Below are 56,645 nucleotides of genomic sequence, written 5' to 3'. Positions count from 1 at the left end.
ACCACGCGGACGGTATCCAGGGTGGTCGGTGGTGCCGCGTCGGCAGCAAGGGCAGAAGCGGAGTGCAGCAGCAGCGCACAAGCGACAGACAGCGCCGCCCGACGCAGGCGCACGGAGTTGGGGTTTGTTTTCATTGTTTCACGGCATGCAAGGCCACCCCGCAGTCGCAGGGAAGCTCAAGGAGTTCGGGAAACGCGCACGCAGTAGTGCCAGGCCATGCCTGGCAGCTCGGGAGAATCAATCCAAGGGCGCACGCGCAGGGCTCAAGCGGCCAGCAGTACCGGTGGCCCACGCGCTCCCAACGTGCCGCTGATCCGCTGCGGCAACGTCTGCACCGCACCACGCAGCGCGCGGCACACCGGTGCCAGCGGCATCATCAACAGCAGCGCCGCCACCAGCAGGGTGATCAGTCGTGCGGCAATCAGGCAGTAGTCGCAGTCCACGCCCATCTCGTGGTCGGCGTGTGGATCGGCCGGCGGCTTCGGTGCGGCTTCGCCATGCTGCATTGCCATCGCGTGGTGGTCGTGGTGCCCTTCCATCGCGTGCTGTGCGTGCAGGGTGTGGTCCATGACCGCCACCGGTGCAGCAACAGCAACGTGCGCATCTGCCAGCCAGCGGCTCACCAGCGGGGCAAGCAGCACCAGCAGCATGGCAAGCCATGCCAGGGTCTGGAACCGGCGGTGGAGAGCAGAGCGGCGCACGCGGCCATTCTACGGGCCCAGGGCCAACCCTGGACCGCGTTCAGGGTTTACCTGCTGCGACACTGTGACGCAGGGCTCTGGCACCGACAACATCGATGAACACGTCTTCGCGACGGATCCAGTAGATCCACGCCATGCGTGGATGCGCTTCGCGCATCAACTCACGTACTGCGCCTGGCCGTTACCGAACGACCAGTTCTCCTTCTTCACTTCCACCAGATTGATGAACACATCCTCGCGGCGGATACCCACTGCCGCATGCAGGCCATCGGCAATGCCCAGGTACAACGCCTTTTTCTGCTCCAGCGTGCGCCCTTCGTTCCAGGTGATCTGGATGCAGATGAAGTCATCGCTGCGGGCGATGCCGAGGTAACCCGGGTCGAACACGAGCGTGCCGCCGTCGTGCTCCTGGAAGATCTGGAAGCGATCGTTTTCCGGCACGCCGACCGCGCGCATGGCCTGGTAGATCGCCTCGCCGACACGCTGGCGGTACTCCACGGTTTTACCTTTGCGAAGATCGATGCGGGCGAGCGGCATGGTGGCATTCCAAGGATGGGAGGGGCACAACAATGGGCCGAGATTACGCCCGCCAAGGGCGCCGGAACAGCGCATGGATGGAACCCTCTGCCTCCATCCGTGACATGTTCCCGCAAGCACCGCGCGAGGTGACGCGATCGCCATGGTGGCGTTCCTGCGGAGTCGTCATATGCACGCCCGGCAGGGGCGGCGATTTGTGCCATCAGTGACGGGCTGCACAGCGGGCTGGTGCTCGACGGCACAGAACAGAAAACGCTTGGCCTGCTTAGGGGTAGTTGAGAACTTTCCTTGCAGACCGACGTGATTGTTCGACTTGATGATCGCCGGGCCGAGGCAAGTTGCCTTGGCCGGGATTGGCGTCTCGAAAAAGCAAACCTGACGGATTGGTTGCGCAGCAGTGCGTAGCCGCAAGAATGCACCGACGGCCCTCAATGGCGGGCGGTGCGTGGGGATCACTCGATCCGCCGGGTGTTTTCTCACTCCGTTGTGTTTGCCCCGGTACGCCAACCCGCACCGTCCGCCACCTTCACTACGGAAGGTGGTCCTACGCCAGTGAGGGTTCCGCCATGACCAACAAAACCGTCCTCCATCCTCGCCTGCTTGCCTTGATCGGCGACATCGCCAGCGACGTGCCTGAAGACCTCGCGCGCGAGATCGAGTGCGCACTGAAGGAGCAGCAGATCCCGTCATCGCAGCCGATGTTCTTCACCTTCCTTGATGCGGTACGCAAGGGAGATGGCGAAGACGGCCAGCCGTGCACCACGCAGACACTCAACGCGCAGACCATTGCCTCCCTCGGCCGTTCACTGTCCGCACTGAACACCATGCTCGATCTTCTGCACGCGGCAGAGCACACGCGCGTGGTCGGCGGCACCGACGAGCAGATCGGCGACTTCCATCGAAACGGTCTGCTGCTGGCCGCACGCCAGATCGCGCGTGCCGCGCAGACCGGCCTCGGCGATGCGATCACAGCCGGGGGAAAGGAGCCCGGTTGAATCACGGGCAACAAAAAAGCCCCCATCGCTGGAGGCTTCTTTCGTTCTGCAACATGGTGGGCGGTACAGGGATCGAACCTGTGACCCTTGCCGTGTGAAGGCAATGCTCTACCGCTGAGCTAACCGCCCGGTGTGTTGCTGAGCCGCTCATTATAGGGCGGTTTTTCAGGGCGTCAACACCTTTTCACATCGTGTTTCCCGGCCCATTTCCCCGAATCAGCCAGGCATGGCCTGGCTCTACCGGGAGGGGCAATCCGCCCACATCACATCGTATGCGTCGGCTTGTCCGAACCGGTCAGGCCGGCCAGGATCGTCTCGATCTTGTGCCGCACCGTCTCGCCTTCCTGGCCGTCCGCCAGCTGCACGCCGATGCCGGCCGTGCGGTTGCCCTGCGCGCCGGCCGGGGTCACCCAGATCACCTTGCCAGCCACCGGCAGGCGCTCGCTGGAATCAGGCAGGGTCAGCAGCAGGAATACTTCATCGCCCAGGAAGTAACGCTTGGGCGTGGGCACGAAGATGCCGCCATTCTTCACGAACGGCATGTACGCGCTGTACAGCGCGGCCTTGTCCTTCACGGCCAAGGACAGGATGCCCTGGCGGGCGTTGCTGGCACTCATCGATTTCCCCTTGCGGCAGGCCGCTCGTTCACCTTGTTCCAGGCCAGCAGCAACTCGACCACCGCAAGGTCTGCGCGCACGGTGGTGCGCAGCAGGTCGCGGGTGCGGTTGGCCGCATCGAACCAGGCTGCAAGCTTGTGCAATCGCTCCGGCGTGGTCAAGGCATCGGTGCTGGCCTGCGCCAGCGCCAGGTCGGCGGCGAAGCGCAGGCGCAGCGCCGCGTTGTCATCGGCGCACCACTTCTGCGCCAGTTCCACCGCACCGGTCTTGCCAGCGGCCAACTGTTCCAGCTCGCGGCCGACGTCGCGACGCAGGCTCAAGCCATCTTCGCGCAGCCAGTTATCGGCCTGCCCAGGATGGCCGCGTGCTGCATCCAGCGCCTCGCGCGCGGCCGCCTCGCTGTGGCCCTGCTGCTGCAGCCAGGCCAGCGCTTCCTCGCGCGGCGGCAGCTTGAATTCCAGGCGCTGGCAGCGGCTGCGCACGGTCTGCGGCAGGCGCGCCGGGTCACTGCTGATCAACCACAGGTAGCGTCCGGGCTGCGGTTCTTCCAGAGTCTTCAGCAACGCATTGGCGGCCGAACGGTTGATGGCATCAGCCGGGTCGACGATCACCACCTGCGCCACGCCGTACTGCGGGGTCAGCGCCAGCTTGTTGGTGATCTCGCGCACCTGCTCGATCACGATCTCGGTGCGCAGCTTGTCGCCGCTCTTGTTCGGAATGAAGCTGATCAGCTGCAGGTCGGGATGCGTGCCGGCGGCAATCAGCTGCCGGGTGCGGGTGGCGTGCGCAGCATCGCCGCGTGCCAGCACATGGTCGGCCAGCGCGAGCGCCACTTCACGCTTGCCCAGCCCGGCCGGGCCGCAGATCAGCAGGCCGTGGCCCAGCCGATCAGCATCCAACGCGGCCACGGTCTGGTCGAACGCGCGCTGCTGCCAAGGCGAAAACGTACTCATGCGCCCTCCCCTTGCTGCAGCCAGCGCTCGACACACGCAACCACATCAGCAGCCACCCGCTCCTGCACCTGGCCGGCATCGACCAGCGCGAAGCGCTGCGGGTCCTGCTGTGCGCGGCTGCGGAACACCTCGCGCACGCGCTGGAAGAAATCGTCCTGCTCGCTTTCGATGCGGTCCGGCCACAGATCGCGGCCGTTGGCACGCGCGCGGCCAACGGCCACGTCCACGTCCAGCAGCAGGGTCAAACCGGGCAGCAGGCCGACGGCGCGGCGCTCGAGGTCTGCGATCCACTGCGGGTCCAGGCCGCGGCCACCGCCCTGGTAGGCGTAGCTGGAATCGGTGAAGCGATCACTGAGCACGTAGGCGCCGCGCTGCAGCGCCGGCTGGATCACCTGGCGCACATGCTGCGCACGTGCGGCGAACACCAGCAGCAGTTCGGCCTCGGCACTGAGCGGCTCAGCAGCGATCTCGGCATCGGGCTTCAGCACCAGCCCGCGGATGCGCTCGGCCAGCGGCGTACCACCGGGTTCGCGGGTCAGCACGACCTCATGGCCGTGGCGGCGCAGGCACTCGCGGATGGCGTTGATGGCCGTGGTCTTGCCCGCGCCTTCGCCGCCTTCCAGGCTGACGAAACGGGGATGGCGAAGCAGCGCGGAACTCATTGCGCCGGGGTCTCCTTGGTGCGTTGCTGGCGCAGCTGCTGCAGGTAGCGGGCTACGGCGGCGTTGTGTTTGTCCAGGCTGGGCGAGAACACGTGTGCGCCGCTGCCATCGCCCACGGCGACGAAGTACAGCGCATCGCCCGGTGCCGGTTGCGCAGCGGCCATCAGCGCATCGCGGCTGGGCATGGCGATCGGGGTCGGGGTCAGGCCAGACCGGGTGTAGGTGTTGTAGGGCGTATCGGTGGTCAGGTCGCGGCGGCGGATGTTGCCGTCATACGCCGCACCGATGCCGTAGATCACGGTCGGGTCGGTCTGCAGGCGCATGCCGATCTTCAGGCGGCGCATGAACACGCCCGCAATCTGCGGTCGCTCGCTGGCCAGCGCGGTTTCCTTTTCGATGATCGACGCCATCGTCAGCAGCTCGTACGGCGTATTGATCGGCAGATCCGGCGCGCGGCTTTCCCAGGCTTCGTCCAGCGCCTTCTCCATCGCGCCGTGGGCACGCTTGAGCACGTCCAGGTCGCTGTCGCCGCGCTGGTAGACGTAGGTCTCCGGCAGGAAGCGGCCTTCCGGATGCTGGCCGGCGAAACCGAGGCGGTCCATCAGCGCTGCGTCATCGAGGGTGTCGGTGGTGTGCAGCAGCGGATCGGCACGCTTGAGCGCGGCGCGCAGCTGGCGGATGTTCCAGCCTTCGATGATGGTGACGCGGTGCTGCAGCACCTTGCCGGCGCGCATGCGCAGCAGCAGTTCGCGCGGGGTCAGATCCCTGCTCAGTGCGTACTCGCCCACCTTCAGCTTGCCGGCGGCATCGAGCTGGCGCGCCAGCAGCTGCCACTGGGTGTCCTGGCCCTCGTCCACGCCGGCCTCGCGCAGCTTGCGCAGCACGCTGTTCATGCCATCGCCGCTGGCGATGACCACGCTGTCCGCACTGGGGGTCAGCGGCACGTCGGCAAACTGGGTCTGCTTGTAGAAGAACCACGCGCCCGCGCCGGCCACGATGGCGGCCAGCACCAGCAGCAGTGTTACCACCCACAGACACCCGCGCTTGGCTCCCGCCATGGACTACCTCTGAACTCGATTCCGTCGTGCAGGATACCGTGCCGCCGGTGTAGGGTCATGACCGAAGCCACGCGTCCGTGCCGACCAACGGTCGGCACCCACCCACCATCTCCAGTAGATCCACGCCATGCGTGGATGAACGACCATGGAAGCATCCGTGCCGACCAACGGTCGGCACCCACCAGGACCGGCAGCGCCGGGCCATGCCCGGCGGCGGCAATCGATCAACCCTGCTGCCCCAGCGCCCGCAGCAGGCCGCGGGCCTTGGCCCGGGTTTCGTCCAGTTCCTTGTCCGGGTCCGAGTCGACCACGATGCCGGCACCGGTACGGAAGCTGACCTCGTTGCCATCCACTTCGGCGGTGCGGATCAGGATGTTCAGGTCCAGGTCGCCATCGCGGTTCAGCCAGCCGAACGCACCGGTATACGCGCCGCGCGGCACCTGCTCCAGCTCGCTGATGATCTGCATGCAGCGCACCTTCGGGCAGCCGGTGATGGTGCCGCCGGGGAAGGTGGCGGCGATCACTTCGCCCGGGGTCACGTCCGCGCGCAGGTGGCCACTGACGTTGCTGACGATGTGGTGCACGTGCGCGTAGCTTTCCACGGTCATCAGCTCGTCCACCACGACCGTGCCAGGCAGGCAGATGCGGCCCAGGTCGTTGCGCTCCAGGTCGATCAGCATCACGTGCTCGGCGCGCTCCTTGGGATGGCCGACCAGTTCCTGGATGCGCGCGGCATCGTCGTCGCCCTCGAAGCGCGGGCGGGTGCCGGCGATCGGGCGGGTCTGCGCGTGGCCGCCATGCACCGATACCAGCCGTTCCGGCGACGAGCTGACCACATGCCGGCCGTGCGCACTGAACAGGCCGGCAAACGGCGCCGGATTGGCGCGCCGCAGCTGCGCGTACAGCGCCTGCGGACTGACCGGTGCTGCGAAATGCGCGCTCCAGCGCCGCGACAGGTTCACCTGGAACACATCGCCGGCACGCAGGTACTCGATCACCCGGCGCACGCCATCAGTGAAGCGCTGCGGCTCGTCTTCGCTGACCGACTGCGGCGGTTGCCAGCCCTGCCCGGCCTGCGGCAGTTCGCTGACCACCAACGCGACCAGCGTGTCCAGCAGTGCCTGCTCGCCCGCCTCGGCAATGAGGAAACTTGTGTCGGCCTGGTGGTCATGCAGCACGGCGGCCGGGCAGCGCAGGGCCAGTGCAGTCGGGTGACCGTCATCGCGCGCGCGCGCCGGCAGCACCGGCTCGACCTGGCTGGCCACTTCGTAGTCCAGCATCAGCGCCCAGCCACCGCGGAACGGCAGCGCGTGGCCGCCGTCGTGCAGCAGGCGCTGCGCGTGCCATGCGCGGTCCAGCGCCTGCAGGAAACTGCCGGGCTGCAGCGCACCGTGCTGGTCGCGCACCTGGCCATCGGCGTCCAACTGCAGGGTATCGCCCTGCGCGGCCAGCAGCAGGCTCCAGCGGCCCTGGGCGGTACCCGAGGCGGTGGACTCCATCAGCAGCGGGAAACGCGCCGGGTCGCGCTGCTGCACCGCCAGCAGGTCGATCGGGTGCGGCAGCGGGTGGATCAGCGGGGCGTGGGTCATGGCGGCCAGTTCGGGAGACGGATACACGGAAGCCGCCTTGCGGCGGCCTCGTGGTTGGCGGAGTCGAGCCTGGCTCGACGCTGCCGGTGCGATCAGACGCGCTTGAAGATCAGCGTGCCGTTGGTGCCGCCGAAGCCGAAGCCATTGGACATCACCACGTCGACCTTGGCCTGGCGTGCTTCGTTGGGCACGTAGTCCAGGTCGCAGCCTTCGCCCGGCTGCTGCAGGTTGATGGTCGGCGGAATCACGTTGTCGCGCATTGCCAGCACCGAGAAGATCGCTTCCACGCCGCCGGCAGCGCCGAGCAGGTGGCCGGTCATCGACTTGGTGGAGCTGACCATCATCTTGTAGGCGTGGTCGCCGAAGGCGGTCTTCATCGCCATGGTCTCGCCGAGGTCGCCCAGCGGGGTCGAGGTGCCATGTGCGTTGAGGTAGCCGACCTGTTCCGGGGTGACACCCGCGTCCTTCAGGGCCATGGTCATGCAGCGCGCAGCGCCCTCGCCGTTCTCGCTCGGCGCGGTCATGTGGTACGCGTCGGAGCTGGCGCCGAAACCGGCCAGCTCGCAGTAGATCTTCGCGCCACGTGCCTTGGCGTGCTCGTACTCTTCCAGGATCAGGATACCGGCGCCGTCGCCCAGCACGAAGCCGTCACGGTCCTTGTCCCACGGGCGCGAGGCCTGTTCCGGAGCGTCGTTGCGGGTGCTCATCGCCTTCATCGCGCAGAAGCCGCCCAGCGCCGTCGGCGAGGAACCGCGTTCGGCACCGCCGGCCACCATCACGTCCGCATCGCCGTACTGGATCATGCGCATGGCGGTGCCGATGGAATGGTTGGAGGTGGCGCACGCCGAGACCGCCGAGAACGACGGGCCCTTCAGGCCGCTGATGATGCTCAGCTGGCCCGGCAGCATGTTGATGATGGTCTTGGGCACGTAGAAGGGAGAGATCTTCTTCCCTTCGTGGAACTCGATGGTCTGCTCTTCGATACCGAGCAGGCCGCCGATGCCGGCGCCAACGATGGCGCCAATGCGGTCGGCGTTGGCGTCGGTGATCTCCAGGCCCGAATCATGCAGGGCCATGAAAGCGGCACCGAGGCCGTAATGGATGAACGGGTCCATCTTCTTGGCATCCTTGCCGCTGACCCGGTACTTGCCGAACAGTTCGTTGTCGGCGGTGATGTCAAAGCCTTTGACCTCACCTGCGATCTTGGTGGTGAACCGTTCCAGGTAGGCATCAGAAACGTTGGTCAGCGGACCGATGCCCGAACGACCGTGGGTGATGCCTTCCCAGCTGCTGGCCAGATCATTGCCCAACGGCGAGACCATACCCAGGCCAGTTACGACGACGCGACGCTTCATTGCTGATTCTCCTGACCCGAACGTTCTTTGCGGGTAACGCGGTTTACTTCGGTGTGGTACGCAAACACACGGGGCCGCAAACAGCGGCCCCATGGGGTGTCGTGCGCGGCGAGCTCAACGCCCGCGCGCGCACTGACGTCCTGCATCAGGCCTTGACGTGGGCCGTGATGTAGGTGATCGCAGCCTGCACGGTGCTGATCTTCTCGGCTTCTTCGTCCGGGATCTCGCACTCGAATTCTTCTTCCAGCGCCATCACCAGCTCGACGGTGTCCAGCGAGTCAGCGCCCAGGTCATCGACGAACGATGCGCTGTTGGTGACTTCTTCTTCCTTGACGCCAAGCTGTTCGATGACGATTTTCTTGACGCGTTCTTCGATGGTGCTCATGGGATATCGCTCCAGATGGAGTAGTGGTTCAAAAAGTGGTCGCCATCAAAGGCGATGGCCGTGGGATAGTGTAGTGGAAACCGGCGTGACCTTGCATTGCAGCAAAAATCCTCGCAGATCAATCACTTGCGGCGCGATCCCTGCGCCCCTTGCTTACGGCATGTACATGCCGCCGTTCACATGGAGAGTTTCGCCGGTGATGTAGCCGGCAGCCGGGCTGGCCAGGAAGGCCACCGCATGGGCGATGTCCTCCGGCGAACCCAGGCGTTCGAGGGCGATGTCGCCGATCAGCGCGGTACGCGCCTCTTCCGGCAGCGCCTTGGTCATGTCGGTGTCGATGAAGCCCGGCGCGACCACGTTGACGGTGACGCCGCGCGAGCCGATTTCCTTGGCCAGCGACTTGGAGAAACCAATGATGCCGGCCTTGGCGGCGGCGTAGTTGGCCTGGCCGGCGTTGCCGGTCACGCCCACCACCGACGCGATGTTGATGATGCGGCCCTTGCGCGCCTTCATCATCCCGCGCATGACGGCCTTGCTGGTGCGGAACACGCTGGTCAGGTTGGTGTCGATGATCGACGCCCAATCGTCTTCCTTCATGCGCATCAGCAGGTTGTCGCGGGTGATGCCGGCGTTGTTGACCAGGATCGAGATCGGGCCGAATTCCTTGGCGATGCCGTCAAGCACGGCGTCGAGCGCGGCAGCGTCGGTGACGTTCAGCGCACGGCCGTGACCGCCGTGGGCGGCCAGGCGCTCGCCGATCGCGGCAGCGCCGGACTCGGTGGTAGCGGTGCCGATGACGGTGGCGCCCTGGGCGGCCAGCAGATCGGCGATGGCGGCACCAATGCCACGGCTGGCACCGGTGACCAGTGCGATTTCACCCTGCAGGGGCTTGCTCATGATGTTTTCCTCAGGCTGGGGCGGCCGCCGCACCCGTGCCGCTTGCAGCGGCCACCGGCACGGTCGGCAGGAACAGGGGCAATCAGGCCGACCACGTCTCGCGGGCGGTTTCGAAGTCGCCCGGGGTGGCCAGGGAACGGCCGTCGATGGCCTTGTCGATGCGCTTGACCAGGCCGGTCAGCACCTTGCCCGGACCGCACTCGGCGATCTGGGTGACGCCACGCGCGGCCAGCGCCTGCACGCAGCCGGTCCACTGCACGGGCTGGTACAGCTGCTGCACCAGCGCGGTGCGGATCGCGTCCACGCCGTCGTGCACCTTGGCGTCGACGTTCTGCACCACCGGCAGCTGCGGCAGCTGCCAGGACAGGCCCGCCATCACTTCGGCCAGACGGTTGGCGGCTTCGCGCATCAGCGGGGTGTGCGAGGGCACGCTGACGGCCAGCTTGACCGCCTTGCGCACGCCCTTCTCGGCCAGCAGCGCCAGCGCACGGTCGACCGCGGCAGCGTCACCGCCGATCACGATCTGGCCCGGCGAGTTGAAGTTGGCCGGAACGACCACCTGGCTGCCGGCGGCTTCCGCGCAGACGTCCAGCACCAGCTGGTCTTCGGCGCCGAGCACGGCGGCCATCGCGCCGACACCGGCCGGAGCGGCTTCCTGCATCAGCTGGCCGCGCAGGCGCACCAGGTGCGCACCGTCGTGCAGGCTGAGGGCGCCAGCGGCGACCAGGGCGGTGTACTCGCCCAGGCTGTGGCCAGCCAGAACCGACGGACGCGGGCCACCAACGGCGTTCCAGGCGCGCCACGCGCCGATGCTGGCGGCCAGCAGGGCCGGCTGGGTGTATTCAGTACGGTTGAGCATTTCCTCCGGGCCACCCTGGGACAACGCCCACAGGTCGACGCCGGCACCATCGGATGCCTCGGTGAAGGCCTCACGCACCTGCGGGTGCAGTTCGGCCAGCTCGGCCAGCATGCCCACAGACTGCGAGCCCTGACCGGGGAAGACAAAAGCGAGGGTGGATAGGGTCACGCGGTCATCCGCTTGTTGCAATCGAAGCGGGCCATGATAAGGGGGAACATGCCGTGTCGTCTGTACGTGCGCGTATGCACGGCGTATGGAGGCGACCTGCCGGATCGGCCAGCGGGTGATGCCGGCCAGCGGCCGGCACTACCCGATGCTGCGGGCTGCCCCGCTGTCAGCAGAGCAGCTGCAGGATGTCCAGCTCGCCGTCGGCAAACCAGTCCATGCACAGGCCGACCACCATCAGCAGGCCCAGCGTGGTGGCACCGTGGGTGATGAAAATGGAGTGGGCCAGCGCACGCGCCGAGCGCCCCAGCTTCATGCACACCCGTGCCAGGCGCTGCAGACGGCCACTGACGGCGTGTACGTGCGCACGCACCGGTGCCTGCACCCCGTTCATCGCCTCGGCCATCATCGCCTGCAGGCATTCGGGGCGGTCGGCGTAGTACTTGGCAACGCCATAGCCGAACATCAGCCAGTCGCGCGCCTGTGCCTCGGCCAGGTCCATGACTTCCAGCGGATCTTCTTCGAAGTCGATGAAACCGACGTTCTGGCCATCCCAGGTGAGGTTGCGCGGCAGCGGCTGGCCGAAATAGGCGCCACGACCGTGCGCTTCGGCAATGGCCTGCATCGCCGCAGCCACGAGGCGATCGCGGCCGGCATCGTCGGCTTCGCGCAGGCAGGTATTGAACGAGCTGCCGTTGTCGCCGATCACCAGCGCGGCATGTCCACTGCCGATCACCGCGGGCACGTTCACGCCCTGCGCCTGCAGTTCCGCCAGCCGGCGGGCCTCGGTTTCGCGCGCGGCGTCGCCACCGCGGTGCGGCGGCGGGCGCAGGGCGTCGAGATGGAACCGGCGGGCAACAAAATTGAGCAGGCCCAGGGCCACTGCTCGGCTTCCTTCGCCGTACTGCTTCAGCCAGGCGCGCTGCCCTTCGATGACGATGGGCTCAACCATGACAGTCTCCTTTAACGCATTACGGCCCCAGAGGGGCCGTAACGACGGTTTCACGTTGTCGTAACTCGCACTATCAATAGCGCAGCAGTGCCGAACCCCACGTGAAGCCACCACCGAACGCTTCCAGCAGCAGCAGCTGGCCGCGCTCGACCCTGCCGGAACGAACGGCCGCATCCAGCGCCAGCGGCACCGAGGCGGACGATGTATTGCCATGCTTGTCGACGGTCACCACGACCTGGTCCATCGACATGTCCAGCCGCTTGGCGGTGGCTTCGATGATGCGCAGGTTGGCCTGGTGCGGGATCAGCCAGTCCAGGTCGGACTTGGTCAGGCCGTTGGCATCCAGGGTTTCGTCCACGACCGAGTCCAGCGCCTTGACGGCGTACTTGAACACGTCGTTGCCCTTCATGTTGATGGTGCCGCCACCGTTGTTGCCTTCACCGAAACCGACCGAGACGCCGACCGGATTCCACAGCAGCTCTTTCTTGCTGCCATCCGAATGCAGGTGGGTGCTGAGGATGCCGGTTTCTTCGTCGGCCTTGAGCACGACGGCGCCCGCGCCATCACCGAACAGCACGCAGGTGGTGCGGTCTTCCCAGTCAACGATACGGGTCAGGGTTTCCGCGCCGATCACCAGCACATGGCGGGCATCACCGGAACGGATGAATTTGTCGGCCACGCTGAGCGCGAACACGAAGCCCGAACAGGCCGCGTTGACGTCGAAAGCGGGGCAGCCGCTCACACCGAGCTTGGCCTGGATCAGGCACGCGGTGGAGGGAAAGATCAGATCAGGGGTGGTCGTGCCGACCACGATCATGTCGAGCTGCGACGCGTCGATACCGGCCGCTTCGATCGCACGCAGCGCGGCCTGGTAGCCGAGATCGCTGGTGGTTTCGCCTTCGGCAGCGATGTGCCGTTCACGGATACCGGTGCGCGTCTGGATCCACTCGTCCGAGGTCTCGACCATTTTTTCCAGGTCGGCGTTGGTCAGGACTTTTTCCGGCAAATAGCTACCGGTGCCCGCGATCCTCGAGTAGATCCGCTTGCTCATCATGTTTCCTGTTGCACGAGCCGCCGTTCACCGGCGTGCCCGGGAAAGAAGGCGAAGGCCGCTGCCCAGCGGGCAGCGACCTTCCGGCACATCAGTCTTCCTGGACAGCCGAAGACTTGGTCTGGATGACCTTCTTGCCGCGGTAGAAACCGTCAGCAGTGATGTGGTGACGCAGATGCACTTCGCCGGTGGTCGGGTCGGTCGACAGCTGCTTGGCGCTCAGGGCGTCATGCGAACGACGCTGGCCACGACGGGACGGGGTAACACGGGATTTCTGGACAGCCATGGGATTGCTCCAAACTCGGTTCGTTTTGCTTCGTCGTTTCGTCGCACAGGACGCCAGCGTCCAGCACACTTTTCGCTTTCGCCGCAGCCGCCGACGACAACCGGCTGCTATTGTTTCTTCAATGCCGCCAACGCCGCAAACGGGTTGGCCTTTTCAATTTCTTCTTCGGTCGGTGCCCAGTCCTTGTCGACTGCCTCACCGTACGGCGACAGGGGTACCACCGGCACCGCCAGCACCAGTTCGTCCTCGACCAGGTCCAACGGACGCAGCTGGCCATCTTCCGGCACCAGCAACGGCTCGTATTCCTCCGGCAAGGACGATTCCTCGTCTTCGTCGCGGATCAGGCCAAGCCTCTGGGTCATCTTCACCGGCAGCAGGAAACGCTGCATGCTGCGCTGACAGGTCAGCGGCAACGCGGTATCGATGCTGAGTTCCACATAGGATACCCGCAAGATCTCGTCGCGACCGAATTCGAGCGAGTAATTACACTCGCCTTCGGTATCTGCGACAAGCCCCTGCAGGCGAGTCAATTCAGCCAGGGAGACCTGACCATCGAAGCGCCTTCGCGCTACGACCATCCGCCAGGCATCCAGCGTTTCGGGTACGTTCGCGGACATAAGCCGCCGAATATTAAGGATCGGCAGGTCGCGTGTCAAATGACTGCCATGAAAGGCTTGCTGTGGCTGGCTGTGCCGGGCCAGACTGCCGCGCCCCGCCCCCGGAATTCCCGCATGCCTGCCCTGGTCCTGGCCTCCACCTCCCGCTACCGCCGCGACCTGCTGGAACGGTTGGGGTTGCCCTTCGACTGCGCACGCCCGGAGGTGGATGAGACCCCGCACGCCAACGAGGCCCCGCTGGCGCTGGCGGCACGCCTGGCCAGCGCCAAGGCGGCCGACGTGGCCGCCCGCCATCCCGGCAGCTGGGTGATCGGCTCGGACCAGGTGGCGGACCTGAACGGTCAGCCGCTGGGCAAGCCGGGTACGGTCGAGGCGGCGTGCGCGCAGCTGGCGGCCATGTCCGGGCAGACGGTGCGCTTCCACACTGCCATCAGTCTCACCCGTGGCGGAGAATCCTTCACGGCAATGGATCTGACCCAGGTGCGCTTCCGCGCGCTGCAGGCGCCGGAGATCGCCCGCTACGTGGCCATCGAACAACCGCTGGACTGCGCTGGCAGCTTCAAGTGCGAAGGCCTGGGCATCAGCCTGTTCGAGGCCATCGACAATCGCGACCCCACGGCCCTGATCGGGCTGCCGCTGATCGCACTGTGCGGATTGCTGCGCAGGGCCGGATTCGTGGTGCCCTGATCCCGGCCCGTGACACGAGGCACGATGCCTCAGCGCTTTTCCACGACGAACGGCTGTTCCTGCCACTGCTCCACGCTGCCATCGCGACCATGCAGGCGCAGGCCCAGCCAGTGTTTTCCCGGTGACAACGTACCCGTATCGAGCGTTGCATCGAAACCGACAGCCGGATGTTGCGGGTCGGTGCTGTCTGGCCAGGCATGTCGGATATCGAACACCCGCCCGTAGCTGGCGTCGCCGATCGAACGACCATCCACCAGCACTTCAACCCGCGACAGGCCGACACCTTCCTTGAACGCCCAGCCCTTGATCGCCAGCGTGCCGCTCACCACGTCGCCGTTGGAAGGGGTGTCCAGCCAGGCCAGTGCGGGGGCTACACATGGGCCCTGCGCGCGCTGCACCGGCAGGCGGAACAGCAGGAAGCGCTGGAATCCATGATCGTTGCTGACCACGCGCGGCGGCGGCAGCGGCCCGACCTGTTCGCAGAGGGCGTGATAGCGGGTGAGCAGATCGCGGAAACGCTGATCGCTGGGCGACAGCACCAGCAGCATCGGCACGTCGCGCTCGCCTTCATGCACCTGGTTCCATTGCGCCAGCTGCGCGGTACGGCCGTGTTTGTCGTTGAGCGGATGCGGCAGCACTTCGATGTCACCGCGGCCCAGCTGGAAGCCCAGTTCGGCGCCCACCTTGAAGTTGCCGGCCAGTACGCGGCTGCCTTCAGGCATCTGCTGCAGTTCTTCGCGGACCGCAGCAGCCAGCGGCTGCCAGCCGGCGAAGTTGCGCGGGTAGTACTTGTCGCCGGCCAACTGCTCGCGCAGCGATGACGAGGACGCCATCAGGTAATAGCCGAAGGCCAGCACCATGCCCAGCCCGGCCAGCCACCAGCCGGTACGCCGCAACCAGCGCGGCCAGCCGTTGAGGATCACCGGCACCGCCACCAGCAGGGCCAGGTAGCCCGGCAGCGGCCAATGGAAGCTGATGCGCTCGACGTCGGTGAAGAAGCCCAGTGCGAAGATGCCCAATGTCGACACACCGCCGACCAGACCGAAATAACGCCACTGCACGCGCGCACCGCCACCACTGCGGGTACCCGCCAGCGCCACCTTCCACATCGCGATGCACAGGATGGGCGTCACCAGCATCGGCTGGATCACCAGGAACCACAGTCCGCGCCACTCGAACGCCCACGGATGACGCTCGACCACCTGGAACTTCAGACCGGCATCGTGATTGTCGGCATTCCAGGCCAGCAGCGGCAGCCATGCCAGTACGCCGACGGCCAGGGCCACCCAGACGCGCGGATCGGCCAGCATGCGCCGGCCCTGCGGCAGCGCCAGCAGGGCAACGAAGCCCACGCCGATCACACCGATGAAGCGATAGTGGCTGAGCGCGCCGATCAGCAGGCCCAGCGCCAGCTTCACCGCCGAGGATGCATCTACGTTGCGCAGCAGGCGTGCGCCGGCATCCAGGCACAGCACTGCCGCCAGTGCCATCGGCACATCGGGTACGGCCAGCAGACCCAGCGTGGCCGACAACGGCATCAACAGCGTCAAGCTGCCGGCCTGCCAACCTGCAACGTTGCCGAACCAGCGCGCCGCAATGCGCGATACCAGCAGCGGCAGCAGTGCACCGATGGCCAGGAATGGCAGGCGCAGCGCAAGCACGTGCTGGCCGCCAAGCTCCACACCCAACCGGGTCAACCAGGCCGTCAGCCCTGGCAGATCCGAATAGGCCGCAGCCAGATGCTGGCCTTCCTGCCAGTAGAACGCCTCATCGACGAACAACGGCAGGCGTGCGGCCACGACCAGCTTGGCCGCTGTGACGAGCGTCCATAACCAGAGAAAAATCGTACGTGCGCGTTGTTCGCCCTGCATTGCTCTATGGATAGAATCGACCGGTTACCGAACTTGAGACGACCATGACAGCTTCGTCCCCCATGCCCAGCATGCTAACCGATCAACTGCGTCAGTCCCTGCGCAACGCGCAGGACCAGGTCAATGCACTGGTGCTGGGCAAGGTGCAGGAGGTTCGACTGGCCTTTGTGGCCCTGCTCTCTGGCGGCCATCTGCTGATCGAAGACCTGCCCGGTCTCGGCAAGACCACATTGGCCCATGCCCTGGCCAGCAGCCTGGGGCTGAGCTTCCAGCGCGTGCAGTTCACCTCCGACCTGCTGCCGGCCGACGTACTCGGCGTATCGGTCTACGACGCCGGCAGCCGCCAGTTCCAGTTCCATCCCGGGCCGGTCTTCACCCATGTACTGCTGGCCGACGAGATCAACCGGGCGCCGCCGCGCACGCAGAGCGCCCTGCTGGAAGCGATGGCCGAGCAGCAGGTCACCCTCGACGGCCAAACCCATGCCCTGCCCGATCCATTCTTCGTGATCGCCACGCAGAACCCGGTGGATCTGTCAGGCACGTTCCCGCTGCCCGATTCGCAACTGGACCGTTTCCTGCTGAGGCTGGCGATGGGCTACCCCAGCGCGCAGGCGGAACGTGAGCTGCTGCGTGGCAGCGATCGTCGCGACCTGATCGCCCGCGCGCTGCCCCAGCTGGACGACACCCAGGTACGCGCACTGCGCGAGGCGGTCGGCCAGGTGCATGTCAGCGACGCGCTGGTGGACTACGTGCAGGCACTGCTGACCCGCAGCCGCCAGCACGCCGGCGTGCGCGTGGGATTGTCGCCACGCGCCGGCCTGGCTCTGCTGCGCGCGGCCAAGGCACATGCGCTGCTGCTCGGCCGTGGCCACGTGGTGCCCGAAGACGTGCAGACGCTGTTCGTAGCGGTGGCTGGCCATCGCCTTGTGGGTGAAGCCGAGTCGAGCTCGGGGCCGGCGCTGGCTCGCGCGATCCTGCAGACCGTCGCGGTCGATTGAAGATGGCATCGCATGCCCGGCGACTGTTGCAGCTGGCACGCCCACGCACGCCGGAGTCGTTGCCGCAACGGCTGGACCGACGGCGCATCTACGTGCTGCCGACCCGCTTCGGCCTGTTTGTGGCCTGCCTGCTGGTCGCGATGCTGCTGGGCGCGCTGAACTACAACAACAACCCTGCGCTGTTGCTGGCGCTGCTGCTGGCCGCGGCAGCGATCGCCAGCGCCATCGCCGCGCACCTGCAGCTGTCGGGTGTGCAGATCGACGCGATCTCCGCCGAACCGCTGCCGGCCGGGCAACCATTGCGCCTGCGCGTGGACCTGTCGCTGCGCGACCCGCGAGCGCGCCATGGCCTGCACCTGCAGCTGGGCGACAGCGAGGCGTGGCTCGACCTGCCCGCACACGGCCGCGGTGAAGCCGAGCTGGAAGTGCCCAGCGAACGCCGTGGTTGGCTGGAACTGCCGCGTATCCGCCTGTCCACCACACAACCGCTTGGCCTGGTCAGGGCGTGGTCATGGGTGTGGCCGGAAGAACCCCTGCTGGTGTACCCGCTGGCCGAAGCGAAGGCGCCGCCGTTGCCACAGCAGGGCAGCGATCCACTGCACACCCGAGCCCACGCCAACGGCGAGGAACTGCATCAGCTGCGCCCGTATCGCGCTGGAGATCCACAGCGCAGCATCGCCTGGAAACACTCCGCGCGCCGCGACACGCTGCTGGTACGCGAATATGAGAAGCCGATAGGCATCGAAGTGGTGCTGGACTGGCGCGCGCTGGCACCGTTGGGCCAGGAGGCCCGCATCGCGCGGCTGGCACGCTGGGTGGACAGCGCCGAGCGCGAAGGCCGCCGCTACACGCTGCTGCTGCCGATGCACCCACCGATCGGCCCCGGCCAGGGTGCCAGCCACCACCATCTGTGCCTGCGCGCGCTGGCGTTGCTTCCCCATGACTGAGCATGCCCTGCTGCTGGACCGCAACTCCCGCACGTGGACGCTGGCCAGCGCCGCACTGGCCCTGTTGCCGCTGCTGCTGCAGCTGCCCACCACGCTGGCCGCGTTGATCGCCGTGGCAGCACTGGTCACTGCAGCACTGTCGCAGCGCGGCATGCTGCCGATGCCGGTGCGCGTACTGCTGGTGCTGGGCATGCTGGCCGCCATCGTCTGGCAGATGGGGGCGGTGCGCCCGGGCCGGGATACCGGTTGTGCACTGCTGGCGGCGATGCTGGCGATCAAGTCCAGCGAGCTGCGCACCCTGCGCGATGCACGCAGCCTGCTCGGCTTTGCCCTGTTTTCACCGTTCGCTGCCTTCCTGCTCGACCAGGGGCCGCTGACCACCGTGCTCGCCGTGCTGGCCGGCATCAGCACCCTGATTGCGCTGCAGCGACTGGCACAGGGTGAAGGCCGCAGTACGCCACCCCCGCTGTCCGCGCAGCTTCGCGGCGTCGGTCGGCTGCTGCTGATCGGCCTGCCGCTGGCGCTGGCCTGCTTCTGGCTGTTCCCACGATTGGCCACGCCGCTGTGGGGCATTCCCGATCGCGCCGTCGGCACACCCGGCCTGTCGGACACGATGGAGCCGGACAAGTGGCTGGATCTGATGGCCGATGACACCCCGGCCCTGCGGGCGCAGTTCTTCGGCGCGGTTCCGGAACCGGCACAGCGCTACTGGCGCGGGCCGGTACTGACGCAGTTCGATGGGCATGTCTGGAAACGCGACCGCCGTACCGAGCGTTTGCTGCCTGCAGTGGTCGAGCACGGCACGGAGGGCTGGGATTACCAGATCGACTACGAGCCCACCGACCGTCGCCAGCTGGTCGCGCTGGATCTCCCGACCGCCGCACCGGAAGGCAGCCGGCTTGATGCAGCCCTGAGCCTGAGCAGCGACCGCACCTTGTCCGCGTTGAGCCGGTGGCGCCTGCACTCGGCCCCGCCGCTGCGCTTTGATGCCAGTTTGTCGTCGTATCAGCGCCGCGCTGCGCTGCAGTTGCCGGAAGGCTTCAACCCCCGCACGGCAACCCTGGCCCGACAGTGGCGGCAGGACGCAGGAAACGATGACGCCGCCGTGGTCCGTCGCGCCCTCGCGTGGATAACCGCGGACTTCTCGTACACGCTGGAGACACCGGCCGCCGGCCGCGATCCCGTCGATGCATTCCTGTTCGACTACAAGGCCGGCTACTGCCAGCATTTCAGCTCTGCCTTCGTGGTGCTGATGCGCAATGCCGGCATTCCGGCGCGGGTGGTCACCGGGTTCGCCGGTGGCACGCGCAACCGGATCGGCGACTACTGGGTACTGCGGCGGATGGACGCCCACGCCTGGGCCGAGGTGTGGCTGCCGCAACGCGGCTGGGTGCGCATCGACCCGACAGCGGCAGTAGCACCCGAGCGCATCCTGGACACGCTCGACGATCGTCTGCAGGCCGGGGCCGATACCGGCCTACAGCAGCGCTGGCTGCAGTTGGGCCAGGTCCGCGACTGGATGCGCAGGGGCTGGAACGAACTGGTCCTGTCCTTCGACGCGCGCCGCCAGCAGCAACTGCTGCAACCGTTCGGGCTGGACGATCTGCAGCCGGGACAGCTGCTGGCCGGCTTCGTGATGGCCGCGTTGCTGGCGCTGGCGTGGATGGCGTGGCTGCTGGCCCGTGGCGAACGCGAGCGCGACCCGCTGCTGCGCGCCTGGCACCGGCTTGGGCAGCGCTATGCGCGGCTTGGGCTGGGCCGCGAACCGCACGAACCCGCCCTGCACTGGGCGCGTCGGGTCAACGCGCAACGACCCGACCCGGGTCTCATCACACTCAGCCAGCGTTTCGCTGATGCACGCTACGCTGGCACTTGTACCGAGCTCGCCCCATTATTGCGGGACCTGCGCAGGCATCGCCCGACTTCCGGAGCCTCCCCATGAATACCAAGTTCCTCCTCACCGCCGTGGCCGCCCTGGCCCTGTCGGCCTGCGCCACGGCTCCCAAGCCGCTGCAGGGACAGTTCAGCCTGGTTTCCCCGCGCGACTCGGTTGCCACCCAGCAGGTCGGCACGCCGGTGCGCTGGGGTGGCCGGATCATCGAAACCAAGCCCGCTCAGGGCGAGACCTGTTTCCAGATCATCTCGCGCCCGCTCAACGGTAGCGGCCGCCCGAACACGACCTCCTCCGATGCCAGTGACGGCCGCTTCATTGCCTGCCGTGCCGGCTTCTACGATCCGGCCGTGTTCGAAGCCGGCCGCGACGTGACCTTCATCGGCAAGATCGATGGCTACGCCAACACCCGAATTGGTGATTACGACTACCGACTGCCGAAGCTGGCGGCCGACGTGATCTACCTGTGGCCGGAGCAGCGCCAGGTCGATGTGGTGCCCTACCCCTACGGACCGTGGGGCCCGGGCCCGTATGGCCCGTACTGGGGCGGTTACCGCGGCTGGGGCTGGTGGTAGTCCAGGCCCGGTACGCATGATGCACAAGGCCGCCCATGGGGCGGCCTTTTTCATCCACGCATGGCGTGGATCTACTGTTGTTGGCGTGCGCTGTAGATCCACGCCATGCGTGGATGACCGCGTCAGTGCCCCGGCGTGCCGAAATGACCCAGCGGCGCGCCAGCCAGCAGATGCATGTGGATATGGAACACGGTCTGCCCGGCATCTTCGCGGCAGTTCATCACGATGCGGTAGCCGTCCTGCGCGAAGCCTTCCTGCCGCGCGTACTCGGCGGCGGCCAGGGCCAGCTTGCCGATCAAGTGCGCCTGCGACGGCTGCAGGTCATCCAGGGTCGGAATGACCTCGTTCTTCGGAATGAACAGCACGTGCACCGGCGCCTGCGGCGCGATGTCCTTGAACGCCAGCACGTCCTCGTCTTCATAGACGATGGTGGCCGGGATCTCGCGACGGATGATCTTGCTGAAGAGGGTTTCGCTGCTCATGGTCGGCCTCGGCGGGGTGTCACCGCATTGTAGGCCGGTAACGCCGGGGCATGCCCGGCATCGACTCAGTCGCGCACTTCGCTGCGGGTGCCGAACGCGTGCGACAGCGTGCCGCGATCGACGTACTCCAGCTCACCGCCGAGGGGCAGGCCCTGGGCCAGTCGACTCGGCCGCACCTGGCGGGCACGCGCCAACTGCGCGAGGTAGTGCGCGGTGGCTTCGCCTTCGACAGTGGCGCTGGTGGCGATGATCAGCTCCTGCACTTCCGCTTCGGCCAGACGCTGTTCCAGCTGCTCCAGACCCAGCTCGCGCGGACCGATGCCATCCAGCGGCGACAGGCGCCCCTGCAGCACGAAGTAGACGCCGCGATAGCCGGTGGCATTCTCGATCGCCAGACGGTCAGCCGGTGATTCCACCACGCACAACTGGCTGCGCTCGCGGCTGCCATTGGCGCAGGTCGGGCACAGCTCGGTTTCGCTGAAGTCGCGGCACTGCGCACAATGACCGATGCGTTCGACCGCCTCTGCCAGTGTCCCGGCAAGGCGTTTGCCACCTTCGCGCTCGCGCTCGAGCAGGTGATAGGCCATGCGCTGGGCCGTCTTCTGGCCAACGCCAGGCAACACCCGCAGTGCATCGATCAGTTGTTCAAGCAGCGGTGCGGACACGGCGGTGTGTTCTGTAGAGCCGAGCGTGCTCGACTGGAAATTGCGGGCAGTCGAGCACGCTCGACGCTACACAGTGCGTGGCACCCGGCGGTGCGGATGCCACGCGGCACATCAGAACGGCATCTTCATGCCCGGCGGCAGCTGCATGCCGGCGGTGGCCGAACCCATCTTCGACTTCGACTCGGCGTCGATCTTGTTGGACGCATCGTTGAAGGCGGCGGCGATCAGGTCTTCCAGCATTTCTGGATCGCTGGCCAGCGACGGATCGATGCGCACCTTGCGGCACTCCTTGGCACCGGTCAGGGTGACGCTGACCATGCCGCCACCGGCGCTGCCGGTCACTTCGATCTTGGCGATTTCTTCCTGGGCCTTCTGCAGGTTTTCCTGCATCTTCTGGGCCTGCTGCATCAGTTGGGCGATATTGCCGCGCATGTCGTCTTACTCGTCAAAAGAACGGATGGAATCGGAAACAACCCGGGCGCCGTGCTGCTGGATCAGCAGCTGGACTTCCGGATCGTCCATGAAAATGGCCTCGGCAGCCTGCTGCCGCTCGCCACGCTGGCGGTCGGCGCGCTGGTGCAGGGTCTCGGCCGGGACCTGCTCGGTTTCCACGGTTTCGACCACGATCTTCAGCGCGTGGCCAAGGGACTTTTCCAGCACCTCGCCCAGCGCTGCCAGCGCGCGCTCGGAGCGCAGGTATTCAAATCCGGGCGAAAGGCCCAGTTTCAAGACCCCATGCTGGCAACTGATGAAGGCCGCATTGGCCGCAAGCTGTCGCGATGGACCGCTCAGGCCACTGTTGGCAATCAGGTCGAGCCAGTCCTCGGCGCAGGCCAGATCGCTGACGCTGCCCACCGCGGAGCGGTCGGAAGCGACAGCCGCGACGGCCGGGGCGATCGGGATGCCCTCCGCACGGAACTGACGCTCCGGCACCGCGACAGCCTCTGCAACCGGCTGCGGCGCCGGCGCTGGCGGCTCGTGCCACGGGGCGACCATGGCCGCGTCGGGCGTCGCCATTTCGGCGGCCAGCGCCTCATCACGGGCGGTGTCCTCGTCGGTCGCCCACGGCGGCAGGTCGTCTGCCTCGGCGGGCGCCTTGGGCGTGGCCGCCTCGGGAGCCAGCTGCACCTTCATCGGCGGCGGCGACCCGGGTTCCTCGACCGGAACCGGTTCAGGTTCAGGCGTCGGATCCGGTTCCGGGGTCGGCTCGGGCTCAGGATCGGGTTCGCGCTGTGGCGCCGGGGTCGGGGTCTGTGCGGTTGCCTCCGCCGGCACCGGTGCTGCAGCGGCCTGGGTGACGGCGACGGCTCCCTGCGCAGCAGCAGCAGCGGCCGGAGCAGCTCCTTCGTGGCTGCCCGCAACGCCGCCCCCGGTCTGGCCCGTACCGGTCGGTGCGCTGCCACCGGAGGATTCCGGGGTACGCGGCACCGACGGCACGGCAGCCGCAGGGCGGAACGCCAGCATGCGCAGCACGGCCATTTCAAAGCCGGCGCGCGGGCTGGGCGCCAATGGCAGATCACGACGACCGTTCAAGGCCATCTGATACCAGAGCTGGACCACTTCCGGGCGCAGGCGCTCGGCGAATACGCTGGCATCCAGTCCTTCGGCAGCGGCGGACGCGCCCGGCACCAGCTGCTGCACCTGGATGCGGTGCAGGCCCTCGGCCAGCGCATCAAGCACGCCGCTCCAGTCCGGCGAGAACTCGGCAAGCGCCGCCACCACCTGCAGCAGACGCGGGCCATCGCCCTCGGCCAAGGCATCGAGCATGGCCGCCACCTGGGTACGGTCGACCGTACCCAGCATGGTGCGCACCACGTCCTCGCGCAGCGCACCGCCGGCGTAGGCGATGGCCTGGTCGAGCAGCGACAGGCCATCACGCAGGCTGCCGTCGGCGGCCTTGGCCAGCTGCACGATGGCGGTCGGGTCAGACTCGATCTCCTCGGCGGCGAGGATGCGGGTCATCTGCCCCTGGATCTGATCTTCGTCCAGGCGCTTGAGGTTGAACTGCAGGCAGCGGCTGAGCACGGTGACCGGCAGCTTCTGCGGGTCGGTGGTGGCCAGCAGGAACTTCACATGTTCCGGCGGCTCTTCCAGCGTCTTCAGCAGCGCATTGAACGCGGCTTTGGACAGCATGTGCACTTCGTCGATCAGGTACACCTTGTACTTGCCACGCGAGGGCATGTACTGCGCGTTCTCGATCACCTCGCGCACATCGTCCACGCCGGTATTGGACGCGGCATCGATTTCCAGCAGGTCGATGTAACGACCGGCGTCGATGTCCAGGCAGGCCGCACACTGGCCGCAGGGATCGGCACTGGTGCCCTGCTCGCAGTTCAGCGATTTGGCGAAGATGCGCGCGATCGTGGTCTTGCCCACGCCGCGGGTACCGGTAAACAGGAACGCATGGTGGACCCGGCCGCTGTCCAGCGCATTGCTGAGCGCACGGACCACGTGTTCCTGGCCCACCAGCTCGGCAAAACGCTTCGGACGCCACTTGCGGGCAAGGACGAGATAGGACATCAGGCCACCGTCTTCCATCGGATGTTCCATTGTGCCACGCCTGTCCAGCCCTCTCGCCCTGCAAACCAGTGCTTGTGTCCTGCCGCTGCGCCCGCTAGAATTTGCGCCCCTGCTGAGGCGTTTGCCGATGGCAGGGATCCGGAGAGGTGTCCGAGTGGTTGAAGGAGCACGCCTGGAAAGTGTGTAAGCGTCTAAACCGCGCTTCGGGGGTTCGAATCCCCCTCTCTCCGCCAGATAAATGAAGAAGCCGCCCTCTGGGCGGCTTTTTTATTTGTCTGGTGGAGAGCATCGGGCGAGAGAAGCCCCGCCGGGGTTCGACGGTTCTGCAGGAGCAGAACCGGACAGCCGAAGGCTGGCCCTGCAGCGCGCAGCGCGGAAGGGCTGGGTGCAGGGATGCACCCAGCAATCCCCCTCTCTCCGCCAGATAAATAAAAAAGGCTGCCCTTCGGGTGGCCTTTTTTATTTATCTGGCTGGGGACGCGAAGTGCGCTGCGCGCGCTTCGCCCCAGACGTTGCTGCGCAACGTCCGGGCCCCTCCCTTTGCCTGCCTCTCCCCGCCCCTGTCGGGGCAGCCCCTCAACAGGGGGGCCTGTTCCTCCAGATACCGCAGTAGATCCACGCCATGCGTGGATACCCGATGGAACCGCTCAGGCAGGGCTTTGACTGTTCTGCAGAAGTAGAACCGGACAGCGGACTCTCTGGTTTATCTGGCTGGGGACGCGAAGTGCGCTGCGCGCGCTTCGCCCCAGACGTTGCTGCGCAACGTCCGGGCCCCTCCCTTTGCCTGCCTCTCCCCGCCCCTGCCGGGGCAGCCCCTCAACAGAGGGGCTTGTTCCTCCAGATACGGCAGTAGATCCACGCCATGCGTGGATGTCTCGGCCCGGTCGAGTCGACTACCCGCCCATGCCCCAGCCTCCCGCTGCCCCCGTCCCCAGCGCCCTCACCTTTCGCTGAACAGCTGGTTCAAGGCCGTATACCCCGGCGCCCCCTCCGGCATCGCCATCGCGTCGCCGAGAAAATCCGTGGTCGCCGCAGCCATCGCCGTCCATGCGAGCATGAACAACGCGGGCCCTGCGCTCAGCCGCCGCACGCCTGCCTGCGACTGCTCAGCAAACGACGCCATCCCCGGCAGCCACATCAGGTTGAGAGGCAGCGGCACGGCACCGGCAACCGCCGCAGCCTCGTCCAGCGCGCGCAGCCCCGGCACGAAGCCGCCGTCGGCACCGGCGCGCGCATAGGCCTGCAGCCGATCGATGCTCATCCTGACCGCCTCATCGCCTTCGGCCAGGCTGCGCAGATACACATCGGTGCGCGCATTGATGAACAGTGATCGCCCGCCAAGCGCAGAACGGATGGCGCTGATCTTCGCCACCAGCACCTCAGGGCTGCCAGCGCCGTCTTCGATGTTGATCCCGACCGCACCCGCTTCCACCAGGCGCAGCACCCTCGCAGCGACCACGTCGGGGGCATCGCTGTAGCCGTCCTCGATATCGACCGTGACCGGCAACGAGGTCACACCAACGATTTCGGAAACCCGCTGCAGCAGCGCGGTATCAGGCAGCGCACCGCCATCGGCATGACCGCAGGACCACGCCATCGCAGCACTCGATGTTCCCACCGCGAGCGCCCCCTGCTGCTGGACCAGGCGGGCGCCACCGGCATCCCATACGTTGGGCAGCACGTAAAGATCGGCGCCTTGGTGGAGCTTTACGAAACGGGCATGAGCATTCGACATGGAACCTCCTGATGACGGGGACCTGCAGTCTGCGCCCGAACCGGTTTCCGGGCTCGCCATGTTCAGACATCAATGGCACGGACGTCGCGCACAATGAGTGCGCCACCACGATGACGTTCCTTCATGACACCTCGCCCCTACGACTGCAGCGACATCACCGTCTGCCTGTCGATCTTCGACAGCAACGTGCCCACCTATTTCGCCCCCCAGGAGCGAGGAGAATTCGAACGCTTCCTCCATGAACACGCCGTGCAGTGCGCATTCCAGGTGATCGAAGTCGAGGGCCAGGTGGTGGCCTGTGGCGGCCTCTGGAACTGTGGCGAAGGCAGCGCCAGCTTCTGCTGGGGCATGGTTGAACGAGGTCGCCACAGACAGGGGCTGGGACGCGCGCTGGCAATGGCCCGCCTGTACCAGGCTGAAGCAGACCCGTCGATCCAGCGCATCACGCTCAGCACCAGCCAGCATACGCAGGGCTTCTATGCCGGCCTCGGCTTCCAGGTGGTACGCGTGGTGGCCGACGGCCACGGCGCCGGGATCGACGCCGTGGAAATGGAGCGGGTGCTGTAGCCCCCGCTCCTGACGGATCCACGCATGGCGTGGATCTACCGTTGGCAAACCAGCTCAGAACCCGACGCGCAGGTTCAACTGGCCGCCGATATCGTTGCGACCGTCGCCATGCTGGCCCTGCACGAACAGCGACAGCTGGCTGCTGCGTCCCAGGCCGACCGCTACGCCGACCTGGCTGACCAGCGCATTGCGCGCCATCACGGCACTGTAGGCATCGAACGCATTGCCACCGACGGCGAAACTCTGCCGGCTGGCTACGTCGGTGTCACCGGACGCGTGCTGCCAGCCCAGCCCGACCGTCAACTGTGCCGGATAGCGCTCGCCGCTGCCCACATCCCAGCGGCCGCGTACGCCGACGGTGCTGACATTGAGCGTGTCCTTGCCGCCCTCCAGCACCAGCGCTGCGCTGCCGCCCTGCTCCACCGCGCGATCGCTGTCCACCCAGTGCTTGGTGAACTGCACGTACGGCTGCAGCTGCGTCCTGCCATGGGTCCAGGTCCAGCTGCCTTCGATCTGGGCGATGGTGACATCCGAATCCTGGCGGCTGTGCAGCGTCTGTGCCAGCAGCGGCACTTCACGCGTGGTGCGCGTGCGGTAATCACCGCGAGACACGCTGCCACCGACCGCAAACCCGTTGTTCCACTCGCCCTGCGCATACAGCCCATAGGTATTGCCACGCAGGCGTGCACGCGACTGGCGATCGTACAGACGCGTGTCCAGCCGCTCGCTGCCTGCCGCCGCACCCAGCACCACATGCTCGCCGAGCTTCCAGTCGACGCCGGCCATCAGTGCATTGCGGTTGGCACGGATCTCGTCACCGTTGCCATCACCGTCCTGCTTGAACACCTTGCCGCTACCGGCCAGCCATGCCGAAGCGCGCTCGCCACGCACCGTCGGCAGCTCGCTGCCCAGACGCTGGCGGATGCCCTCTTCCAGGTAGTTGTCATACAGCAGCACTGCACGGCTGGCCGCATGCACTTCACCGGAGAGCTGGTTGAAGGCGTTGCGCGCGGTGGCGGTGTCGTAGGCCAGCAGCGTGTTGTACAGGCCCAGCGCCGCGCCGGTCTGCGGCAGGCTGTCCAGCGCGGATGCCACGCCCAGCTGGTTGCGGGTCTGCGCAGCCGTGACGAAGGCCGCTGTCTGCTTCACATCGATCTTCAGCTGCGCGGCATTCGGTGTATAGACCGGGCTCAGTGAGAGGAACGCAGAGGTGGTGGTTGGCGGCACGAACTGCCCGCTGACGCCGCCGCCTGCGTTGATGATCGTGTACTGCTGGCCCTGCTGGTAGCTGGTGTTCGGGTCGATGGCATTGACCACCACCGATGCACCGCCGATGTTCGCGCTGCCGCCCACCTGCACCACGTCACTGCCGGTAGCGCCCAGGTCGACCGACAGCGTGCTGCCCGGTGCCAGAGTCAGGTTGCCACCCACGGTGATCGTGCCCGCACCGTTGCCGCCACTGCTGCCATTGCCTGGGCCGTTGCCCGGCGACAGCACGCCGCCATTGCTCACGGTCACGCCGCCAGCGCTGCCACCGATGGTGCCGGTACCCGACAACGTGGTGCCGCTGCCGATGGTCCATTGGCCACCGATGGTGCCGGTGACATTCAGGCCACCGCCGGTGACCTGGCCGGTACCGGTGAATCCGCCACTGTTGCCGCCCAGGTTGAGCGGGCCCGGGCCGGCCTGCACGATGCTGCCCGTGCCACTGATGCTGCCACCCAGTGTCGTGGTGCCGCCGGTGTTGACCACCAGGCCACCGTTGTTGGTGATGTTGCCGGTGATCGCGCCGCTGGCGCCGCCGTTGCCGATCTGCACGGTGCCACCAGCGTTGATCGTGGTGCCGCCGGTATAGGTGTTGTTGCCGGTAAGGGTCAGCGTGCCACTGCCCGCCTGGGTCAACCCGCCGCTGCCACTGACCACGCCGCCAAGCGTGGTATTGCCGCCGACATTGAACACCAGGCTGCCGTTGTTGTTGACGTTGCCGGCGATCGCACCGCTGGCACCACCATTGCCGACCTGCAGCGTACCGCCGGTGTTGATGGTGGTACCGCCGGTGTAGGTGTTGTTGCCGGTCAAGGTCAGCGTGCCGGCTCCGGCCTGGGTCAACCCGCCGCTGCCACTGACCACGCCACCGAGCGTGGTGTTGCCACTGACGTTGAACACCAGGCTGCCGTTGTTGCCGACGTCGCCGATGATCGCCCCCGTGGCACCACCGTTGCCCACCTGCAGGGTGCCACCGCTGTTGATGGTGGTGCCGCCGGTATAGGTGTTGTTGCCGGTCAGGGTCAGCGTGCCGCTGCCGGCCTGGGTCAGGCCACCGCTGCCGCTGAGAGTCCCACCGAGTGTCGTGTTGCCCGACAGGTTGGCTACCAGCGCGCCGTTGTTGGTCACGTCGCCGACGATCGCACCGGTCGCGCCGCCATTGCCGATCTGCAACGTGCTGCCCCCGTTGATGGTGGTGCCACCGGTGTAGGTGTTGTTGCCGGTCAGGGTCAACGTGCCGGTGCCGGTCTGCACCAGCCCACCGCTTCCACCGATGGTGCCGCCGAAGGTGGTGCTGGCATTGCTGCCGCCGGTGGTCAGCGTGGAACCGCCCAGCACCACGTTGCCGCTGGCGACACCGGCCAGGCCACCGATGCTCTGGTTGCCGGCCGCACTGATATCCAGTGTCCCGGCGCCGGCCAGATTCACCGTGCTGGCCGAGGACAGGCTGCCACCGGCGGCGACTGCCAGGGTGCCGCTGTTGATCGTCGTGGTACCGGTGTAGCTGCTGGCACCGCCCAGGGTCACCGTCGCTGCGCCATCCTTGAGCAGGCTGCCACTGCCGGCGATGTCGCCGTCCAGCGTCAGCGGCGTGCCGCCCAGCAGGGTCAGCGTGCCGCTTGCCAACTGCACGTTGTTGCCCAGGGTCAGCGGCACACTGCCGTCCAACGTGGCATCGCCGCCCACGGTCAGCGCGCCGGTACCCAAGGCACCATTGCTGCCCAGCGACAGACCACCGGCATTGAGCGCCACTCCCCCACCGAAGGTGTTGCTGCCGGTCAGGCCGAGCACGCCCGCACCGTTCTTGACCAGGCCACCGGTGCCGCTGATGTCGCCGGCAAACGTGCTGTTGCCCGCTGCGTTGGTGGTCAGTGTGTTGCCGCCAAGGCTGATCGTGCTGCCGGCAGCGCCGGACAACGTACCGATGGCCTGGTTGCCACCGCTGGAGATATCAAAACCGGTACCGGCGTTGGCCAGGTTCACCGCGCCTGTTGCCGCCAGGCTGCCACCGGCACCGATCGCCAGCGTGCCGGCGTTGATGGTGGTGCCGCCAGTGAACGTGTTGGCGCCGGTCAGTGTTTCGGTACCGGTGCCGGCCTTGATCAGGCCACCGGTACCGCCGATCGAACCACTGAACACACCATTGGTGGCATCGCCGATGGTCAGCGTGTTCGCGCCAAGGTTGACCGTACCGTTGCCGATCAGCGTACCGAATACCTGCGTGCCACTGCCCGCTGAAAGATCGAAGGTGGCACCCGTGGCGAGATTGACGATGCCGCCTGCGTTGAGGCTGGCACCGGCACCAAGCGCGAGCGTACCCGCATTGATGTTGGTCCCGCCGGTATAGGTGTTGGTGCCGTTCAACGTGAGAGTAGCAACGCCGTCCTTGGTCAGGCTGCCGGTGCCCGACAGGTCGCCGTTGAGCGTGAGATCGTTGCTGCCCAGTACGGTCAGGCCGGCGTTGAGCACCATGTTGTTGGCCAAGGTCACCGCGCTGCTGGAATCAAGCGTGGAAGCGCCGCCGACAGTGAGCGCGCCCGTACCCAACGCCGCGTTGTTGCCCACCACCAGTCCGCCGGCATTGAGGGTAACGCCGCCACCGAAGGTGCTGGCACCGTTGAGCGTCTGCACGCCGCTGCCATTCTTGACCAGTCCACCGCTGCCGGTCAGGCCACCGTTGAAGGTCGCGTCGGTGGTGCCTCCCAGGGTCAGGCTGTTGCCGCCCAGCGACACCGTGCTGCCGGCCACGCCCGCCAGCGAACCGATGCCCTGGTTGCCACCGGCAGAGATATCGAATGTGCCGGTACCGGCCAGGTTCACCGCACCGGTCGGTGACAGGCTTCCGCCCGCGCCGATCGCCAGCGTGCCGCTGTTGATGACCGTACCGCCGGTGAAGGTATTGCTGCCGGTCAGGGTGACCGTTGCCGCGCCGTTCTTGATCAGGCCACCGTCGCCGGAGATCGCCCCGCCCAGCGTCAATGCATTGCTGCCGAGCAGGTTGAGCGTAGCGCCCGCCAGCAGGCCGATGTCGTTGCCGAGGTTCGCGGCGATGCTGCTGTCCAGCGACGCGTTGGCGCCCACGGTCAGCGCGCCGGTACCCAGCGCGCCATTGTTGCCGACCACCAGGCCACCGCCATTGAGTGCCACGCCGCCACCGAAGGTGTTGGCACCGCCCAGCGTCTGGATGCCCGTACCGTTCTTGACCAGCCCACCGGTCCCACCGATCAGGCCATCGAAGGTGCCGTTGTCGGTGCCGCCGAAGGTCAACGTGTTGCCACCCAGCGCCACGGTGCTGCCGGCGACGCCGTTGAGCGCGCCGATCGCCTGGTTGCCAGCGGCCGAGATGTCGAAGCCGGTACCCGGCGCGGAAAGCGTAACCGCGCCTGTTGCCGCCAGGCTGCCACCGGCACCGATCGCCAGCGTGCCCGCATTGATCAGCGTGCCACCGGTGAAGGTGTTGGCACCGGTCAGTGTTTCAGTGCCGGTACCCTCCTTGATCAGGCCACCGGTACCGGCGATGGAGCCGCTGAAGACACCGTTGGTCGGTCCGCCGACAGTGATCGAGTTCGCGCCCAGGTTGACCATGCCATTGCCGGTCAGGGTGCCGAAGGTCTGGTTGCCGCTGCCCGCAGAGAGATCCAGCGTAGCGCCGGTGGCCAGGTTGACGATGCCGCTGGCGGCCAGGCTTGCACCTGCCCCCAGTGCCAGCGTGCCGGCATTGACATTGGTGCCGCCGGTATAGGTGTTCACGCCATTGAGGGTGAGCGTGGCAGCACCGTTCTTGGTCAGGCCACCGGCGCCGGAGATCACCCCGTTGAGCGTCAGCGCGTTGCTGCCCAGCACCGTCAAACCGGCGTTGAGTGTGATGTTGTTGACCAGCGTCGCTGCCAGGCTGGTGTCGAGCGTTGCCGCACCACCCACGGTCAGCGCACCGCTGCCCAGCGCCGCGTCATTGCCGATCACCAGCCCACCGGCATTGAGGCTGACGCCGCCGCCGAAGGTGTTGACGCCGGACAGGGTCTGCACCCCTGCGCCCACCTTGACCAGACCACCGCCTCCGCTGATCACGCCGCCGAACACCGCATTGGTGGCGGTGCCGAAGGTCAGTGAATTTCCGCCCAGCGCGACCGTCGAATCGAGCACGCCATTCAGCGCACCAATGGTCTGGCTGCCGGTTGCCGCCGATATGTCGAAGCCCGCGCCAGCACCGCCGAGGGTGACGTCACCACCGACAGCCAGGCTGCCGCCTGCGCCAAGTGCCAGGGTTCCAGCGTTGATCGTGGTACCGCCGACGTAGGTGTTCGCATTGGTCAGGGTCAACGAGGCCGGACCGTTCTTGACCAGTGCACCATTGCCGGCCACCACACCGCCGAGCGTCAGCGCATTGCTGCCCTGCAGGGCAAGCGTGGTACCCGAAGCCAGGTTGATCGCGTTGCCTACGGCGTAGGCTGCTGCAGTATCCAGCGTTGCATTGCCGCCGACGCTGAGCGCGCCCGTTCCCAGAGCGCCGGCATTGCCCAGCTGCAGGTTGCCACCGTTCAACGCCAGGCCACCACTGAAGCCGTTGGCGTTGCCGAGAGTCAATGTACCGGCGCCGTTCTTGACCAGACCGCCGGTACCGGACACTACACCACCGAGCGTCAGTGCGTTGCTGCCGATCAGCGTCAGTGCCGAGCCTGCGCCAAGGTTGACCGCATTGGTCAGATCAAGCGCAACGATGCCATCCAGGCTGGCGTTCGCAGCAACGTTCAGCGCGCCGGTTCCCAGCGCTCCACTGTTGCCCAGCAGCAGGCCGCCGCCGGCCAGGCTCAGGCCGCCACCGAAAGTATTGGCACCATTGAGCGTCAACACCGTGGCGCCGTTCTTCACCAGGCCACCGTCGCCGGACACCACGCCGCCCAGGGTGACGTTCTGGCTGCCGGGGAGCGTGAGGATCGCACCGGTAGCCAATGCAACGTTGTTGGTCAGGTTCAGCGCGGTCGATCCGTCCAGCGACACGTTGCCACCGATGTTCAGCGCGCCGGTCCCTGCCGCTGCACTGCTGCCCAGCACCACGCTGCCGGCATTGAGGTTCAGACCTCCGCTGAAGCCATTGGCGCCGTTCAAGGTCAGCAGCGAGGCGCCGTTCTTGGTCAGGCTGCCGACGCCGGAGATGTCGCCGGCCAAGGTGATGTTGTTGCTGCCCCCCAACGTCAGCTCCGCACCAAGGTTGACGAGATTGCCCAGGTTGAGCGCGGTAGTGCCGTCCAGCGTCGCAGCACCGGTGATGCTTAGCGCACCGGTTCCCAGCGCGCCGCTGTTGCCCAGCAGCAGCCCGCCGGCATTGAGTGCGACGCCGCCGGTAAAGGTGTTTGCACCGGTCAATGTCTGTACGCCACTGCCGTTCTTTACCAGGCCTCCGCCGACGCCACTGATCACACCGGCAAAGGTCTGGTTGGTCGCGCTGCCAAAGGCGAGCGTGTTGGCACCCAGGGCCACGGTGCTACCTGCCACGCCGGACAGTGCACCGATGGTCTGATTGCCCCCCAGGGAAAGATCCAGCGCCGCCCCGGCCCCCGACAGGCTGACCGCACCGGTCGCGGCCAGGCCGCCGCCGCTGCCCAGCGCCACCGTACCGGCAGCAACGTTCAGGCCGCCGGTGAAGGTATTGGCGCCGGTCAGCGTCAGGGTCGAAGCGCCGCTCTTTATCAGGCCGCCATTGCCACCCAGGACGCCGCCCAGCGTCAGCGGCTGGCCGCCCAGCACGTTCAGCGAACCACCCGTGGCAAGGTTGATGTTGTTGGTCAGGTTCAACGCCGCGCTTGCATCCAGCGTGGCGGCATTGTTGATGTCCAGCAGGCCGGTACCCAGTGCCGTGTTGTTGCCCAGCAGCAGGTTGCCGCCATTGACGACCACACCGCCGCCGAATGTGTTGGCGCCATTCAACGTGAGCAGTGCGGCGCCGTTCTTGACCAGGCTGCCGCCGCCGGAAATCACACCGTTGAATACCAACGGCTGCCCGCCCAGCAGCGCCAGCGAACCTCCGGTGCCAAGCGAGACGTCGTTGCCCAACGAAAGCGCGGTTGTGCCATCCAGGGTGACTTCAGCACCGACGCTCAACGTACCTGTGCCCAACGCGTTGCTGTTGCCCAGCAGCAGCCCGCCGCCGTTGAGGGCCACGCCGCCGGTAAGCGCGTTGCTGCCCAACAGGGTCTGCACGCCGGTACCCACCTTGATCAAGCCGCCCGTGGTGCCGGTGAAGTTGCCAGCGAAGGAGGTATTGCCAAGCCCGCCGAGGGTCAATGTGCGGGTGCCCAGGTTCACCGTGCCGCCGAGCCCTGCCAGCGAACCCACGGTCTGGTTGGCTGCAACGGTGAGGTCCAGCGTCGTACCGGTGGCCAGCGTCAACGCACCGGTGGACGACAGATTGCCGCCCGCACCGAGCGCCAGCGCCCCCCCGGTGATCGAGAAACCACCGGTCAGCGAATTCGCGCCCCCCAAGGTCAGCGTGCCCGCACCGCTCTTGATCAGGTTGCCCGCACCCGACAGCGATCCGTTCAGGGAAAGCGCATTGCTGCCCAGCAGATTCAGATTGCCACCACCGTTGACGACGATGTTGTTGGCGAGGTTGAAGGCACCGCTGGTATCCAGCGATGCGGTACCGCCTACCGTCAGGTTGCCGCTGCCCAGTGCGCCCGCATTGCCCAGCAGCAAGCTACCGGCGTTGAGGTTGACGCCGCCGGAGAACAGATTCGCGCCGCCCAGGCTCACCACACCGGCATTGGTCACGGTGAGGCCACCGGCCCCGGACAGCACGCCACTCAAACCGAAGCCTTGGGTACCACCCAGAGTCAGCCCGGCATTCAGGGCGAAGTTGTTGCCCAGCGACAGGCCCGCACCACTGGCGGCGATCGCGCCGCCGTTGACGGTGAACAGCCCGGAACCGAACGACGTGTTGCTGTCGAAGTTCACCTGGCCACCGCCGAGGGTGATAGCCCCTGTTCCCGACCACGGTCCCTGCAGATTCCAGGTGCCGCTGTTGACGGTCAGCTTCTGGAAGCCCAGATAGTTGCTCCAGCCGATGCTGGATACCGGACCGTTGTTGCCGGCGTTGTCCTGCAGTACCAGCGTGTTGTTGGCCGCACCGGTACCGGCACCTGCGTTGACCGTGCCTGCTGCCGCAACCTTTACGCCGGTGATGCCGGTCAGCGTACCCGCGCCCGCAACGCCGCCGCTTGCGGAGACGCTGGAACCGGCAACGGCCGTGAAGGTATTGCCGCCGGTCGAATCACCCAGGTGCACGCTGCCGTTGACAGTACCCGCATTGAGGAATGTATTGCCGCCAGAGGCGCCCAGGCCGACGCGCCCGTCGATGGTGCCGCTGTTGGTCACATTGGCTGCCGCGCCACCATAGGTCACCACCGTGGTCGCGTCGGACACACTGCCAACGCCGATCAACGACGTGCTGATCAGGCCGGCGTTATTGATGGTGGTGGTGCCGTTGACGTTCTGCGCCACCAGGGCCTGCCCACCGAAGCCCAGCAACGTTGCGAGATTGACGACACCCTTGATCTGCCCGCCGGTATTGTTGTTGACGGAGATCGCGCTGTTGTTGGCCGAACCATTGCCGACGACCAGGCCGGGCGAGGCGAGGATGATCGAGCTCGGATCGATCGTGCCACTGTTGTTGACCGTCACGTTGTCGCCGCTCAACGTCGCCGCGTTGCCACCACCGATAATCGGGGGCGTGCGCAGCGTGGCCCCCGCCAGGACGTTCAGCGTGATGCCGGAGGTAGCGTTGGTGTAGTTGTTGACCGTAGTGCCGGGGTCGCAGGTAACGACTGCGCCCACCGTGTTGCACGCCGCGAACGCCGAACCACTGGCCAGCGTGGCGGCTAAGGCCACCGCCAACTGGTGCGTCCGCAATCGCGGCAACCTTGCCGAGGTGGCGGCACTTCCGCCGGGATTCTGGGCGACCTCCGAAGCAACCTGCATTACGCCGAGGGCACGATTGAAAACCAGACGGTAAATGCGGTTCATCGGTAAATCTCCATGAAATGACCGGTGGCACAGCAGGCAGGTTTTTTTGAGGTGATGTCGTCCCGCCCTGCCCCACCTTGGGAACAAGACCTGCGGTATCAACCTTGGAAAACAATCACACTTTCACGTCAGAGCACTGCAGGAGCTGCGTGCCCCTGCACGTCCGTCATCGCGAAAACTCCCCGGTTTCGCTTGACGAATGGGCGCACTGTGCGGCCGCCACCGCCAGCACCACGTGAATCCGGCACGTTATTTTCATGATGGCCGTCAAATAATCACGGCAGTCGTCACGACTTTGCCGAATATGCATATTCTCTTGTTCCGGCCAAACGGGAATATCCTTATCCCCGTCGCACCATTTACCAGCCTCAGCTGCTGGAGAGTTTCATCAGCACCAGGCCGGCGACGATAAGCACCGCTGCGCCAATCCGCATCGGGCTGACCTGCTCGCCCAGGAACACGATCCCGACCACGAAGGCGCCGACCGCGCCGATGCCGGTCCAGATCGTATAGGCGGTGCCCAGCGGCAGGCTGCGCATGGCGATGGCCAGCAGCCAGAAGCTGGCGATCATGCCGATGATGGTGATGACGGTGGGGGTGAGTTTGGTGAAGCCTTCAGACTGCTTCATCGACACGGCCCAGACGATTTCCAGCAGGCCGGCAAACAACAGATAGATCCAGGCCATGACAGCCCTCCTTTGGTAGGGCCAGGCCGTCCTGGTCATTGAATCCCGATGTGGGGGAGGTCGTTCCTCCTGCGGCCGGATTCTAGCAACGGCAGCAGCCCCGGGCCGATGCCGCAGGCAACGGGTTACATCGGATTCAGCGCGTGAAGCTGGCATCAGCACCCATGCCTGCGCTAGAATGCGCGTCTGCCATCGGTCAACTGATGCGCAGTCCGGCTGTGGTCTCCGGCGCACGACGCGCTGCTTCCCCTGATCCGTGAATCGGCCGCCTCCGGGCGGCCAACGTCTCTATGGTGGCCCCGTCGGCCCCTCGCGACGCTAGGTCGAAAACTCCGCCAGGGCCGGAAGGCAGCAACGGTATCGATCGACGCGGGCGCCGAGGTCAGCCGGCGGGGCCACCGCCTTTTCAGGCGATACCCCGCCCCTGATGGATGCCAACCTTGGTTGGCGCGCTTCGCCGGGCATGGCCCGGCGCTACCGCGCCTCCGGCGTCCCCTGATGGAACGCCACCCGCCAGCCCGTTGGATGCAGACGCCACAGCGAGCTGCGCAGCACCCAGCGCTGCGGTTGGCCATCGACGTGATAGCGACTGCGGTAACGCACCTGGGCCAGCCCCTCTGCCAGCATCCACACGGCGTACTGGTCCGACTCGATCACCACCTGCGCACGCTCCAGCGGGATCTCTTCCAGCGCGGTCTCACGGCCGTAGCACTGGCCGGAGCTGCCGATCTCGCTGAAATCCTCATCCAGCAATGCCGCCAGACGCGGATGATCTGCGCGCACCTGCGGGCAATGTAGTGCACGTTCCAGTCGCTCCAGCTCGGCAGCCAACGCCGGCGTTGCGGCGTGGCCAGCGCTGCTCACGGCGGATCCTGCGCCAGTACGTGCGGGGCGGTCGGCGGGGCCAGCACAACGCACTGGCCGGGCTGTGCTACCCGGTGCCCGCGCGCGGCCAGGGCCTGGCCATCGGCCACGCTGGCGTAGTGGTACAGCATCATCCGTGCCTGCAGCTCGGCGCTGTACTCGCGTTCCAGGTCATCCACCCCGGTATGCGAAGGATTGCCGTGCAACCCGCAGTCGTGGGCGATCAGCTCATTGTCATTGGCAAAGCGCGCCAGCATTTCCGGAATCGGCCGGGTATCGCCGCTCCAGGTCAGCGCGCCCTGCAGGCGCAGGCCATAGGCCGTCTCCGGCCAGTGGTGGCGCACCGGGAACACCTCCAGGCGCACGCCCTCGTGCCAGAACGCATCGCCCACCACGATCAGCTGGAAGGCATCCCAGAAGTTGGCGCCGCCCTCGGCCAGCACGTTCGGGTAATCGCCGATGCGCTTGTGCAGCAGCGGCACCACCGTGGCCGGCACGTACAGGCGCACCTTGCCGCGCCGCTGCGCGCTGAAGAAGGTGTCCACGAACAGCCGCTCGAAACCCGCCACATGGTCCAGGTGTACATGGGTGACGAACAGCGCCTGCGGCATATGCCCGTAGTGCGCCTTGAACGCGGTCAGGCCTTCACCACCACAGTCGATGGTCAGCCACGGCCGGCCATCACGCTCGATCACCGACATCGGCGACCCCAGCTCGACCGCCGACGCATTGCCGACGCCGAGGAAACGCAACGACCAGTCCATCAGGTGCCCCGGTTCCAGGCCATGTCATAGGCGCGGCGCAGGCGCGCGTAGTCTTTTTCCACGTCTTCCACGCTGCGCTCGCCGCGCAGTTTGATCAGCGAGCGCAGCAGGCGCTTGAGATTGCGCTCGCGCCAGGCCGTGGCCGGGATGCGGATGACCCCGCGATCGAAGTCGATCAGCCAGCCATGGCCGTTGCCGTCGAACAGGATGTTGTGCGCGTTGAGATCGGCATGGTCCAGCCCGGCACGGTGGAAGCGCGCGATCATCCGCCCGGTTTCCTCCCACGGCGCACCGCGCCCGGCCACCAGTGCGCGGTCGGCCAGCGAGCGTACCCCCTCGATCCGTTCCATCAGGATCGCGGCGCGGTAGCGCAGGCCCTCACGCATGTAGAAGGCGGCAATCGGCCTGGGCACCGGCAGTTTCTTCTCGCGCAGTGCGCGCATCAGCCGGAATTCGGCAAAACTGCGGGTCCGGTCCGCCCCCCGCCAGATGTACTGGTCGTGGCTGATCCGGGCCGCCAGCCCCCCGCGCAGGTAGTGCCGCAGCACGCTGGGACCGAACGGCGCATCCACGAACCAGGCACTGCCGCGGCCGCCCTCACCCACCGGCCGGGCCTTGCCGGCCCAGTGCTGTGGCGAGAACAGACCGATGTCGGCTTGCCGCAGCCGCTCGCGGTCGAACAGAATGGCCCCGATGCCGCGACCCTCGCGGCATGGCGTCAGCGCTTCATTGGCGTCGAATGCGACCATTCCTTTGAGTCTAACAACACATGGCATCAGCGTCCTCCTCCTTGTGTCTTCTGCGCCTGTCCGCTCTTGGCGATGTGACCCACGTAGTGCCGCTGGTGCGCACCCTGCAGGCCGCGCGCCCGGACACGCCGATCCACTGGATCATCGACAAGGTCGGGCAGAAGCTGCTTGATGGCCTGCCGGGCGTCACCTTCCATGCCTACGACAAGAAGACCGGCATGGCCGGGGTGAAGGAACTGCGCAAGCAGCTGCCGCCCGGGCGTTTCGAGGCGCTGCTGCAGATGCAGGTGGCGTTCCGCGCGAACGTGCTGTCGGCCTTCATTCCCGCCGAGCGCCGCATCGGCTACGACCGCAGCCGCTCCAAGGACCTGCACGGCCTCTTCATCAACGAACGCATCGCTGATCGCCCGGGCATCCATGTGCTCGATGCCATCGGCAGCTTCTGCGAGCCGCTGGGCCTGCGCCAGACCGACGTCAGCTGGGATCTGGCCGTGCCGCAGGCCGCCTATGACTGGGCCGCTGCGCAATGGCAGGACGATGGCCGGCCGGTGCTGATGATCTCGCCCTGCTCCAGCCACGTGCGCCGCAACTGGTACGCCGACCGCTATGCCGAGGTCGCCAACCATGCCGTCACGCGCGGCTGGCGGATCGTGCTGTGCGGTGGTCGCAGCGAACTGGAGCGCAGCATGGCCGACGCCATCCTGGCCCAGCTGGATGTTCCGGCGCTGGATCTGGTCGGCAAGGACACGCTGAAGCAGTTGCCGGCATTGCTGGCCCGCGCCAACCTGGTGATGACGCCGGACTCCGGTCCGATGCACATCGCCAATGCCATGGGCGCCAAGGTGCTGGGCCTGCACGCGGCCAGCAACCCGAACCGCAGCGGCCCGTACTCGGACCGCCGCTACTGCGCGGACCGCTACGACGACGCAGCGCGCAAGTACCTGGGCAAGCAGGCCGCCGACCTCAAGTGGGGCACCAAGATCGAATTCGACGACGTGATGGAACTGATCACCGTCGAGGACGGCATTGCTGCGTTCGAGCGCTACGTGGCCGACCACCTGGGGTAAGTGGCGGACCGAACGGCTGAGCGGGGCCTGGTGGGTGCGGGCCCTGGTCCGCACTGTCCCGCAGCCCGATGGATCCATTGCATCGGGCTGCCTGGGATTACGCGCGCTGCGTGTAGTCCTGGTAGGACTTCTCTTCCACATAGGCCGAGCCCAGCGCCAGGTTGATCGCCTTCTTGATCCGCGCGCGTTCGTCGTTGCGCAGGTACACGCTGCGCGCCAGGTCGATGAACTCCTGATCGAAGGCCTGCGCCTTGTCCTTCAGGCGGATGTCGTCCTCGATCTCCCACAGCTGCTCGTTGACCGCCTTCAGCTCGGCACGCAGCTTGGCGATGTCCTTCACTGCCGCCGGGTGCGCCATCCAGGTGGTTTCCAGCGCGGACAGCTCCTTGCGTACGTTGGCCAGCTTGCCTTCGTCACTGATGCGCTCGGACTTGATCTGCAGGATCGAGATCTTGTCCAGCAGCTCGCCGAATGAAACGGGGACGAGGATTTCAGCGGTCATGGGGGCGCTCCAGCAAATGATGCGCACATGGTAACCCGCGGCATGCGAACGGCATCCACGCATGGCGTGGATCTACTGAAGCATCCGCGGGGAGAGGCCGGCAAAGGGAGGGGCTCATTCGTTGCGCAGCAACGCATGGGGCGAAGCGCGCAAAGCGCACTTCGCATCCCCGCGCCAGATAAAAAGAAAAGNNGCCCTTTTCTTTTTATCTGGCGGAGAGGGGGGGATTCGAACCCCCGAGGCGCTATAAACGCCTGCCTGATTTCGAGTCAGGTACATTCAACCGCTCTGCCACCTCTCCAGATGTTCCCCGGCGAACCGGGGACGCGCATCATACGAGGAAGCGCGGCTGACGACAAGTCATTGTGGCCCGCGAAGTGAAATTTTCCTGACTGCATGGCTTGCCGGATGTCCGCTTGGCCGTGATGATGCCGTTCTCCCCGGCATTACCCCGTCCCCAGCAGCCACCATGATCGAATTCGGACATCTCACCCACCCCGGCCTGCGCCGCGAGCTCAACGAGGACACCTATTACGGTGACGGCGAGCTGGCCCTGTGGCTGGTGGCCGACGGCATGGGCGGGCACGCCTGCGGCGAAGTGGCCAGCGCACTGGCGCGCGAGACCATCGTCCGCGAGATCCGCCGTGGCGCGCCGTTGGCGCAGGCGATCCGCACGGCCGACGAAGAGATCATCCGTGCCTCGCGCCGGCGCAACGACAGCCTGCCGATGGGCACCACCGTGGTCGCTGCACGGGTGCAGGGCAACCGCTACGAAGTGGCCTGGGTCGGCGACAGCCGCGCCTATCTGTGGCGCGATGGCCAGCTTGCCCAGCTCAGCCAGGACCACAGCGTGGTGCAGGAACTGGTCGCGCAGGGCAACCTGACCGCCGAGCAGGCGCGCGCCCATCCGCACCGCAACGTGGTCACCCAGGCACTGGGCGTCACCGACCCGGCACACCTGAACGTGGCAACCACCAGCGGCGAGCTGCGCCCGGGCATGCAGTTGCTGCTGTGCAGTGATGGCCTGACCGAGGAAGTGGATGACCGCGGCATCGCCCGCACCCTCGCCTTCGACGATGCCAGCGCGCAGGAATGCGTGGACAGCCTGGTCGCCACCGCCCTCGACGGCGGCGGCTCGGACAACATCACCGTGATCCTGGTGCGCTGCCACTGAAGCCGGCTGGAGGGAAGCCCCCTGAGTCAGGGGGCGGCCGCGAAGCGGCGGGGGTATGGATGCTGGTGAGACGGGGCCCACGATTTGCAACGCAAATTGTGGGGCGGCAGCGCGACTGCGCTGGCGCGTCATCGGACAACATCACCGTGATCCTGGTGCGCTGCCACTGACCAGCGCCATCCACGCATGGCGTGGATCTACAGTAGAGCCACGCCATGCGTGGCTGCATTTCGCACCTGTCACCCCCGCCATGCGTAGCTGCCGCGGTCGCCTACGCGCTCGCAGCCTCTTCCACCTTCGGGCCGTCCCACAACGCGTGGCCGGCCTTCTTGCGCAGCCGCTCCAGACGCGCCGCATGCGCTTCCTGTTCCGACGGCGTAGCCACCACGCGCGGGCGCGGCAGCAGCTTGGATGCATCGAACGCCTGCAGCGCCGCAGCGCCACCGGCATCATCATCGCCCAGCCCGAAGCCGATCTCCTCCTGGCCCGAGGTCAGTGCGATGTACACATCGCCCAGGATCTGCGCATCCAGCAGACCGCCATGCAGGGCGCGGTGCGAGTTGTCCACGCCCAGCCGCTTGCACAGCGCATCCAGCGAGTTGCGCTGCCCCGGGAAACGCTCGCGCGCCAGCGCCAGGGTATCGATCACCGTGCAGCGATCGGTGATCTTCCCGTACTGCTCGCCGAGCAGGGACAGCTCGTTGTCGAGGAAGCCCAGATCGAACGCGGCGTTGTGGATGATCAGCTCGGCGCCATCGATGAAGGCCAGGAACTCCTCCACGACCTGCGCAAACTCCGGCTTGTCTGCCAGGAATTCCAGGGTCAGGCCGGTCACTTCCTGCGCGCCCTGTTCGAATTCGCAGTCGGGCTTCAGGTACTGGTGATAGGTGTTGCCGGTCGGGCGGCGCTTGAACAACTCGACGCAGCCGATTTCGACGACGCGGTTGCCCTTCTTCCACTCCAGGCCGGTGGTTTCGGTATCAAGGATGATCTGACGCATGGGCTCAGTTTACCGGGCTGCCGTCGCGGATCTGGATCGCGGCGTTGCGGGCCAGGGTATCCACGCGTTCATTGTCCGGGTCGCCGGAGTGTCCTTTCACCCAGCGCCAATCGATCTGGTGCCGCAGCGTGGCGGCCTGCAGGCGCTCCCACAGTTCACGGTTCTTCACCGGATCACCGCCGGCGGTCTTCCAGTTCTTGCGGATCCAGCCCGGCAGCCACTGGGTCAGGCCCTGCCGTACGTACTGCGAATCGGTGTAGAGGACGATCTCGCAGGGTTCGGTCAGCGATTCCAGGCCGGAAATGGCCGCCATCAGCTCCATCCGATTGTTGGTGGTATGCGCTTCACCACCGCTCAGTTCGCGCTCATGCCCTTTGTAGCGCAGCAGCGCCGCCCAGCCGCCGGGGCCGGGATTGCCGAGGCAGGAACCGTCGGTGTGGATTTCGATGGTTTTCAATACAACTCCAGATCAGGTAGCAACGGTGCCGTGCCAGCGCACGGGCAACGGGGTCGGCCCGGGCAGGGCCAGCGTGCGTTTTTCAGCGTGGAACAGGCAGGCCGCGCGCAGGGGGGCCCAGCCGCCGCGACGGCGGCTGCCGGCCCCCTGCCACATCGGCCCCAGGTAGCGCGTGTCCTCGCATTCCAGCCCATGGCGCTCAAGCAGCTGGCGGATCCGCTGCGGCGTGCGCACCGCCAGCCCGTGCTGGCGCCATCGGGTGCGGAACGGGCTGAACGGATTGAGGCTGGTCAGCCACAGATGGCCGCCGGGCATCAACACGCGTTCGCATTCGTCCAGCAGATGGTCAGCATCACCGACGGTCACATGCTGCAGCACGATGGCGTTGACGCTCTCGTTGGGCAGCGGCAACGGCAGTGCGCAGCGGGTATCGCCGGCGTAACCACTGCCCTGGCGATGCAGGCGCAGGCCGCGCCCGCCCAGCTGCGCATCTGCCAGCCAAGCGGCGCTGGGGGCGATCCACAACCAGGGCCGGGCCGGCAGCAGCGACAGCTGCGGCAGCAGCAGTTGCCGTTCGAGCACGCGCAAGGCCTCCGCCGGTTCGCTGTCGAACCACGGGGCCTGGCTCGCTTGACGGGTGCTCTGCAGCGCGGGCATGGTCCAATTCTATGCGACTGACTGCCCTGCCCGCATTTGCGGACAATTACATCTGGATGCTGATCGCCGACGACGGTGCTGCCGTGGTCGTCGATCCCGGCGACGCTGCGCCGGTACTGGCGCTGGCTGCCCAAGGCGTGCGCGTGGACACCATCCTGCTCACCCATCATCACGACGATCACATCGGTGGCGTGCCGGCGCTGCAGGCGCGTTTCCCTGGCGTGCGCGTGGTCGCACCGGTCGAAGAGCGCATCCCGATGGCCACCGAGCGGGTCGGCGAAGGTGAACGTGTTCAGGCACTGGGCCAGATGTTCCACGTACTATCCGTCCCCGGGCACACCCGCAGCCACATCGCGTTTCACACCGCTGAACAGCTTTTCAGCGGAGATTCGTTGTTCAGCCTGGGCTGTGGACGCCTGTTCGAAGGTACGCCGTCCCAGCTGCTGGCATCGATGCGCAAGCTGGGTGCCCTGCCCGCGCAACTGCTGCTGTGTTGCGCTCACGAGTACACCGTGTCAAATGCCGTCTTCGCGCGGCATGTCGACCCCGCCAACGCTGCCTTGTTGCAGCGCCAAGAGGAGGCTTTGGCCATGCGCCGCGATGACCGTTCCACCCTGCCAGTATCCCTGGCCGATGAAATTGCCTGTAATCCGTTCCTGCGTACCCACACTGCGCCCATCCGCGCGGCCGTGTCGGCGCACCTGGGGCGCGAGGTCGTGGACGACGTCGACGTCATGGCCGGTCTCCGGCACTGGAAAGACGGCTTCCGCGCATGAGTCGCCGAAGTCTGCCGCTGGCCCTGGGCCTTGTCCTGGGGTTGGCCGGAACTGCCGGCGCACAATCGCTGGGCGCCGGCATCAGCCAGAACCTGACCGCCGCCTCGGCCCTGCCGCTGGATCCGTCAACGCTGCCGGCCGCATCGGTCCGCAACGGCCAGGAGATCTTCTCCAGCTTCCGCGACGGCCTGGCCGAACCCACCTGTGACGCCGAGGCCACCAGCCCGCGCTGGCAGAAGCAGTTCGCCCACGCCCCTTCGCGGCTGGCCAACCAGGATGATGACGCGCTGGTGCTGTTCGGCTATGTGGTCGAAGAGCTGCGCAAAGCCAACCTGCCCACCGAATTCGCCCTGATTCCCTTCGTCGAAAGCGGCTACCGGCCCAATGCCCGCAACGGCAGCGGCCCGACCGGCCTGTGGCAGTTCATCGCCACTACCGCACGCAACCATCGCGTGCCGATGAGCAACAACTACGACGGCCGGCTGTCTGCAGTGGAGTCCACCCAGGCCGCCGTGCGCTACCTGAAGACCCTGCATGGCATGTTCGGTGGCGACTGGCGCCTGGCCACCATGGCCTACAACGCCGGCGAGTACCGCGTGCTGCAGTCCATGCGCAAGGCCGGCATGAACGCGCAGAACGCCAAGCCGGCCGGCCTGCCCGGTCTGTCGCCGGTCACCCACGCCTACGTCGAGAAGCTGCATGCCCTGGCCTGCGTGCTGGAAGACGTGGAAGACCAGCCGGGCGTGATGGCCTCGCTGGACCGCACCGTACCGGTGCTGAAGGACCACACCCTGCCGGCAGGCACCAGCGTCCAGCAGTGGGCCGCCCAGCGCGCCCTGGACCCGGCGAAGATCGCCCGCTTGAATCCGGCACTGGCTGCCGGCAACCGCCCGTCGGGCACGGCACGCGTACTGGCCCCGGTCTCAGCGTCCAACGCGAACGTTGCCGACATCGCCAGCACGGCCGTGGCCACCGCACTGGCCAGCACCGCCAGCGCTGCGCCGAGCCCGCAGGTTGCAAAGGTGGTCGCGTCGGCTGCTGATCGCCCGCGCAACCGCCGCCACACCGTGCGCAACGGCGAATCGGCCTGGACCATCGCCCGTCGCTACGGCATGCCGGTGAAGGCACTGTTGTCGCTGAACGGCTTGAGCGGCAGCAGCGTGCTGAAGCCAGGCGCGGTACTGCGCGTCGAAGACTGAGGTCGGCGCGGCGCTGCCGCGCGGTTCACGGCCAACGGCGGAGCCCCTCGCAGGTGCCCGGATCGCTCGTATGCGGCCGGGCAGGCGGGCTGCGCAGGGGCCGCTGCAAGTACATCCCTGTAAGCTCGGTCGCCGCATCCATGCGGCTCACGCCCCTGCGCAGCCCACCTGCCCGGCCGCGGACAAATTCTGGCGGCACCCACGGATTAGAAGATGAAGAGCAGGGGCAGGAGCAGGTCGCTTCGCTTCTGGTAGCGGCCGACCTTGGTCGGCACTCATCGCGCAGGTCACGGTTTGATCGTGGTTGCGACAACAAAAAAAGGCCCGGCAATGCCGGGCCTTTTTCGTTCCTGCTCGCCAGAGGCTTACAGGTTCGCTTCGGTGGTCTGCACCAGGAAGCTCTTGCGCATCGCGTCGATGTACGCCTTGGCAGCAGCCATGCCGTCGATCTGGCTCAGCTGGTCCTTCAGCTGCTTCTGCTGCTCGGCGGTCACTTCCTTGATGTCGCCCGGGTTGACCTTGTTCACCGCGAAGACCAGTGCATGGCCGTTGACGTCGATCTTGCCGTAGCTCGGCTTGCCTTCGGCCGGCACCGGCGCGCTGAAGATCGCGCGGTTGATCTCCGGGGTCGGCACCGGCTGGCTGCGCGGCAGGCCCGGCATCGGGCTCAGCTGCAGCTTCTCGCTGGCAGCCAGCGACTGCAGGGTCGCGCCCGCCTTCAGCTTGGCCAGCAGGGCATCAGCGGCCTTGTCACCGGCCTGGCGCTGACGGTCCGCACGGATCGCGGCGATCACCTGCTCACGCGCCTTGTCCAGCGGCATCGCCTGCTCCGGGGTATGCGCGGCAACACGGATCACCACGCTGTGGTTGCTGCTGCCACCCAGGGCGATCGGATCGCTGGCGGTACCGTCCTGCACCAGGACGTCGGAGAAGGCAGCACGCAGCACGGCCGGATCAGCGGCAATGCCGGTGGCGGTGGTGCGGGTGATCGGGCCCAGCGTCTGCATCGGCAGGCCGACGTCCTTGGCGGCTGCGGCCAGGTCGCTCGGGCTCTTGTTGATGGCATCGACCAGGCGGCCTGCCAGATCATTGAAGCCACGCTCACCGTCGGCCTTCAGCTGCTCGGCTGCCAGGGTGTCACGCACTTCTTCAAACGACTTGCCCTGGCCGCCACGAACCGCAGCGACCTTGATGATGTGGAAGCCGAAGTCGGTCTTGACCGGGCCGATCACTTCACCGGCCTTGGCGCCAAACAGTGCGTCTTCAAACGGCTTGACCATCGCGCCGCGTTCCACCCAACCGAGGTCACCGCCCTGCGCCTTGGAACCGGGATCTTCCGAGTTCGCCTTGGCCAGCGCGGCAAAGTCGGCACCTGCCGCCTTTGCTTCGATAGCCAACTTGGCGGCCTTGGCTTCAGCACCGTCGCCGGTGATCAGGATATGCGCCGCCTGGCGCTGTTCCGGCGTGGTGAACTTGGCCTTCTCGTCTTCATAGCGCTTGCGCAGGGTCGCCTCGTCGGCCGCGGTCGGCGCCGGCAGGTTCGCACCATTGAGCTCGACGTATTCCAGCGACACCGATTCGGCCTGGCGGAAATCCTTGCCATGGCTGTCGTACCACTGCTTGATCTGCGCGTCGGTCACCGGCGCGGTATCAACCGGAACTTCCGGCAGCGCGGCCAGTTCCACATCGCGGGTTTCGCCCAGCAGCTTCAACAGACGCTCGGTCTCGGCCTGGGTGACAAAGCCGGAGTTCTGCAGGCCCGACGGGATCACCGACTGCTGCAGGCTCTCACGTACCAGTTCCTGGAACTGGGTCGGCGTGCGCGGCGGATTGCCACCGGCCAGGGCCAGACGGTAATTGCTCTCGCTGAACTTGCCATCGGCGCCCAGGAAGCCCGGGATGGTGGTGATGTATTCGCGCACAGCGCCGTCGCCAATCACGACACCGGCCTGCTCACCGACCAGGCGCACGACCTGCTCGTCGATCAACTGATCGAGCACGGCCAGCTTGTTCTCGGTGCTTTCGAACGCGCGCGGGTCGAAGTTCTCGCCCTGCTGCTGGCGTTCGCGCATGCGTTCCTGCTCGAAACGGGTGCGGAAATCCTGTGCGCTGATCTCATGGTGCTGCCACATCATGCGCACCGGCCACCAGGACGGTGCCGAGCGCCACCAGGTCGGCGGTGCCGAAACCTTGGCGACGTTCTGTGCGCCGACGCCACCGAGGTAGCTGTTGTCGATGACGAACAGGAACGGAATCATCAGCAGCCCCAGGATCACGGTAACGATCCAGCCTGAGGTCTTGTCGCGGAGTTTCTGCAGCATGGTGAGGAATCACAAGGCTTGATTGGCGAGCCCGGCAGTGTAACCCGCTTCGCGGCGTGGACCAAAAGCAGTGCCGACGGGGCCTGCCGCCATCCTGGCCAGGCGATCGACACGATCGCGCGCATCAAACGATGAAAACGACGCAAAGAAAAAGCCCCCGACTTGCGTCGAGGGCTCTTAGAGTTGGCGGAGCGGACGGGACTCGAACCCGCGACCTCCGGCGTGACAGGCCAGCATTCTAACCAGCTGAACTACCGCTCCGCGCTTGAAACTTTGCAGGCGCTCAGTATATCCGAAGACTTCCTGAAAACCTACCCCGCTGAACACTTTTTTCAAAGTTTTTTCACGAGGATTTAAGAGTTTTGCAATGGCGGAGCGGACGGGACTCGAACCCGCGACCTCCGGCGTGACAGGCCAGCATTCTAACCAGCTGAACTACCGCTCCGTATTGCAGACCTCTTTGTTTTCTCGGCAACCGGGTGGTTGGAGAGAAAACAAGGCCCCCAGCTTTTCGGCCGGGGGCCTCGTTGAAAATGGCGGAGCGGACGGGACTCGAACCCGCGACCTCCGGCGTGACAGGCCAGCATTCTAACCAGCTGAACTACCGCTCCACATTTCAAACTTACCGCGGTGCTGTGGTGGGTGCTGAGGGTTTCGAACCCCCGACCCTCTCCGTGTAAAGGAGACGCTCTACCGCTGAGCTAAGCACCCCAGCGAGCCGCTTAGTTTACAGCATCCTTCAGGGCCTTACCAGCCTTGAACGACGGATTCTTCGAAGCAGCGATCTTGATGGTGTCGCCGGTCTTCGGGTTGCGGCCGGTGCGGGCAGCACGGTCGCGGACCTGGAAGGTACCGAAGCCAACCAGGGTGACCGCATCGCCGTCCTTCAGCGCCTTGGTGACGGCAGCAACGACGGCATCGACAGCGCGGCTGGACTCGGCCTTGGTCAGGTCGGCAGCTTCAGCAACGGCATCGATCAATTCGGTCTTGTTCATTCTTTACAACTCCTTTGGCGGTGGGTTCCGCGTATTCGACAGGGAAGCAACCGCACGACGTCTGCATGCGGTTGCCATGTGGAAACGGTTCGCCGAATTCAGTGAGCGCTGACTGCGATCACTCATTCGCGAGTGCTGCTTTTATACCAGCGGCCCTACCCCCACGCAAGCTGGAAAGCCAGCAACGACGCGGGTTTCAAGCATTTCGACAGGACGCATCAATGCTTGACGCGCGCGTTTCCACTCGGTTTGGCCTTGCTGCGCACCGTGACGCGCTGCGCACTCTTGCGCGTCTTCTTGGGTGCCAGCGGACGTTCCAGCGCCAGATCGAGCACTTCATCGATGTACTTCACCGGCACGATCTCCAGATCGCGGGTGACGTTGGCTGGAATGTCGGCAAGATCCTTGCGGTTCTCATCAGGGATGATCACCGTGCGGATTCCGCCGCGCAGGGCAGCCAGCAACTTCTCCTTCAGGCCGCCGATCGCAGTGACGCGACCACGCAGGGTGATTTCGCCGGTCATCGCCACATCGGCGCGCACAGCCACCTTGGTCAGCATCGACACCAGCGAGGTCACCATTGCCGCACCGGCGCTGGGGCCATCCTTCGGTGTCGCACCATCGGGCACATGCAGATGCACGTCGTGCTTCTGCAGGAAGTCCGCATCGATGCCGAAGCGTTCGGCACGCGAACGCACCACCGACAACGCCGCCGACGCCGATTCCTTCATCACGTTGCCGAGCTGGCCGGTCAGGATCAGCTGGCCCTTGCCCGGTACCAGCGTCGATTCGATCTGCAGCAGATCGCCACCGACTTCGGTCCACGCCAGGCCGGTGACCAGGCCGATCTCGTTCTCTTCTTCGGCACGGCCGAAGTCGAAGCGACGCACGCCCAGGTACTTGTCCAGGTTCTTGCTCGACACGCTCACCAGCGCCTTGGACTTGCGCGCGCCCTTCTTCGCCTTCGCCACCGGCTGCGGTCCACCCAGCGCGATCTCCTTCACCACCTTGCGGCAGATCTTGGCGATTTCGCGTTCCAGGTTGCGCACGCCGGATTCGCGCGTGTAGTAGCGCACGATGTCCTGGATCGCATCGCTGCCGATCTCCAGCTCTTCCGGCTTCAGGCCATTGGCCTTGATCTGCTTGGGAGCCAGGTAACGGGTGGCGATGTTGAGCTTCTCATCCTCGGTGTAACCGGGGATGCGGATCACTTCCATGCGGTCCAGCAGCGGACCCGGAATGTTGAGCGAGTTCGAGGTGGCCACGAACATCACTTCGGACAGGTCCAGGTCCACTTCCAGGTAGTGGTCGTTGAATGCGTTGTTCTGCTCGGGGTCGAGCACTTCCAGCAGCGCCGAAGACGGATCGCCGCGGAAGTCCATCGACATCTTGTCGATCTCGTCCAGCACGAACAGCGGGTTCTTGCTGCCGACCTTGTTGAGGTTCTGCACGATGCGGCCCGGCATCGAACCGACATAGGTACGACGGTGGCCACGGATCTCGGCTTCGTCGCGCACGCCGCCCAGCGACATGCGCACGAACTTGCGGTTGGTGGCCTTGGCGATGGACTGGCCCAGCGAGGTCTTGCCCACGCCCGGCGGTCCGACCAGGCACAGGATCGGGCCCTTCATCTGCTTCACACGCGACTGCACCGCCAGGTATTCAAGGATGCGTTCCTTGACCTTCTCCAGGCCGTAGTGATCGGCATCGAGGGTGTCCTGCGCGGCCTTGAGGTCCTTGCGCACCTTGCTGCGCTTCTTCCACGGCACGCCCAGCAACCACTCCAGGTAGTTGCGCACGACCGCTGCTTCGGCGGACATCGGCGACATCTGCTTGAGCTTGTTGAGCTCGTTGCGCGCCTTGGTTTCCACCGGCTTGGGCATGCCCGCTTCGGCAATCTTGCGCGCCAGCTCTTCCAGTTCGCCCGGCGCGTCGTCAAGGTCGCCCAGCTCCTTCTGGATGGCCTTCATCTGTTCGTTGAGGTAGTACTCGCGCTGGCTCTTTTCCATCTGCGACTTCACGCGGCCGCGGATGCGCTTTTCCATCTGCTGCACGTCGATCTCGCCGTCGACCAGACCGACCAGCATCTCCAGGCGTTCGCCCACGGCCAGCGTTTCCAGCAGGCGCTGCTTGTCCGACAACCGCACGCTGATATGCGCGGCGATGGTGTCGGCCAGGCGGGTCGGCTCATCGATGCCGGCCAGGGTCTGCAGCAGCTCCGGCGGCAGCTTGCGGTTGGTCTTGACGTACTGCTCGAACAGCGACATCAGCGAGCGGGCGATGGCCTCGATCTCGCGCGGCTCGCGTGCATCGGTGGCGTCGATTTCGACGGCCTGGCCGTGCAGCGATCCATCGCGCTCGCTGACGCTGGTCACCTGCACGCGTGACAGGCCTTCGACCAGCACCTTGATGGTGCCGTCGGGCAGCTTCAGCAGCTGCAGCACCTGCGCCAGGGTGCCGACCTGGTAGAGGTCGGCGGCCTGCGGGTCATCGGTCTCGGCCGACTTCTGCGCCAGCAGCAGGATGCGCTTGTCCGCTTCCATTGCCTGTTCCAGCGCATGCATGGACTTGTCGCGGCCGACGAACAGCGGGATGACCATGTGCGGGAATACCACTACGTCGCGCAGCGGCAGGACCGGCAGGTCGAGGGTCTCACTTGGGGAACGGGCCATGGGGGCTCCAGGGAAGGGGAAAACCGTCTCCGGGAGGGCATCTTCCGGAGACAAAAAAAGCCGATGGCCCCGTTATGGGGCCATCGGCTTTCAGATGCAAGACGTTCCGAGAAAATTCTTTCTATTCAACAAGTTGAAAGAATCATTCGGCGCCAGCGGCCTTCTGTTCAGGGGCCGGCGGGGTCTGGTAGATCAGGTACGGCTCGGACTTGTGCTCGATCACCGATTCATCCACGACAACCTTGCTGACGTTTTCCTGCGACGGCAGGTCGTACATGGTGTCCAGCAGGACCGATTCGACGATGGTACGCAGGCCACGGGCACCGGTCTTGCGCTTGAGCGCCTTCTTGGCGATGGCCGACAACGCGTCCGGACGGAACTCCAGTTCGACGTTTTCCATCTCGAACAGTTTCTTGAACTGCTTGGTGATGGCGTTCTTCGGCTCGGTCAGGATGCGGATCAGGGCCGGCTCGTCCAGCTCCTCCAGGGTCGCGACCACCGGCAGGCGGCCCACGAACTCGGGAATCAGGCCGAACTTGATCAGGTCTTCCGGCTCGACTTCGGCCAGCACCTTGCCCACTTCCTGCTTGCGCTCGCTGCTCTTCACCTTGGCACCGAAGCCAATGCCGCCGGAGTCGTTGGAACGCTGCTGGATCACCTTGTCCAGACCAGCGAACGCGCCGCCGCAGATGAACAGGATGTTCTTGGTGTCCACCTGCAGGAATTCCTGCTGCGGGTGCTTGCGGCCACCCTGCGGCGGAACGCTGGCCACGGTGCCTTCGATCAGCTTCAACAGGGCCTGCTGCACGCCTTCGCCGGACACATCGCGGGTGATCGACGGGTTCTCGCTCTTGCGCGAGATCTTGTCGATTTCATCGATGTAGACGATGCCCTGCTGTGCCTTCTCGACGTCGTAGTCGCACTTCTGCAGCAGCTTCTGGATGATGTTCTCCACGTCCTCGCCCACGTAACCGGCTTCGGTCAGCGTGGTGGCGTCGGCCATGGTGAACGGCACGTTGAGCAGGCGGGCCAGGGTCTCGGCCAGCAGGGTCTTGCCCGAACCGGTCGGACCGACCAGCAGGATGTTCGACTTCGCCAGCTCGACTTCGTCGTTCTTCTGGCGGCTCTCGATGCGCTTGTAGTGGTTGTACACGGCCACGGCCAACGTCCGCTTCGCGCGGTTCTGGCCGATCACGTACTGGTCGAGCACCTCGAGGATCTCGCGCGGCTTGGGCAGCGAACTGCGTGCCGACTGCGCCTTTTCCTCAAGCTCTTCACGGATGATGTCGTTGCACAGCTCCACGCACTCATCACAGATGAACACGCTCGGACCGGCAATCAGCTTGCGCACTTCATGCTGGCTCTTGCCGCAGAAAGAGCAGTAGAGGATCTTGCCGGTGTCCGTGGAACGACCTTGGCGGTCTTCGCTCATGCTTCGCTTACCCAGTTACGCCACCCGCTGAACGGGGGTTCGATTCGAGAATAACACAGGGCCGGAGGGACATCAGTCCACCCGACCCTGCAGGAACGGGGCCTGCCATGGCCCCGTGAGTGCCGGTCAGCCGGCCTGGATCGACTCTTCCGGACGACGCTCCAGGACCTGGTCGACCAGGCCGTAGGCGACCGCATCGACCGCGCTCTTGAAGTTGTCGCGCTCGGTATCACGCGCGATGGTCTCCAGCGACTGCCCGGTGTGCTTGGCCAGCACTTCGTTCAGGCGCGCACGCAGGGTCAGGATCTCGCGAGCGTGGATGTCGATGTCGGTGGCCTGGCCCTGGAAGCCGCCCAGCGGCTGGTGGATCATCACCCGCGAGTTCGGCAGCGCATAGCGCTTGCCCGCCGCACCGGAAGCCAGCAGCAGCGCGCCCATCGAGGCGGCCTGGCCGACGCAGATGGTGCTCACGTCCGGCTTGATGTACTGCATGGTGTCGTAGATCGCCATACCGGCGGTGACCACGCCACCCGGCGAGTTGATGTAGATGCTGATGTCCTTTTCCGGGTTTTCCGCTTCCAGGAACAGCAGCTGCGCCACCACCACGTTGGCCATGTGATCGTCGATCGGGCCAACCAGGAAGATCAGGCGCTCCTTCAACAGGCGCGAATAGATGTCGTAGGCACGCTCGCCGCGGCTGGTCTGCTCGACCACCATGGGAACCATGTTCAGGGCTTTGGTTCGGTTGTCCATTTCGTGAGGTACCTATCTTGGGGGGAAACAACCCCGCGCCAGGGCTGGCGCGGGGTATCCGGCAATCCGCCAGGGATTACTGGCGGATCGCGTCCTGGAACGACAGCTTTTCTTCAGTGTGCTGGGCGCGCTCGGCGATCCAGTCGATCACCTGCTCTTCCATCACGCGGTTCTGCAGGCCAGACATCAGCTGGGGGTCGTTGCGGTACATCTCAATGACCTGCTCCGGCTCTTCGTAGGTCGAGGCGATCAGACGCATCGTTTCATTCAGACGCTTCGGCTCCAGGCGCAGGTCATTGCTGCGGGCCACTTCGCCGACCACCAGGCCGACCAGCACGCGCTTGGCAGCAGCGTCCTTGAAGCCTTCGTGGGCGTCGGCCGGGATCTCGCCCGGGTTGCGGCCGCTGCGGCGGATCTGCTCGACCTGCTGGGCCAGCATGGCGCGGGCTTCGTTCTCGACCAGGCGCGGCGGCATTTCCACCGATGCGTAGGCCGCGATCAGCTGCTCGCCGACTTCACGACGCAGGCGGTTCATCAGCGCGCCCTTCAGCTCGCGCTCGAGGTTCGCACGGATGTCGCTGCGGAACTGCTCGACGTCGCCGCCCTTCACGCCGAAGCTCTTGATGAAGGCTTCATCGACCGCCGGCACGACCGGCTCGGAGATGTCGGTGACCTTGACGGTGACCTGCACGGTCTTGCCCGCCAGCGCCGGCACGCGCCAGTCAGCCGGGAACTCGACGTCCAGGGTCTTCTCTTCGTCCTTGGTCATGCCGACCAGGCCCTGCTCGATGGTCTCGAACATCATGCCCTGACCGAGCACGATGCTGCCCTTCTCGGTGCCTTCCGCCGGCAGGCGCTCGTCACCGGCCTGCGACCAGGTTTCCAGTGCGACCAGGTCGCCGTCCTGCGCGGCACGGGTGACCGGCGACCAGCTGCGACGCTGGGTCTGCAGGTTTTCGATCATCTGGTCGATGTCGGCATCGGTGATCTCGGCGGTGTGGCGCACGACGGTCAGCTTGCTGACGTCGATGTCACCGAAGTCCGGCACCACTTCGACGGTGGCCACGAAGGAGAACTCGCCCTCGTCACCCTTGTCGATGCGCGGGCTGCCAACGATGCGCAGGTCGTGCTCGCGCACGGCGGCGTCGAAGGTTTCGCGCAGCAGGCCGTCCAGCGCCTCGCCACGGACCTGCGCGCCGAAGCGCTGCTCGATCACCTTGGCCGGCACTTTGCCCGGACGGAAACCCTTGATGCGGGTGGTGCGGGCGATTTCGCCCAGGCGGCCGTTGATGTGGCTCTGCAGACGGTCTTCCGGCAGCGAGAAGCTCAGGCGGCGTTCCAGGTTGCCGATGGTTTCGATCGAAGCTTGCATGTTGACTCCTGCCACCGGTGGCGCCCTGGCCCCCGGCTCGATGATGGATGAAACGGTTGTAAGGACACGACGTCGATGACGCGCCTGCTTGCCGCAGCCCTTTAGTTTCGCCCAATTCGGGCGGCGCCGCCAGCATGGCGGGGCGCAGGGGTTGACGCGGAATGCCCGACTGGGCGGGGGACGGGCCGGCCTGGTGCGAAAGGGGGGACTCGAACCCCCACGCCTTGCGGCACTGGAACCTAAATCCAGGGCGTCTACCAATTCCGCCACTTTCGCGTGGCCGGCTCAGGCGTTCATTGTTGCAGGCGGGGGCGGAAAGCGGAAGGCTTCCACAAAACTGAATACGCCATTTGATGGAGAAAGCGGCCCGGGCGGCGGGTGCCGAGCCGGGCCAGCGGATCAATGCGCGGGCTGCACCTGCCCCGACGCCGCACCATCGCTACTCACCGCAGCATCGCGCTGGCGGGCCTCAAGCGTCGCGCCGTCTTCAGAGCGCTTCATTTCAACAGCATCCGCAGGCACCCCCTCCCCCGTCGCCTGGGCCGGACGCATTGCCATCGCCGTGTCGACCGGTTGCGCGGGCACATGCTCGACATCCGCAGCGCGCTCCACCGTCTGCGCGTGATCCGGCGCTGCCCCGGCAGTGGCGGCGTCGTCCGCCCTGCAACCTGACAGCACGATCACCGCCAGGCCGGACAGCATCAGACCCATAGTCCTGTTAATGGCCATCAAAGCATTCCTCATGCATGCGCCTTCGGCGCGGAACACCTATTGGGAGCGATGCCGATGGCAATCGGTGAGAAGCAGCTCACAGCATTGAACATGCCGATGACGCATTTGACGCTGATTTCAGCCGTGCTTCAGTAGATCCACGCCATGCGTGGATTGCGCGCTTCGTACAGCCTTCATCCACGCAGGGCGCGGACCTACCAATGCTGTCGAAGGCAAGAAAAAAGCCACTTGGCGGACCAAGTGGCTTTCGTCTGGTGGGCTGTCAAGGATTCGAACCTTGGACCTATTGATTAAGAGTCAACTGCTCTACCAACTGAGCTAACAGCCCGAAATCGGGGGGCGAATTATGACCCGATCCGCGAGGGCGTTGCAAGTACTTTCTTCAACCTGGTTGAAACAAGCACTGCAACCGGCGATCCATCGCGAAGGGTTACATCTGAAGAAAAAAGCCACCGGGCGGACCCGATGGCTTCTGTCTTGGTGGGCTGTCAAGGATTCGAACCTTGGACCTATTGATTAAGAGTCAACTGCTCTACCAACTGAGCTAACAGCCCTTGAAACTCAGACGCAC

General features: G+C 66.0%; 49 protein-coding genes, 10 tRNA genes and 1 other RNA gene (1 of these 60 only partly in view). 13 read left to right on the top strand and 47 right to left on the bottom strand.

The features are described from left to right. The 3 genes from H3005_RS17160 to H3005_RS17150 form a co-directional block, all read right to left on the bottom strand. Positions 1-134, bottom strand: partial view of a TonB-dependent receptor gene (locus H3005_RS17160; RefSeq protein ID WP_191078638.1) — the 5' portion only. Its footprint begins 2,005 nt before the window's first position; the window shows 134 of its 2,139 coding nt (coding positions 1-134); it begins with the start codon at positions 132-134; its stop codon lies off the left edge, out of view. A gap of 129 nt (positions 135-263) precedes the next feature. Then, entirely contained in the window at positions 264-650 is a 387-nt protein-coding gene (locus H3005_RS17155) for a DUF2946 family protein (RefSeq protein WP_100551702.1), read from the bottom strand. A gap of 207 nt (positions 651-857) precedes the next feature. Next, the gene (locus H3005_RS17150) at positions 858-1,238 is read right to left on the bottom strand and encodes a tautomerase family protein (RefSeq protein WP_100551701.1); all 381 of its coding nucleotides are present in this window, start codon (positions 1,236-1,238) and stop codon (positions 858-860) included. A gap of 566 nt (positions 1,239-1,804) precedes the next feature. Here H3005_RS17150 and H3005_RS17145 point away from each other — a divergent pair. Then, positions 1,805-2,233 carry a hypothetical protein gene (locus tag H3005_RS17145; protein ID WP_100551700.1) on the top strand — a complete coding sequence of 143 codons (429 nt, stop codon included), beginning with the start codon at positions 1,805-1,807 and terminating at the stop codon, positions 2,231-2,233. Between the two features lie 54 nt (positions 2,234-2,287). Here the strand turns inward: H3005_RS17145 and H3005_RS17140 are convergent. The 14 genes from H3005_RS17140 to H3005_RS17075 form a co-directional block, all read right to left on the bottom strand. Then, positions 2,288-2,362 (bottom strand) — tRNA-Val (locus H3005_RS17140). Positions 2,363-2,496: 134 nt separating this feature from the next. Continuing rightward, on the bottom strand, positions 2,497-2,850 hold the full coding sequence (locus H3005_RS17135; protein WP_025874071.1) for a PilZ domain-containing protein: 354 nt from the start codon (positions 2,848-2,850) through the stop codon (positions 2,497-2,499). After that, the gene (locus H3005_RS17130; RefSeq protein WP_099819206.1) at positions 2,847-3,803 is read right to left on the bottom strand and encodes a DNA polymerase III subunit delta'; all 957 of its coding nucleotides are present in this window, start codon (positions 3,801-3,803) and stop codon (positions 2,847-2,849) included. The genes H3005_RS17135 and H3005_RS17130 overlap by 4 nt, the downstream gene beginning before the upstream one ends. After that, on the bottom strand, positions 3,800-4,465 hold the full coding sequence (gene tmk / locus H3005_RS17125; protein WP_191078637.1) for a dTMP kinase: 666 nt from the start codon (positions 4,463-4,465) through the stop codon (positions 3,800-3,802). Before tmk ends, H3005_RS17130 begins: the two co-directional genes overlap by 4 nt. After that, the gene (gene mltG / locus H3005_RS17120; protein ID WP_100551699.1) at positions 4,462-5,523 is read right to left on the bottom strand and encodes an endolytic transglycosylase MltG; all 1,062 of its coding nucleotides are present in this window, start codon (positions 5,521-5,523) and stop codon (positions 4,462-4,464) included. The genes tmk and mltG overlap by 4 nt, the downstream gene beginning before the upstream one ends. 224 nt (positions 5,524-5,747) lie before the next feature. Next, complete coding sequence (locus H3005_RS17115; RefSeq protein ID WP_191078647.1) at positions 5,748-7,112, bottom strand: aminodeoxychorismate synthase component I; 1,365 nt, start codon at positions 7,110-7,112, stop codon at positions 5,748-5,750. Positions 7,113-7,204: 92 nt separating this feature from the next. After that, positions 7,205-8,467, bottom strand: a complete 1,263-nt coding sequence (gene fabF, locus H3005_RS17110; protein ID WP_100551697.1) for a beta-ketoacyl-ACP synthase II — start codon at positions 8,465-8,467, stop codon at positions 7,205-7,207. Between the two features lie 145 nt (positions 8,468-8,612). Next, complete coding sequence (acpP, locus tag H3005_RS17105) at positions 8,613-8,852, bottom strand: acyl carrier protein (RefSeq protein ID WP_025874077.1); 240 nt, start codon at positions 8,850-8,852, stop codon at positions 8,613-8,615. 153 nt (positions 8,853-9,005) lie between these two features. Beyond that, positions 9,006-9,749, bottom strand: coding sequence for a 3-oxoacyl-ACP reductase FabG (gene fabG / locus H3005_RS17100; RefSeq protein WP_059063244.1), 744 nt, complete (start codon positions 9,747-9,749; stop codon positions 9,006-9,008). A gap of 82 nt (positions 9,750-9,831) precedes the next feature. Next, positions 9,832-10,776, bottom strand: coding sequence for an ACP S-malonyltransferase (gene fabD, locus H3005_RS17095; protein WP_089239160.1), 945 nt, complete (start codon positions 10,774-10,776; stop codon positions 9,832-9,834). A 166-nt stretch (positions 10,777-10,942) separates the two neighbouring features. Then, positions 10,943-11,725, bottom strand: coding sequence for a serine/threonine protein phosphatase (locus tag H3005_RS17090; protein WP_100463422.1), 783 nt, complete (start codon positions 11,723-11,725; stop codon positions 10,943-10,945). Positions 11,726-11,798: 73 nt separating this feature from the next. Then, positions 11,799-12,776 carry a beta-ketoacyl-ACP synthase III gene (locus tag H3005_RS17085; RefSeq protein WP_100463418.1) on the bottom strand — a complete coding sequence of 326 codons (978 nt, stop codon included), beginning with the start codon at positions 12,774-12,776 and terminating at the stop codon, positions 11,799-11,801. Positions 12,777-12,867: 91 nt separating this feature from the next. Beyond that, entirely contained in the window at positions 12,868-13,062 is a 195-nt protein-coding gene (rpmF, locus tag H3005_RS17080) for a 50S ribosomal protein L32 (protein ID WP_025879386.1), read from the bottom strand. Positions 13,063-13,169: 107 nt separating this feature from the next. Continuing rightward, positions 13,170-13,679 (bottom strand): YceD family protein, encoded by a 510-nt coding sequence (locus H3005_RS17075; RefSeq protein WP_088101178.1) that lies wholly within the window; start codon positions 13,677-13,679, stop codon positions 13,170-13,172. Between the two features lie 114 nt (positions 13,680-13,793). Here H3005_RS17075 and H3005_RS17070 point away from each other — a divergent pair, with 114 nt between their 5' ends. Beyond that, positions 13,794-14,366 carry a Maf family nucleotide pyrophosphatase gene (locus tag H3005_RS17070; RefSeq protein ID WP_100554054.1) on the top strand — a complete coding sequence of 191 codons (573 nt, stop codon included), beginning with the start codon at positions 13,794-13,796 and terminating at the stop codon, positions 14,364-14,366. Between the two features lie 29 nt (positions 14,367-14,395). On the opposite strand, the gene H3005_RS17065 is transcribed toward H3005_RS17070, so the two are convergent. Continuing rightward, a complete protein-coding gene (locus H3005_RS17065) occupies positions 14,396-16,237 on the bottom strand; it encodes a glycosyltransferase family 39 protein (RefSeq protein ID WP_191078636.1) in 1,842 nt (613 codons plus the stop codon). Between the two features lie 44 nt (positions 16,238-16,281). On the opposite strand from H3005_RS17065, the gene H3005_RS17060 reads away from it, so the two are divergent. The 4 genes from H3005_RS17060 to H3005_RS17045 are packed head-to-tail and all read left to right on the top strand — an operon-like array spanning position 16,282 to position 20,648. After that, positions 16,282-17,235: a MoxR family ATPase gene (locus H3005_RS17060; RefSeq protein ID WP_100551694.1), complete on the top strand. Its 954-nt coding sequence runs from the start codon at positions 16,282-16,284 to the stop codon at positions 17,233-17,235. A gap of 2 nt (positions 17,236-17,237) precedes the next feature. Then, positions 17,238-18,182, top strand: a complete 945-nt coding sequence (locus tag H3005_RS17055) for a DUF58 domain-containing protein (RefSeq protein ID WP_191078635.1) — start codon at positions 17,238-17,240, stop codon at positions 18,180-18,182. Continuing rightward, on the top strand, positions 18,175-20,124 hold the full coding sequence (locus H3005_RS17050) for a DUF3488 and transglutaminase-like domain-containing protein (protein WP_191078634.1): 1,950 nt from the start codon (positions 18,175-18,177) through the stop codon (positions 20,122-20,124). Before H3005_RS17055 ends, H3005_RS17050 begins: the two co-directional genes overlap by 8 nt. Then, positions 20,121-20,648, top strand: coding sequence for a Slp family lipoprotein (locus H3005_RS17045; RefSeq protein WP_100551691.1), 528 nt, complete (start codon positions 20,121-20,123; stop codon positions 20,646-20,648). The genes H3005_RS17050 and H3005_RS17045 overlap by 4 nt, the downstream gene beginning before the upstream one ends. 122 nt (positions 20,649-20,770) lie before the next feature. Here H3005_RS17045 and H3005_RS17040 read toward each other — a convergent pair whose 3' ends face one another. From H3005_RS17040 to dnaX, 4 genes are all read right to left on the bottom strand, one after another. Beyond that, positions 20,771-21,130 carry a histidine triad nucleotide-binding protein gene (locus tag H3005_RS17040; RefSeq protein ID WP_100551690.1) on the bottom strand — a complete coding sequence of 120 codons (360 nt, stop codon included), beginning with the start codon at positions 21,128-21,130 and terminating at the stop codon, positions 20,771-20,773. A gap of 65 nt (positions 21,131-21,195) precedes the next feature. Continuing rightward, on the bottom strand, positions 21,196-21,795 hold the full coding sequence (recR, locus tag H3005_RS17035) for a recombination mediator RecR (protein WP_089239142.1): 600 nt from the start codon (positions 21,793-21,795) through the stop codon (positions 21,196-21,198). Between the two features lie 111 nt (positions 21,796-21,906). After that, the gene (locus H3005_RS17030; protein ID WP_025879376.1) at positions 21,907-22,227 is read right to left on the bottom strand and encodes a YbaB/EbfC family nucleoid-associated protein; all 321 of its coding nucleotides are present in this window, start codon (positions 22,225-22,227) and stop codon (positions 21,907-21,909) included. Between the two features lie 6 nt (positions 22,228-22,233). Continuing rightward, entirely contained in the window at positions 22,234-24,315 is a 2,082-nt protein-coding gene (dnaX, locus tag H3005_RS17025; RefSeq protein WP_165780961.1) for a DNA polymerase III subunit gamma/tau, read from the bottom strand. A gap of 140 nt (positions 24,316-24,455) precedes the next feature. Here dnaX and H3005_RS17020 point away from each other — a divergent pair. Continuing rightward, positions 24,456-24,548 (top strand) — tRNA-Ser (locus H3005_RS17020). Positions 24,549-25,255: 707 nt separating this feature from the next. Here H3005_RS17020 and H3005_RS17015 read toward each other — a convergent pair. Beyond that, positions 25,256-26,050, bottom strand: coding sequence for an isocitrate lyase/phosphoenolpyruvate mutase family protein (locus tag H3005_RS17015; RefSeq protein WP_223880302.1), 795 nt, complete (start codon positions 26,048-26,050; stop codon positions 25,256-25,258). Positions 26,051-26,173: 123 nt separating this feature from the next. Here H3005_RS17015 and H3005_RS17010 point away from each other — a divergent pair, with 123 nt between their 5' ends. After that, a complete protein-coding gene (locus tag H3005_RS17010) occupies positions 26,174-26,617 on the top strand; it encodes a GNAT family N-acetyltransferase (protein ID WP_191078632.1) in 444 nt (147 codons plus the stop codon). 54 nt (positions 26,618-26,671) lie between these two features. Here the strand turns inward: H3005_RS17010 and H3005_RS17005 are convergent, their stop codons facing one another. Together H3005_RS17005 and sugE are read right to left on the bottom strand one after the other, a co-directional pair. Next, positions 26,672-35,902, bottom strand: coding sequence for an autotransporter-associated beta strand repeat-containing protein (locus H3005_RS17005; protein ID WP_191078631.1), 9,231 nt, complete (start codon positions 35,900-35,902; stop codon positions 26,672-26,674). Positions 35,903-36,270: 368 nt separating this feature from the next. Next, positions 36,271-36,588, bottom strand: a complete 318-nt coding sequence (gene sugE, locus H3005_RS17000) for a quaternary ammonium compound efflux SMR transporter SugE (RefSeq protein ID WP_191078630.1) — start codon at positions 36,586-36,588, stop codon at positions 36,271-36,273. A gap of 299 nt (positions 36,589-36,887) precedes the next feature. On the opposite strand from sugE, the gene ffs reads away from it, so the two are divergent. Further along, positions 36,888-36,984, top strand: an RNA gene (ffs, locus tag H3005_RS16995) — signal recognition particle sRNA small type. A gap of 78 nt (positions 36,985-37,062) precedes the next feature. Here the strand turns inward: ffs and H3005_RS16990 are convergent. Genes H3005_RS16990 through H3005_RS16980 form a run of 3 tightly spaced genes read right to left on the bottom strand, consistent with a single transcriptional unit; the run spans position 37,063 to position 38,965 of the window. Beyond that, positions 37,063-37,452 carry a nuclear transport factor 2 family protein gene (locus H3005_RS16990; RefSeq protein ID WP_191078629.1) on the bottom strand — a complete coding sequence of 130 codons (390 nt, stop codon included), beginning with the start codon at positions 37,450-37,452 and terminating at the stop codon, positions 37,063-37,065. Further along, the gene (locus H3005_RS16985) at positions 37,449-38,216 is read right to left on the bottom strand and encodes an MBL fold metallo-hydrolase (RefSeq protein WP_100551683.1); all 768 of its coding nucleotides are present in this window, start codon (positions 38,214-38,216) and stop codon (positions 37,449-37,451) included. The genes H3005_RS16990 and H3005_RS16985 overlap by 4 nt, the downstream gene beginning before the upstream one ends. Continuing rightward, the gene (locus H3005_RS16980) at positions 38,216-38,965 is read right to left on the bottom strand and encodes a 3-deoxy-D-manno-octulosonic acid kinase (protein WP_089239126.1); all 750 of its coding nucleotides are present in this window, start codon (positions 38,963-38,965) and stop codon (positions 38,216-38,218) included. Before H3005_RS16980 ends, H3005_RS16985 begins: the two co-directional genes overlap by 1 nt. 20 nt (positions 38,966-38,985) lie before the next feature. Here H3005_RS16980 and H3005_RS16975 point away from each other — a divergent pair, with 20 nt between their 5' ends. Continuing rightward, positions 38,986-40,032 (top strand): glycosyltransferase family 9 protein, encoded by a 1,047-nt coding sequence (locus H3005_RS16975; protein WP_100551682.1) that lies wholly within the window; start codon positions 38,986-38,988, stop codon positions 40,030-40,032. A gap of 97 nt (positions 40,033-40,129) precedes the next feature. On the opposite strand, the gene H3005_RS16970 is transcribed toward H3005_RS16975, so the two are convergent. After that, positions 40,130-40,534, bottom strand: a complete 405-nt coding sequence (locus H3005_RS16970) for a DUF6165 family protein (protein ID WP_191078628.1) — start codon at positions 40,532-40,534, stop codon at positions 40,130-40,132. 210 nt (positions 40,535-40,744) lie between these two features. Further along, positions 40,745-40,835 (bottom strand) — tRNA-Ser (locus tag H3005_RS16965). Between the two features lie 168 nt (positions 40,836-41,003). Between H3005_RS16965 and H3005_RS16960 the strand changes: the two genes are divergently transcribed. After that, complete coding sequence (locus H3005_RS16960; RefSeq protein ID WP_099819184.1) at positions 41,004-41,708, top strand: protein phosphatase 2C domain-containing protein; 705 nt, start codon at positions 41,004-41,006, stop codon at positions 41,706-41,708. 271 nt (positions 41,709-41,979) lie between these two features. Here H3005_RS16960 and dnaQ read toward each other — a convergent pair whose 3' ends face one another. From dnaQ to H3005_RS16945, 3 genes are read right to left on the bottom strand one after another with little or no spacing between them, the layout of a single operon-like run. Then, positions 41,980-42,708, bottom strand: coding sequence for a DNA polymerase III subunit epsilon (gene dnaQ, locus H3005_RS16955; protein WP_025878156.1), 729 nt, complete (start codon positions 42,706-42,708; stop codon positions 41,980-41,982). Between the two features lie 4 nt (positions 42,709-42,712). Next, positions 42,713-43,165: a ribonuclease HI gene (gene rnhA, locus H3005_RS16950; protein WP_025878155.1), complete on the bottom strand. Its 453-nt coding sequence runs from the start codon at positions 43,163-43,165 to the stop codon at positions 42,713-42,715. A 12-nt stretch (positions 43,166-43,177) separates the two neighbouring features. Further along, a complete protein-coding gene (locus tag H3005_RS16945) occupies positions 43,178-43,822 on the bottom strand; it encodes a methyltransferase domain-containing protein (protein WP_100551681.1) in 645 nt (214 codons plus the stop codon). Between the two features lie 11 nt (positions 43,823-43,833). Here H3005_RS16945 and gloB point away from each other — a divergent pair, with 11 nt between their 5' ends. Both gloB and H3005_RS16935 read left to right on the top strand, forming a co-directional pair. Then, positions 43,834-44,598 (top strand): hydroxyacylglutathione hydrolase, encoded by a 765-nt coding sequence (gloB, locus tag H3005_RS16940; protein WP_100551680.1) that lies wholly within the window; start codon positions 43,834-43,836, stop codon positions 44,596-44,598. Then, a complete protein-coding gene (locus H3005_RS16935) occupies positions 44,595-45,797 on the top strand; it encodes a lytic transglycosylase domain-containing protein (protein ID WP_100551679.1) in 1,203 nt (400 codons plus the stop codon). The genes gloB and H3005_RS16935 overlap by 4 nt, the downstream gene beginning before the upstream one ends. Positions 45,798-46,162: 365 nt before the next feature. On the opposite strand, the gene H3005_RS16930 is transcribed toward H3005_RS16935, so the two are convergent. From H3005_RS16930 to H3005_RS16865, 14 genes are all read right to left on the bottom strand, one after another. Next, a complete protein-coding gene (locus H3005_RS16930; protein WP_100551678.1) occupies positions 46,163-48,118 on the bottom strand; it encodes a peptidyl-prolyl cis-trans isomerase in 1,956 nt (651 codons plus the stop codon). 184 nt (positions 48,119-48,302) lie between these two features. After that, positions 48,303-48,379, bottom strand: a tRNA-Asp gene (locus tag H3005_RS16925). Positions 48,380-48,486: 107 nt separating this feature from the next. Further along, positions 48,487-48,563 (bottom strand) — tRNA-Asp (locus tag H3005_RS16920). An 89-nt stretch (positions 48,564-48,652) separates the two neighbouring features. Next, positions 48,653-48,729 (bottom strand) — tRNA-Asp (locus tag H3005_RS16915). A gap of 25 nt (positions 48,730-48,754) precedes the next feature. Beyond that, positions 48,755-48,829 (bottom strand) — tRNA-Val (locus tag H3005_RS16910). Between the two features lie 11 nt (positions 48,830-48,840). After that, the gene (locus tag H3005_RS16905; protein ID WP_004146343.1) at positions 48,841-49,113 is read right to left on the bottom strand and encodes an HU family DNA-binding protein; all 273 of its coding nucleotides are present in this window, start codon (positions 49,111-49,113) and stop codon (positions 48,841-48,843) included. Between the two features lie 218 nt (positions 49,114-49,331). After that, on the bottom strand, positions 49,332-51,785 hold the full coding sequence (lon, locus tag H3005_RS16900) for an endopeptidase La (protein WP_089239112.1): 2,454 nt from the start codon (positions 51,783-51,785) through the stop codon (positions 49,332-49,334). 142 nt (positions 51,786-51,927) lie between these two features. Further along, positions 51,928-53,217 carry an ATP-dependent Clp protease ATP-binding subunit ClpX gene (clpX, locus tag H3005_RS16895; protein ID WP_089239110.1) on the bottom strand — a complete coding sequence of 430 codons (1,290 nt, stop codon included), beginning with the start codon at positions 53,215-53,217 and terminating at the stop codon, positions 51,928-51,930. A 126-nt stretch (positions 53,218-53,343) separates the two neighbouring features. Next, positions 53,344-53,970 (bottom strand): ATP-dependent Clp endopeptidase proteolytic subunit ClpP, encoded by a 627-nt coding sequence (gene clpP, locus H3005_RS16890; protein ID WP_025878142.1) that lies wholly within the window; start codon positions 53,968-53,970, stop codon positions 53,344-53,346. Between the two features lie 76 nt (positions 53,971-54,046). After that, positions 54,047-55,342 carry a trigger factor gene (tig, locus tag H3005_RS16885; RefSeq protein WP_100551677.1) on the bottom strand — a complete coding sequence of 432 codons (1,296 nt, stop codon included), beginning with the start codon at positions 55,340-55,342 and terminating at the stop codon, positions 54,047-54,049. Positions 55,343-55,533: 191 nt separating this feature from the next. Next, a tRNA-Leu gene (locus H3005_RS16880) sits at positions 55,534-55,618 on the bottom strand. 123 nt (positions 55,619-55,741) lie between these two features. Then, positions 55,742-56,071, bottom strand: coding sequence for a hypothetical protein (locus H3005_RS16875; protein ID WP_191078627.1), 330 nt, complete (start codon positions 56,069-56,071; stop codon positions 55,742-55,744). A 255-nt stretch (positions 56,072-56,326) separates the two neighbouring features. Continuing rightward, positions 56,327-56,402 (bottom strand) — tRNA-Lys (locus H3005_RS16870). A 150-nt stretch (positions 56,403-56,552) separates the two neighbouring features. Beyond that, a tRNA-Lys gene (locus H3005_RS16865) sits at positions 56,553-56,628 on the bottom strand. Between the last annotated feature and the right edge of the window lie 17 nt (positions 56,629-56,645).

This window comes from Stenotrophomonas sp. Br8 (genome assembly GCF_014763005.1).
In the GTDB taxonomy this organism is placed as follows: Bacteria; Pseudomonadota; Gammaproteobacteria; order Xanthomonadales; family Xanthomonadaceae; genus Stenotrophomonas; species Stenotrophomonas lactitubi.
Note: the sequence above shows the minus strand (reverse complement) of the source record. Positions and strands in the feature narration are given on the sequence as shown.

Coding starts and splice junctions, on each gene's coding strand:
- H3005_RS17155 (WP_100551702.1), bottom strand. CDS start 650: ATGCTGCTGGTGCTGCTTGCCCCGCTGGTGAGCCGCTGGCTGGCAGAT.
- H3005_RS17150 (WP_100551701.1), bottom strand. CDS start 1,238: ATGCCGCTCGCCCGCATCGATCTTCGCAAAGGTAAAACCGTGGAGTAC.
- H3005_RS17145 (WP_100551700.1), top strand. CDS start 1,805: ATGACCAACAAAACCGTCCTCCATCCTCGCCTGCTTGCCTTGATCGGC.
- H3005_RS17135 (WP_025874071.1), bottom strand. CDS start 2,850: ATGAGTGCCAGCAACGCCCGCCAGGGCATCCTGTCCTTGGCCGTGAAG.
- H3005_RS17130 (WP_099819206.1), bottom strand. CDS start 3,803: ATGAGTACGTTTTCGCCTTGGCAGCAGCGCGCGTTCGACCAGACCGTG.
- tmk (WP_191078637.1), bottom strand. CDS start 4,465: ATGAGTTCCGCGCTGCTTCGCCATCCCCGTTTCGTCAGCCTGGAAGGC.
- mltG (WP_100551699.1), bottom strand. CDS start 5,523: ATGGCGGGAGCCAAGCGCGGGTGTCTGTGGGTGGTAACACTGCTGCTG.
- H3005_RS17115 (WP_191078647.1), bottom strand. CDS start 7,112: ATGACCCACGCCCCGCTGATCCACCCGCTGCCGCACCCGATCGACCTG.
- fabF (WP_100551697.1), bottom strand. CDS start 8,467: ATGAAGCGTCGCGTCGTCGTAACTGGCCTGGGTATGGTCTCGCCGTTG.
- acpP (WP_025874077.1), bottom strand. CDS start 8,852: ATGAGCACCATCGAAGAACGCGTCAAGAAAATCGTCATCGAACAGCTT.
- fabG (WP_059063244.1), bottom strand. CDS start 9,749: ATGAGCAAGCCCCTGCAGGGTGAAATCGCACTGGTCACCGGTGCCAGC.
- H3005_RS17090 (WP_100463422.1), bottom strand. CDS start 11,725: ATGGTTGAGCCCATCGTCATCGAAGGGCAGCGCGCCTGGCTGAAGCAG.
- H3005_RS17085 (WP_100463418.1), bottom strand. CDS start 12,776: ATGAGCAAGCGGATCTACTCGAGGATCGCGGGCACCGGTAGCTATTTG.
- rpmF (WP_025879386.1), bottom strand. CDS start 13,062: ATGGCTGTCCAGAAATCCCGTGTTACCCCGTCCCGTCGTGGCCAGCGT.
- H3005_RS17075 (WP_088101178.1), bottom strand. CDS start 13,679: ATGTCCGCGAACGTACCCGAAACGCTGGATGCCTGGCGGATGGTCGTA.
- H3005_RS17070 (WP_100554054.1), top strand. CDS start 13,794: ATGCCTGCCCTGGTCCTGGCCTCCACCTCCCGCTACCGCCGCGACCTG.
- H3005_RS17065 (WP_191078636.1), bottom strand. CDS start 16,237: ATGCAGGGCGAACAACGCGCACGTACGATTTTTCTCTGGTTATGGACG.
- H3005_RS17060 (WP_100551694.1), top strand. CDS start 16,282: ATGACAGCTTCGTCCCCCATGCCCAGCATGCTAACCGATCAACTGCGT.
- H3005_RS17055 (WP_191078635.1), top strand. CDS start 17,238: ATGGCATCGCATGCCCGGCGACTGTTGCAGCTGGCACGCCCACGCACG.
- H3005_RS17050 (WP_191078634.1), top strand. CDS start 18,175: ATGACTGAGCATGCCCTGCTGCTGGACCGCAACTCCCGCACGTGGACG.
- H3005_RS17045 (WP_100551691.1), top strand. CDS start 20,121: ATGAATACCAAGTTCCTCCTCACCGCCGTGGCCGCCCTGGCCCTGTCG.
- H3005_RS17040 (WP_100551690.1), bottom strand. CDS start 21,130: ATGAGCAGCGAAACCCTCTTCAGCAAGATCATCCGTCGCGAGATCCCG.
- H3005_RS17030 (WP_025879376.1), bottom strand. CDS start 22,227: ATGCGCGGCAATATCGCCCAACTGATGCAGCAGGCCCAGAAGATGCAG.
- dnaX (WP_165780961.1), bottom strand. CDS start 24,315: ATGTCCTATCTCGTCCTTGCCCGCAAGTGGCGTCCGAAGCGTTTTGCC.
- H3005_RS17015 (WP_223880302.1), bottom strand. CDS start 26,050: ATGTCGAATGCTCATGCCCGTTTCGTAAAGCTCCACCAAGGCGCCGAT.
- H3005_RS17010 (WP_191078632.1), top strand. CDS start 26,174: ATGACACCTCGCCCCTACGACTGCAGCGACATCACCGTCTGCCTGTCG.
- H3005_RS17005 (WP_191078631.1), bottom strand. CDS start 35,902: ATGAACCGCATTTACCGTCTGGTTTTCAATCGTGCCCTCGGCGTAATG.
- sugE (WP_191078630.1), bottom strand. CDS start 36,588: ATGGCCTGGATCTATCTGTTGTTTGCCGGCCTGCTGGAAATCGTCTGG.
- H3005_RS16985 (WP_100551683.1), bottom strand. CDS start 38,216: ATGGACTGGTCGTTGCGTTTCCTCGGCGTCGGCAATGCGTCGGCGGTC.
- H3005_RS16980 (WP_089239126.1), bottom strand. CDS start 38,965: ATGGTCGCATTCGACGCCAATGAAGCGCTGACGCCATGCCGCGAGGGT.
- H3005_RS16975 (WP_100551682.1), top strand. CDS start 38,986: ATGGCATCAGCGTCCTCCTCCTTGTGTCTTCTGCGCCTGTCCGCTCTT.
- H3005_RS16970 (WP_191078628.1), bottom strand. CDS start 40,534: ATGACCGCTGAAATCCTCGTCCCCGTTTCATTCGGCGAGCTGCTGGAC.
- H3005_RS16960 (WP_099819184.1), top strand. CDS start 41,004: ATGATCGAATTCGGACATCTCACCCACCCCGGCCTGCGCCGCGAGCTC.
- dnaQ (WP_025878156.1), bottom strand. CDS start 42,708: ATGCGTCAGATCATCCTTGATACCGAAACCACCGGCCTGGAGTGGAAG.
- H3005_RS16945 (WP_100551681.1), bottom strand. CDS start 43,822: ATGCCCGCGCTGCAGAGCACCCGTCAAGCGAGCCAGGCCCCGTGGTTC.
- gloB (WP_100551680.1), top strand. CDS start 43,834: ATGCGACTGACTGCCCTGCCCGCATTTGCGGACAATTACATCTGGATG.
- H3005_RS16935 (WP_100551679.1), top strand. CDS start 44,595: ATGAGTCGCCGAAGTCTGCCGCTGGCCCTGGGCCTTGTCCTGGGGTTG.
- H3005_RS16930 (WP_100551678.1), bottom strand. CDS start 48,118: ATGCTGCAGAAACTCCGCGACAAGACCTCAGGCTGGATCGTTACCGTG.
- H3005_RS16905 (WP_004146343.1), bottom strand. CDS start 49,113: ATGAACAAGACCGAATTGATCGATGCCGTTGCTGAAGCTGCCGACCTG.
- lon (WP_089239112.1), bottom strand. CDS start 51,785: ATGGCCCGTTCCCCAAGTGAGACCCTCGACCTGCCGGTCCTGCCGCTG.
- clpX (WP_089239110.1), bottom strand. CDS start 53,217: ATGAGCGAAGACCGCCAAGGTCGTTCCACGGACACCGGCAAGATCCTC.
- clpP (WP_025878142.1), bottom strand. CDS start 53,970: ATGGACAACCGAACCAAAGCCCTGAACATGGTTCCCATGGTGGTCGAG.
- tig (WP_100551677.1), bottom strand. CDS start 55,342: ATGCAAGCTTCGATCGAAACCATCGGCAACCTGGAACGCCGCCTGAGC.
- H3005_RS16875 (WP_191078627.1), bottom strand. CDS start 56,071: ATGGCCATTAACAGGACTATGGGTCTGATGCTGTCCGGCCTGGCGGTG.